Origin of the sequence: Pseudomonas sp. CFBP 13719 (genome assembly GCF_014842095.1) — a bacterium.
Classification (GTDB): domain Bacteria; phylum Pseudomonadota; class Gammaproteobacteria; order Pseudomonadales; family Pseudomonadaceae; genus Aquipseudomonas.
On the sequence record NZ_JACYVB010000002.1, the window covers coordinates 168,921 to 222,237 of the forward strand.

The 53,317-nt window shown below is 52.7% G+C and carries 58 protein-coding genes and 20 tRNA genes (2 of these 78 only partly in view); 46 read left to right on the forward strand and 32 right to left on the reverse strand.

The features are described from left to right. Together IFT57_RS05940 and IFT57_RS05945 are read left to right on the forward strand one after the other, a co-directional pair. Positions 1 to 245, forward strand: partial view of an HlyD family efflux transporter periplasmic adaptor subunit gene (locus IFT57_RS05940; RefSeq protein WP_192150967.1) — the 3' end only. Its footprint begins 739 nt before the window's first position; 245 of the gene's 984 nt are visible here — the last part of the coding sequence; its start codon lies beyond the left edge, outside the window; its stop codon occupies positions 243 to 245. Continuing rightward, complete coding sequence (locus IFT57_RS05945) at positions 242 to 1,798, forward strand: DHA2 family efflux MFS transporter permease subunit (RefSeq protein WP_192092775.1); 1,557 nt, start codon at positions 242 to 244, stop codon at positions 1,796 to 1,798. The genes IFT57_RS05940 and IFT57_RS05945 overlap by 4 nt, the downstream gene beginning before the upstream one ends. Before the next feature lie 82 nt (positions 1,799 to 1,880). Here IFT57_RS05945 and IFT57_RS05950 read toward each other — a convergent pair whose 3' ends face one another. From IFT57_RS05950 to IFT57_RS05960, 3 genes are all read right to left on the reverse strand, one after another. Next, positions 1,881 to 3,140, reverse strand: coding sequence for a translesion error-prone DNA polymerase V subunit UmuC (locus tag IFT57_RS05950; RefSeq protein WP_192092773.1), 1,260 nt, complete (start codon positions 3,138 to 3,140; stop codon positions 1,881 to 1,883). Next, positions 3,137 to 3,571 carry a peptidase S24/S26 domain-containing protein gene (locus IFT57_RS05955; protein WP_192092771.1) on the reverse strand — a complete coding sequence of 145 codons (435 nt, stop codon included), beginning with the start codon at positions 3,569 to 3,571 and terminating at the stop codon, positions 3,137 to 3,139. Before IFT57_RS05955 ends, IFT57_RS05950 begins: the two co-directional genes overlap by 4 nt. A gap of 162 nt (positions 3,572 to 3,733) precedes the next feature. Beyond that, positions 3,734 to 4,126, reverse strand: coding sequence for a hypothetical protein (locus IFT57_RS05960; protein WP_122531338.1), 393 nt, complete (start codon positions 4,124 to 4,126; stop codon positions 3,734 to 3,736). Positions 4,127 to 4,301: 175 nt separating this feature from the next. Here IFT57_RS05960 and IFT57_RS05965 point away from each other — a divergent pair, with 175 nt between their 5' ends. Further along, positions 4,302 to 4,643, forward strand: a complete 342-nt coding sequence (locus IFT57_RS05965) for a hypothetical protein (protein WP_244656716.1) — start codon at positions 4,302 to 4,304, stop codon at positions 4,641 to 4,643. A 28-nt stretch (positions 4,644 to 4,671) separates the two neighbouring features. Here the strand turns inward: IFT57_RS05965 and IFT57_RS05970 are convergent, their stop codons facing one another. The 4 genes from IFT57_RS05970 to IFT57_RS05985 form a co-directional block, all read right to left on the reverse strand. Further along, positions 4,672 to 5,286: a hypothetical protein gene (locus IFT57_RS05970; protein ID WP_122531337.1), complete on the reverse strand. Its 615-nt coding sequence runs from the start codon at positions 5,284 to 5,286 to the stop codon at positions 4,672 to 4,674. A gap of 81 nt (positions 5,287 to 5,367) precedes the next feature. Beyond that, complete coding sequence (locus tag IFT57_RS05975) at positions 5,368 to 6,030, reverse strand: hypothetical protein (RefSeq protein WP_192092769.1); 663 nt, start codon at positions 6,028 to 6,030, stop codon at positions 5,368 to 5,370. Positions 6,031 to 6,129: 99 nt separating this feature from the next. Next, complete coding sequence (locus IFT57_RS05980; RefSeq protein ID WP_192092767.1) at positions 6,130 to 6,387, reverse strand: Arc family DNA-binding protein; 258 nt, start codon at positions 6,385 to 6,387, stop codon at positions 6,130 to 6,132. 169 nt (positions 6,388 to 6,556) lie between these two features. Continuing rightward, positions 6,557 to 6,955, reverse strand: coding sequence for a hypothetical protein (locus IFT57_RS05985; RefSeq protein WP_241032718.1), 399 nt, complete (start codon positions 6,953 to 6,955; stop codon positions 6,557 to 6,559). 111 nt (positions 6,956 to 7,066) lie between these two features. Between IFT57_RS05985 and IFT57_RS05990 the strand changes: the two genes are divergently transcribed. Beyond that, complete coding sequence (locus tag IFT57_RS05990; protein ID WP_122531334.1) at positions 7,067 to 7,618, forward strand: hypothetical protein; 552 nt, start codon at positions 7,067 to 7,069, stop codon at positions 7,616 to 7,618. Next, positions 7,618 to 7,782, forward strand: coding sequence for a hypothetical protein (locus IFT57_RS05995; RefSeq protein WP_192151319.1), 165 nt, complete (start codon positions 7,618 to 7,620; stop codon positions 7,780 to 7,782). Before IFT57_RS05990 ends, IFT57_RS05995 begins: the two co-directional genes overlap by 1 nt. Here IFT57_RS05995 and IFT57_RS06000 read toward each other — a convergent pair whose 3' ends face one another. Then, entirely contained in the window at positions 7,783 to 8,664 is an 882-nt protein-coding gene (locus IFT57_RS06000) for a hypothetical protein (protein ID WP_122531333.1), read from the reverse strand. Positions 8,665 to 8,688: 24 nt separating this feature from the next. Further along, positions 8,689 to 10,644, reverse strand: a complete 1,956-nt coding sequence (locus IFT57_RS06005) for a TonB-dependent receptor plug domain-containing protein (protein ID WP_122531332.1) — start codon at positions 10,642 to 10,644, stop codon at positions 8,689 to 8,691. Between the two features lie 466 nt (positions 10,645 to 11,110). Between IFT57_RS06005 and IFT57_RS06010 the strand changes: the two genes are divergently transcribed. Next, complete coding sequence (locus tag IFT57_RS06010) at positions 11,111 to 11,812, forward strand: TIGR00266 family protein (protein WP_122531716.1); 702 nt, start codon at positions 11,111 to 11,113, stop codon at positions 11,810 to 11,812. Between the two features lie 8 nt (positions 11,813 to 11,820). After that, positions 11,821 to 12,399: an HAD family hydrolase gene (locus tag IFT57_RS06015; protein WP_122531331.1), complete on the forward strand. Its 579-nt coding sequence runs from the start codon at positions 11,821 to 11,823 to the stop codon at positions 12,397 to 12,399. Here the strand turns inward: IFT57_RS06015 and IFT57_RS06020 are convergent. Further along, positions 12,392 to 13,048 (reverse strand): VWA domain-containing protein, encoded by a 657-nt coding sequence (locus IFT57_RS06020; protein WP_192092765.1) that lies wholly within the window; start codon positions 13,046 to 13,048, stop codon positions 12,392 to 12,394. The genes IFT57_RS06015 and IFT57_RS06020 overlap by 8 nt on opposite strands. Positions 13,049 to 13,267: 219 nt before the next feature. Between IFT57_RS06020 and IFT57_RS06025 the strand changes: the two genes are divergently transcribed. The 3 genes from IFT57_RS06025 to IFT57_RS06035 all read left to right on the forward strand — a co-directional run bounded on the left by IFT57_RS06025 (position 13,268) and on the right by IFT57_RS06035 (position 15,476). Beyond that, entirely contained in the window at positions 13,268 to 14,002 is a 735-nt protein-coding gene (locus IFT57_RS06025; RefSeq protein WP_192092763.1) for a YdcF family protein, read from the forward strand. Positions 14,003 to 14,135: 133 nt separating this feature from the next. After that, positions 14,136 to 14,786, forward strand: coding sequence for an adenylate kinase (gene adk / locus IFT57_RS06030; RefSeq protein WP_122531328.1), 651 nt, complete (start codon positions 14,136 to 14,138; stop codon positions 14,784 to 14,786). Positions 14,787 to 15,077: 291 nt separating this feature from the next. Then, a complete protein-coding gene (locus tag IFT57_RS06035) occupies positions 15,078 to 15,476 on the forward strand; it encodes a hypothetical protein (protein ID WP_122531327.1) in 399 nt (132 codons plus the stop codon). Positions 15,477 to 15,493: 17 nt separating this feature from the next. Here IFT57_RS06035 and IFT57_RS06040 read toward each other — a convergent pair whose 3' ends face one another. From IFT57_RS06040 to IFT57_RS06055, 4 genes are all read right to left on the reverse strand, one after another. Then, positions 15,494 to 16,363 carry a hypothetical protein gene (locus IFT57_RS06040; RefSeq protein ID WP_122531326.1) on the reverse strand — a complete coding sequence of 290 codons (870 nt, stop codon included), beginning with the start codon at positions 16,361 to 16,363 and terminating at the stop codon, positions 15,494 to 15,496. 17 nt (positions 16,364 to 16,380) lie between these two features. Further along, entirely contained in the window at positions 16,381 to 18,339 is a 1,959-nt protein-coding gene (locus IFT57_RS06045) for a TonB-dependent receptor plug domain-containing protein (RefSeq protein WP_122531325.1), read from the reverse strand. Between the two features lie 208 nt (positions 18,340 to 18,547). Further along, positions 18,548 to 18,886: a DUF2388 domain-containing protein gene (locus IFT57_RS06050; protein ID WP_192092761.1), complete on the reverse strand. Its 339-nt coding sequence runs from the start codon at positions 18,884 to 18,886 to the stop codon at positions 18,548 to 18,550. After that, positions 18,883 to 19,320: a chemotaxis protein CheW gene (locus IFT57_RS06055; RefSeq protein WP_122531324.1), complete on the reverse strand. Its 438-nt coding sequence runs from the start codon at positions 19,318 to 19,320 to the stop codon at positions 18,883 to 18,885. Before IFT57_RS06055 ends, IFT57_RS06050 begins: the two co-directional genes overlap by 4 nt. A 129-nt stretch (positions 19,321 to 19,449) precedes the next feature. Here IFT57_RS06055 and IFT57_RS06060 point away from each other — a divergent pair, with 129 nt between their 5' ends. Further along, positions 19,450 to 20,013, forward strand: coding sequence for a hypothetical protein (locus IFT57_RS06060; RefSeq protein WP_241032717.1), 564 nt, complete (start codon positions 19,450 to 19,452; stop codon positions 20,011 to 20,013). Here IFT57_RS06060 and IFT57_RS06065 read toward each other — a convergent pair. Then, positions 19,998 to 20,969, reverse strand: a complete 972-nt coding sequence (locus tag IFT57_RS06065; RefSeq protein WP_192092760.1) for a hypothetical protein — start codon at positions 20,967 to 20,969, stop codon at positions 19,998 to 20,000. The two genes, IFT57_RS06060 and IFT57_RS06065, sit on opposite strands and share 16 nt — an antisense overlap. 171 nt (positions 20,970 to 21,140) lie before the next feature. Between IFT57_RS06065 and IFT57_RS06070 the strand changes: the two genes are divergently transcribed. From IFT57_RS06070 to IFT57_RS06080, 3 genes are all read left to right on the forward strand, one after another. After that, positions 21,141 to 21,500 carry a hypothetical protein gene (locus IFT57_RS06070; RefSeq protein ID WP_122531322.1) on the forward strand — a complete coding sequence of 120 codons (360 nt, stop codon included), beginning with the start codon at positions 21,141 to 21,143 and terminating at the stop codon, positions 21,498 to 21,500. A 98-nt stretch (positions 21,501 to 21,598) separates the two neighbouring features. Continuing rightward, positions 21,599 to 21,940 carry a hypothetical protein gene (locus IFT57_RS06075; RefSeq protein WP_122531321.1) on the forward strand — a complete coding sequence of 114 codons (342 nt, stop codon included), beginning with the start codon at positions 21,599 to 21,601 and terminating at the stop codon, positions 21,938 to 21,940. Between the two features lie 87 nt (positions 21,941 to 22,027). Beyond that, positions 22,028 to 22,369: a hypothetical protein gene (locus IFT57_RS06080; RefSeq protein ID WP_192092759.1), complete on the forward strand. Its 342-nt coding sequence runs from the start codon at positions 22,028 to 22,030 to the stop codon at positions 22,367 to 22,369. Between the two features lie 43 nt (positions 22,370 to 22,412). Here the strand turns inward: IFT57_RS06080 and IFT57_RS06085 are convergent, their stop codons facing one another. Beyond that, positions 22,413 to 23,240 carry a hypothetical protein gene (locus tag IFT57_RS06085; RefSeq protein WP_192150969.1) on the reverse strand — a complete coding sequence of 276 codons (828 nt, stop codon included), beginning with the start codon at positions 23,238 to 23,240 and terminating at the stop codon, positions 22,413 to 22,415. Positions 23,241 to 23,294: 54 nt separating this feature from the next. Between IFT57_RS06085 and IFT57_RS06090 the strand changes: the two genes are divergently transcribed. Beyond that, complete coding sequence (locus IFT57_RS06090; protein WP_192150971.1) at positions 23,295 to 24,746, forward strand: hypothetical protein; 1,452 nt, start codon at positions 23,295 to 23,297, stop codon at positions 24,744 to 24,746. An 11-nt stretch (positions 24,747 to 24,757) separates the two neighbouring features. Next, positions 24,758 to 26,227: a hypothetical protein gene (locus IFT57_RS06095; RefSeq protein WP_192150973.1), complete on the forward strand. Its 1,470-nt coding sequence runs from the start codon at positions 24,758 to 24,760 to the stop codon at positions 26,225 to 26,227. A 63-nt stretch (positions 26,228 to 26,290) separates the two neighbouring features. Here the strand turns inward: IFT57_RS06095 and IFT57_RS06100 are convergent, their stop codons facing one another. Further along, positions 26,291 to 27,898, reverse strand: coding sequence for an RNA repair transcriptional activator RtcR family protein (locus tag IFT57_RS06100; RefSeq protein ID WP_192092751.1), 1,608 nt, complete (start codon positions 27,896 to 27,898; stop codon positions 26,291 to 26,293). A gap of 289 nt (positions 27,899 to 28,187) precedes the next feature. Here IFT57_RS06100 and IFT57_RS06105 point away from each other — a divergent pair, with 289 nt between their 5' ends. Next, a complete protein-coding gene (locus IFT57_RS06105) occupies positions 28,188 to 29,702 on the forward strand; it encodes a vWA domain-containing protein (protein WP_122531315.1) in 1,515 nt (504 codons plus the stop codon). Positions 29,703 to 30,319: 617 nt separating this feature from the next. Here IFT57_RS06105 and IFT57_RS06110 read toward each other — a convergent pair. From IFT57_RS06110 to IFT57_RS06125, 4 genes are all read right to left on the reverse strand, one after another. After that, positions 30,320 to 30,766, reverse strand: coding sequence for a hypothetical protein (locus IFT57_RS06110; RefSeq protein ID WP_192092749.1), 447 nt, complete (start codon positions 30,764 to 30,766; stop codon positions 30,320 to 30,322). A gap of 105 nt (positions 30,767 to 30,871) precedes the next feature. After that, the gene (locus tag IFT57_RS06115; RefSeq protein WP_192092747.1) at positions 30,872 to 31,606 is read right to left on the reverse strand and encodes a zeta toxin family protein; all 735 of its coding nucleotides are present in this window, start codon (positions 31,604 to 31,606) and stop codon (positions 30,872 to 30,874) included. Next, complete coding sequence (locus tag IFT57_RS06120; protein WP_192092745.1) at positions 31,581 to 31,766, reverse strand: hypothetical protein; 186 nt, start codon at positions 31,764 to 31,766, stop codon at positions 31,581 to 31,583. The genes IFT57_RS06115 and IFT57_RS06120 overlap by 26 nt, the downstream gene beginning before the upstream one ends. A 107-nt stretch (positions 31,767 to 31,873) precedes the next feature. Then, positions 31,874 to 32,302 (reverse strand): hypothetical protein, encoded by a 429-nt coding sequence (locus IFT57_RS06125; RefSeq protein WP_192092743.1) that lies wholly within the window; start codon positions 32,300 to 32,302, stop codon positions 31,874 to 31,876. 160 nt (positions 32,303 to 32,462) lie between these two features. Between IFT57_RS06125 and IFT57_RS06130 the strand changes: the two genes are divergently transcribed. Continuing rightward, a complete protein-coding gene (locus tag IFT57_RS06130) occupies positions 32,463 to 33,599 on the forward strand; it encodes a hypothetical protein (RefSeq protein ID WP_192092741.1) in 1,137 nt (378 codons plus the stop codon). Positions 33,600 to 33,612: 13 nt separating this feature from the next. Here the strand turns inward: IFT57_RS06130 and IFT57_RS06135 are convergent, their stop codons facing one another. Further along, positions 33,613 to 34,005, reverse strand: a complete 393-nt coding sequence (locus IFT57_RS06135; RefSeq protein WP_122531308.1) for a hypothetical protein — start codon at positions 34,003 to 34,005, stop codon at positions 33,613 to 33,615. A gap of 589 nt (positions 34,006 to 34,594) precedes the next feature. Here IFT57_RS06135 and IFT57_RS06140 point away from each other — a divergent pair. Both IFT57_RS06140 and IFT57_RS06145 read left to right on the forward strand, forming a co-directional pair. After that, complete coding sequence (locus IFT57_RS06140) at positions 34,595 to 36,643, forward strand: AAA family ATPase (protein WP_192092739.1); 2,049 nt, start codon at positions 34,595 to 34,597, stop codon at positions 36,641 to 36,643. A gap of 38 nt (positions 36,644 to 36,681) precedes the next feature. Continuing rightward, positions 36,682 to 36,975 carry a hypothetical protein gene (locus IFT57_RS06145; protein ID WP_192092735.1) on the forward strand — a complete coding sequence of 98 codons (294 nt, stop codon included), beginning with the start codon at positions 36,682 to 36,684 and terminating at the stop codon, positions 36,973 to 36,975. Positions 36,976 to 37,055: 80 nt separating this feature from the next. Here the strand turns inward: IFT57_RS06145 and IFT57_RS06150 are convergent, their stop codons facing one another. From IFT57_RS06150 to IFT57_RS06165, 4 genes are all read right to left on the reverse strand, one after another. Further along, complete coding sequence (locus IFT57_RS06150) at positions 37,056 to 37,856, reverse strand: hypothetical protein (RefSeq protein WP_192092733.1); 801 nt, start codon at positions 37,854 to 37,856, stop codon at positions 37,056 to 37,058. Between the two features lie 134 nt (positions 37,857 to 37,990). Further along, the gene (gene ruvB / locus IFT57_RS06155; protein ID WP_446731185.1) at positions 37,991 to 39,013 is read right to left on the reverse strand and encodes a Holliday junction branch migration DNA helicase RuvB; all 1,023 of its coding nucleotides are present in this window, start codon (positions 39,011 to 39,013) and stop codon (positions 37,991 to 37,993) included. Positions 39,014 to 39,167: 154 nt separating this feature from the next. Further along, positions 39,168 to 40,187 (reverse strand): hypothetical protein, encoded by a 1,020-nt coding sequence (locus IFT57_RS06160; protein WP_192092729.1) that lies wholly within the window; start codon positions 40,185 to 40,187, stop codon positions 39,168 to 39,170. 43 nt (positions 40,188 to 40,230) lie between these two features. Next, a complete protein-coding gene (locus IFT57_RS06165) occupies positions 40,231 to 41,823 on the reverse strand; it encodes a hypothetical protein (protein ID WP_192092727.1) in 1,593 nt (530 codons plus the stop codon). A gap of 119 nt (positions 41,824 to 41,942) precedes the next feature. On the opposite strand from IFT57_RS06165, the gene IFT57_RS06170 reads away from it, so the two are divergent. The 3 genes from IFT57_RS06170 to IFT57_RS06180 all read left to right on the forward strand — a co-directional run bounded on the left by IFT57_RS06170 (position 41,943) and on the right by IFT57_RS06180 (position 43,853). Continuing rightward, positions 41,943 to 42,422 (forward strand): disulfide bond formation protein B, encoded by a 480-nt coding sequence (locus IFT57_RS06170; RefSeq protein WP_192092725.1) that lies wholly within the window; start codon positions 41,943 to 41,945, stop codon positions 42,420 to 42,422. Positions 42,423 to 42,469: 47 nt separating this feature from the next. Next, complete coding sequence (locus IFT57_RS06175; protein WP_122531301.1) at positions 42,470 to 42,826, forward strand: hypothetical protein; 357 nt, start codon at positions 42,470 to 42,472, stop codon at positions 42,824 to 42,826. 118 nt (positions 42,827 to 42,944) lie between these two features. After that, positions 42,945 to 43,853: a WYL domain-containing protein gene (locus IFT57_RS06180; protein WP_192092724.1), complete on the forward strand. Its 909-nt coding sequence runs from the start codon at positions 42,945 to 42,947 to the stop codon at positions 43,851 to 43,853. Here IFT57_RS06180 and IFT57_RS06185 read toward each other — a convergent pair. Continuing rightward, positions 43,818 to 44,696: a hypothetical protein gene (locus IFT57_RS06185; protein WP_192092722.1), complete on the reverse strand. Its 879-nt coding sequence runs from the start codon at positions 44,694 to 44,696 to the stop codon at positions 43,818 to 43,820. The genes IFT57_RS06180 and IFT57_RS06185 overlap by 36 nt on opposite strands. Positions 44,697 to 44,938: 242 nt before the next feature. Between IFT57_RS06185 and IFT57_RS06190 the strand changes: the two genes are divergently transcribed. Continuing rightward, entirely contained in the window at positions 44,939 to 45,109 is a 171-nt protein-coding gene (locus tag IFT57_RS06190; protein ID WP_192092720.1) for a hypothetical protein, read from the forward strand. Between the two features lies 1 nt (position 45,110). Here the strand turns inward: IFT57_RS06190 and IFT57_RS06195 are convergent, their stop codons facing one another. Both IFT57_RS06195 and IFT57_RS06200 read right to left on the reverse strand, forming a co-directional pair. Beyond that, the gene (locus IFT57_RS06195; RefSeq protein ID WP_192092718.1) at positions 45,111 to 45,608 is read right to left on the reverse strand and encodes an opioid growth factor receptor-related protein; all 498 of its coding nucleotides are present in this window, start codon (positions 45,606 to 45,608) and stop codon (positions 45,111 to 45,113) included. Between the two features lie 42 nt (positions 45,609 to 45,650). Beyond that, positions 45,651 to 46,232, reverse strand: coding sequence for a hypothetical protein (locus IFT57_RS06200; protein ID WP_192150975.1), 582 nt, complete (start codon positions 46,230 to 46,232; stop codon positions 45,651 to 45,653). A gap of 627 nt (positions 46,233 to 46,859) precedes the next feature. Here IFT57_RS06200 and IFT57_RS06205 point away from each other — a divergent pair. The 22 genes from IFT57_RS06205 (at position 46,860) to IFT57_RS06310 (ending at position 50,781) form a co-directional block, all read left to right on the forward strand. Further along, positions 46,860 to 46,943: transfer RNA gene (locus IFT57_RS06205), tRNA-Tyr, on the forward strand. Between the two features lie 331 nt (positions 46,944 to 47,274). Then, positions 47,275 to 47,353: transfer RNA gene (locus tag IFT57_RS06210), tRNA-Ile, on the forward strand. Between the two features lie 5 nt (positions 47,354 to 47,358). Then, positions 47,359 to 47,434: transfer RNA gene (locus IFT57_RS06215), tRNA-Ala, on the forward strand. 29 nt (positions 47,435 to 47,463) lie between these two features. Then, positions 47,464 to 47,548 (forward strand) — tRNA-Tyr (locus IFT57_RS06220). 116 nt (positions 47,549 to 47,664) lie between these two features. Beyond that, positions 47,665 to 47,740 (forward strand) — tRNA-Asn (locus IFT57_RS06225). 124 nt (positions 47,741 to 47,864) lie between these two features. Further along, positions 47,865 to 47,940: transfer RNA gene (locus IFT57_RS06230), tRNA-Lys, on the forward strand. A 7-nt stretch (positions 47,941 to 47,947) separates the two neighbouring features. Continuing rightward, positions 47,948 to 48,023 (forward strand) — tRNA-Asn (locus IFT57_RS06235). A gap of 21 nt (positions 48,024 to 48,044) precedes the next feature. Further along, positions 48,045 to 48,129, forward strand: a tRNA-Tyr gene (locus tag IFT57_RS06240). Positions 48,130 to 48,248: 119 nt separating this feature from the next. Continuing rightward, positions 48,249 to 48,324 (forward strand) — tRNA-Lys (locus IFT57_RS06245). A 7-nt stretch (positions 48,325 to 48,331) separates the two neighbouring features. After that, a tRNA-Asn gene (locus IFT57_RS06250) sits at positions 48,332 to 48,407 on the forward strand. 21 nt (positions 48,408 to 48,428) lie between these two features. Further along, positions 48,429 to 48,513 (forward strand) — tRNA-Tyr (locus IFT57_RS06255). A 170-nt stretch (positions 48,514 to 48,683) separates the two neighbouring features. Next, positions 48,684 to 48,759, forward strand: a tRNA-Ile gene (locus tag IFT57_RS06260). Between the two features lie 36 nt (positions 48,760 to 48,795). After that, a tRNA-Ala gene (locus tag IFT57_RS06265) sits at positions 48,796 to 48,871 on the forward strand. A 5-nt stretch (positions 48,872 to 48,876) separates the two neighbouring features. Further along, a tRNA-Phe gene (locus IFT57_RS06270) sits at positions 48,877 to 48,952 on the forward strand. Between the two features lie 43 nt (positions 48,953 to 48,995). Continuing rightward, a tRNA-Thr gene (locus IFT57_RS06275) sits at positions 48,996 to 49,071 on the forward strand. Between the two features lie 7 nt (positions 49,072 to 49,078). Further along, positions 49,079 to 49,155, forward strand: a tRNA-His gene (locus IFT57_RS06280). Between the two features lie 109 nt (positions 49,156 to 49,264). Beyond that, positions 49,265 to 49,339: transfer RNA gene (locus IFT57_RS06285), tRNA-Cys, on the forward strand. 8 nt (positions 49,340 to 49,347) lie between these two features. Beyond that, positions 49,348 to 49,423: transfer RNA gene (locus IFT57_RS06290), tRNA-Lys, on the forward strand. Positions 49,424 to 49,429: 6 nt separating this feature from the next. Next, positions 49,430 to 49,505: transfer RNA gene (locus IFT57_RS06295), tRNA-Val, on the forward strand. A 58-nt stretch (positions 49,506 to 49,563) separates the two neighbouring features. After that, a tRNA-Gly gene (locus IFT57_RS06300) sits at positions 49,564 to 49,638 on the forward strand. A 100-nt stretch (positions 49,639 to 49,738) separates the two neighbouring features. Then, the gene (locus IFT57_RS06305) at positions 49,739 to 50,152 is read left to right on the forward strand and encodes a GatB/YqeY domain-containing protein (protein ID WP_192092710.1); all 414 of its coding nucleotides are present in this window, start codon (positions 49,739 to 49,741) and stop codon (positions 50,150 to 50,152) included. Between the two features lie 47 nt (positions 50,153 to 50,199). Continuing rightward, positions 50,200 to 50,781 (forward strand): hypothetical protein, encoded by a 582-nt coding sequence (locus IFT57_RS06310; protein ID WP_192150977.1) that lies wholly within the window; start codon positions 50,200 to 50,202, stop codon positions 50,779 to 50,781. Positions 50,782 to 50,836: 55 nt separating this feature from the next. Here IFT57_RS06310 and IFT57_RS06315 read toward each other — a convergent pair whose 3' ends face one another. From IFT57_RS06315 to IFT57_RS06325, 3 genes are all read right to left on the reverse strand, one after another. Then, a complete protein-coding gene (locus IFT57_RS06315) occupies positions 50,837 to 52,243 on the reverse strand; it encodes a hypothetical protein (RefSeq protein ID WP_192150979.1) in 1,407 nt (468 codons plus the stop codon). Between the two features lie 230 nt (positions 52,244 to 52,473). Then, entirely contained in the window at positions 52,474 to 52,926 is a 453-nt protein-coding gene (locus IFT57_RS06320) for a hypothetical protein (protein WP_192151293.1), read from the reverse strand. Positions 52,927 to 53,029: 103 nt separating this feature from the next. Next, a protein-coding gene (locus IFT57_RS06325) for a hypothetical protein (protein WP_192092704.1) crosses the window boundary here: on the reverse strand, positions 53,030 to 53,317 show its 3' portion. It continues 183 nt past the right edge of the window; 288 of the gene's 471 nt are visible here — the last part of the coding sequence; its start codon lies beyond the right edge, outside the window — the gene reads right to left on this strand; the stop codon is at positions 53,030 to 53,032.

Consider the following 53,317-nt stretch of genomic DNA (forward strand, 5'->3'; position numbering starts at 1 on the left):
TCCCCGACCAACCTCTGCAGGGTGTAGTGGACAGTTTCTCGCCCGGTACCGGATCTGATTTCGCGCTGCTTCCTTCGCAGAATGCCACCGGCAACTTCACCAAGATCGTCCAGCGGGTGCCGGTCAAGATCCGCTTGCAGGTCAATGATGCAGTACAGGCCCGCTTGACCAGTGGCATGTCCATTGATGTCGAAGTGGATACTCGCGATCAGCCCGAGGTCAGCCAGGCGGTAGCAGCACAATGAACAAGACTGGCAAAGCCTCAGTGACTGATTGGGTGGCGGTCGTTGCCGGCTCCCTGGGCGCTTTGATGGCGACCCTCGACATTTCCATCACCAACTCGGCACTTCCCCAGATCCAGGGGGAGATCGGCGCTTCCGGTACGGAAGGCACGTGGATCTCGACCGCTTACCTGCTCGCAGAGATCGTCATGATTCCTCTTGCCGCGTGGCTGTCACGGGTCATGGGGCTGCGTACCTTCCTGCTGAGCATGGCAGTCATGTTCACGATCTTCTCAGTGGCCTGCGGCCTCTCAGAAAGCTTGTCAGGCATGATCCTGGGCAGACTGGGTCAAGGTTTTGCCGGGGGCGCTATGATTCCGACTGCGCAGACCATTATCCGGATGCGCTTGCCCAAGGCGCAGATGCCGATCGGCATGGCGGTGTTTGGTTTGATCATCATCCTGGGGCCGCTGCTGGGGCCTGTTTTGGGAGGGTGGCTGGCTGAGAACGTCAACTGGACGTGGTGCTTCTACATCAACCTACCTGTGGCGGCATTATTGATCACACTGCTCTTGATGGGATTGCCCAAGGACAAGGGTGACCTTAGCCTCTTTGCCAAGGCTGACTGGCTGGGTATCGTAGGCATTTCCATGGCACTGAGCTGCCTGACCGTAGTGCTTGAGGAAGGTCAGCGTGATCGCTGGTTCGAATCAACGATGATCGTTGCTCTGACGGTCTTGATGGCCATCGGATTTATCATGGTTGCAGTTTCCCAGTTCACAGCCGACAAACCGATCATCAAGCTCTCGCTGCTGCGCAACACCAGCTACTCAAGCATCATCTTCACGGTTTTCTTCGTGGGGATGGGGCTGTATTGCGTTTCCTACTTACTGCCGCAGTTTCTGAGCTCGGTGGCAGGCTACAACGCGGAACAAGCCGGCTTTGTCCTGCTCGTCAGCGGCGTGCCGGCGTTCTTGATGATGCCCTTTCTGCCAAAGCTGATTGGGAAGATCGACATACGGCTTCTGGTTGCCCTGGGCCTTCTGTGTTTTGGCATCAGTTGCTTGATGGACAGCGGGCTCACGACAGACAGTGTTGGCTCGGATTTCACCTGGTCTCAACTGATCCGGGGTATCGGTCAGGTGTTGTGCATGATGCCGCTCAACCAAGCGTCGATGGCGTCGGTGGCGCCTGAGGAGGCAGCTGATGCAGCCGGGTTCTACAACATGGCCCGCAACCTGGGCGGCTCTGTAGGCCTTGCACTCATTGGTGTCTTTATCGACCGGCGTAACACGCTTCATACTGATCAGATCGCTCAGACGGTGAGCGAAAACTCAGTGATCGGTAACGAGCAGATTGCTCAGTCAGCAGCCTCGTTTTTAAGCAAAGGCTCGGATGCTGCGTATGCGCAGCTACAGGCGCTTGCCCAACTCACTGGCCAGATCAAGACCCAGGCTACCGTAATGACCTTCAATGAAACGTTCTGGATGCTGGGTGGAGCTTTGCTGATCTGTGTCCCTTTGACCATGCTGCTCAAGAAGCCTGCGCCCGGCACTGATGCTGGTGAGGCCCATTGACCCCTCTGACGCGAGGACAATGCCTCGGCTCTTCATTGGCCAGTTTTGAGGCGAGACCGCTTCGCGGAAGATGACGACTCCCCTACCGGCACACCGGCAACTCACTCCAGCTAGTGGTGTAGCTGGGTGATAGGAGATCACGCCGCACCTTCCATTCAGGATCAACTTTGACCCTGGCCGAATGAATGGCGTTTCTTCCGTAGCGAAGATTGATGGTGTCCATCAGCTCACCTAAGCGGTCGGTAGCCTCATCCTGCTGCTCGGCGAACAAATCTTGGGTGAAGGTGCCTCTCTGATGCAGGTCTGTCAGGAGGATCGCGCATTTTGAATAGGCAAACCCTGGTCGAAACACACTCTCCAGGCCCTGAAGCGCCGCCCTGATAAGCAGGCGCGTGTCATCGGTAGGGTTGACCATCTGCACGGAGATTGAGTTGTAGTAGCGCTGGTGTTGAGGCTCATGCTGACTGGTCTGCACGCTCACTGTCAGGGTTTGGCAGAGCGAGCGTTGACTGCGTAGCCGTTCGGCGGCGGTTGAAGCGTAACTTGCAGCGGCCTCTTGAAGCTTTACCAGGTCGCGAACCCGCACACCGAACATGCAGGACTTCATGATTTCCTTCTTCAGATCAGGCGACTCGTGCATGTTCAAGCACACCTCGCCCATCAGCTCCCTGGCTGTGCGCTCTACATTCACATTGAACGACTTGCGCAACGTTTTGTGATCAAAGGTCGCCAGATCCCACGCTGTCACAATGTTCATGGCGCCAAGTCGAGCTTCAAGCTTACGGCCTACACCCCAGATCTTGGCCACGGGAGCGATCTTGAGCAGTTTGTGCTGACGTACCGGATCGGTGAGGTCAACCACCCCTCCTGTCTGCTTCCACTCTTTGGAGGCCCACTGCGCGAGCTTGGCCAAGGTCTTGGTGGTAGAGATTCCCATGCCGACCGGGACACCCACTTCACGGAGCACGGTTTCCTTCAGAGCCAGGCCATAATCGTGCAATGATTCAGCGTCTGGCATCAATGCCCAGCACTCATCGATGCTGTACTGCTCCAGGTCTTCGACATGAGGGAAGATTGACTGAATCATGCGCCGGGACACATCCGCGTACAGTGTGTAGTTGCTGGAGAACATTTGTACTCCGTGCTGGCGGGCGTAGTCCTTGATCTGGAAAAACGGGGCGCCCATAGGGATGCCTAGCTCTTTGGCCTTCGCATTCCTGGCAATCACGCAACCGTCCCCGTTGCTCAGCACACACACTGGCTTATCCCGAATGTCTGGTCTGAACAGGGCTTCAACCGACGCATAAAACGAGTTGCCGTCGATCAGGGCAATGCGTTTCACGCGAACACCCGTAGATCCCTGACGACACGCTCAACGATACCCCACAATGAAATCGACTCTGTGCTTTCGATGGCCTCGCGCTGGCCAGCAACAGGCTCAATCCAGAAAGTGAAATTCGGCGCCCTGCCCGCGATCTGACAAATGCGGTGATCCTCATCAACGATGATCACGGCAATGGCACCATCGCAAGGCTTAGCGCCACGGTTTACCACTAGCAGATCATCGGGATAGATCGATAAGCCGCTCAGGGCCTCACTGTCGAGCTTCCAGAGGTAGATGTGGGGCGCACCCATCCCCACCATCTCATCAATCGACAGCCCGTGAGCCTCATAGCCTGTAGCTGGCGAGGCAAAGCCGGTGATCTTGACCGCAACGGGTAGCTTGGCCAGCGATTCCAGACGTTTGTTTGAGAAGGGGGCGGGTTTCGACATGATGGCAGTACTGGTGAATGGCTGTATATCTATCCAGTTCTACCCATCACTCGTCAAGTGCAAAGAAGAGAGTCGTCCCTTCCTTCGGGCTGCTTTTGTGCTTTTCAAAGGGCGATAGCCAGTGTTTGCTGGAGCATACGGCAGGGTCGACAGAGCTAACTTTCAGACGAGTGAAAGGGAGAGTTGAAGATGGGCTCTTGCCTCGTCGATGTACTCCTGGGCGGCGTCATCATCGCTGTCACATCCCCGCCCCGCCCCCAGTGCTTGAGCATTGGATTCCCGGAGAGCCTGTTCGCCCGCATTCCCGTCACTCATGGCATCGATCGCTTGCCACACATCAAGGCTTTCCTCGCTGAGGAAGCGGTAAGGGTCGACCACCAGTCCGCAGGAGAAGCTTCTGTCGGTATTCTGAATCAGGGCTTTGCAGTTTTGATCATCACCCAGGGCTTCACCAAGCTCACAGACTTTGGCGATGCAGCACACCCCGCAACCGTTGCAGGGGTCGCCATAGACGGGTTTGTCTAGGCTCACGGAATCGATCAAGTGCCAGTTCATAACGCCTGCCCCTCAGTATGGGTACCGCTGGCGGGCAGACGGTCGCTGTTGTGACAATACCGCTGAATGAGGATCGACATGCCGGCTCCTGACAATGACTTGAACGCAGTGTTCACTTTGGCCCGAGATGCAATCTTCGCCCAAAACGGTTTGGGTCTCAAGGCATGGCTTACCCATGGGCAGCCTTGTTTTGCGCCTGTGTGCTCTCAACGCTTACACTTTGGAGAAGTGGAAATTGGAGGTCTATACAATGACAGACACTTTTGTGGAAATTGATCCTTGTTGCGACGTTTGCCTCGAAGCTGTGAAAGAAGGCACTGGAGCTGGCCAGCTACTGGGCGATTGGCCCGCCGCTGCTGATGGCGCCGTGGAGCGCTACGAGGTAAACCTATGTCGAAGCTGCTTTCTCAAAGTGCTTTCAGGGCTTAGCCGAGACCGCATGCTCACCGGACTCTTCAGCGAAGAGCCAGATGATTTTAGACGTGAGGATTTTGGCCGTCTTGCAGCCGCTGAGTGATTAGTTCATCTGCGGGTAGGACGCAGCCTTAGCAGAGCTCAAACAGATCTTCAGGAGGCTCGGGCTTTTTCTCGACGGGCTCCGGCAATTTGATGCCCATCTCGACGAGCATTCCGCGCAGAACACGAACGTCATCTTCGAACTTGCGCTCAACATCATCCTTGGTCTGGATCAGCTTGAATTCGGTCAGGGTGCGTTGCATGTAACCCTTTGGAAAGGTCATCTCACCCGGAATGCCCAGCACTTCAGCGGCCACACCACCTGCCCAGTCCACCCCTGTCTGACCTCCAGAGATGACCTTCTTGAACGGATGGTGGTCATGAACGAACTTCATTACTTGGAACGCCCAGAGATTCAGGCTTTCCTGAGTCCAGTCAAAATCCTTGAGGGTGTAGATACCGTTGCCGGCGACGTTTAGCACCTGAGCGTTGTGTTTCTTGCAGGCGCGAAAAAGCTCAATCGCCGCGTCGCGAGGCGCTTTCTTTAGGGCGATGCCCACATAGCGATCGCCAGCCATCGAATGGGTGAGAACCTCACCGCCTGAATCGAATTTTTCAGCAAAGGCCACCGTCAAGTCAGCGGACTGGGCATTGTGCTGGGTGCGAGGCGGATAGGTGGGTTTTTTGTGTTCTGTAAATTTCATCGGTCGAAATCTCGAATATCGCTTTAATTACCACTATACGAGAGGCAGAAGGCCCGCGCCAAGGCGAGCCGTCGCCAAATATCATCGTGATTTGCAGACGCCATAGTCCATCGAATACCCAGTGTCTTTCTTGTGCCGGACGTCTTTGGTGTACGTATGACCCTGGAACTCATAGCTGTCAAAAGAGCGATGGTTGACGCCGTCGTCCTCATAGACTCTGGCCTTGCCAAAGCGAATCAAGACCACAGCCCCTTCTGGAAAATCAAAAGGGCTTGGTGTTGCCTCGCCCCATCCATTTTTTTTGCAATCAAAGCCCCCTGCTTTGCTCACCTTGGTCTTGCCCTCGCTCGGGGGCAGGTCACCAGCTTCTATCTGTGACTCCAGCCACTTGGGGGAAGGAGGATCGAAGGTGTCGGAAGCACCGCCTGGTGAGTGGGTGCGACACAGGTCGTAACTGATGGTGCTGGCGTTGCTGCTCACCACAAATTTCTTGGTGTAAAGGAAGTCGCCAGCCTGAAGGCTGTTGTAGATCAGCTCGGAATGATCTTCATCAAACAAGACGCCCAACGCAGTGCTGTGGACGCTTCTGAGTGTGCGCGGGGTTCGATATTCCGGGTTTCCGGGCGCCCACTCCTGCCATGAACCCAAACCACATTCCTCCGTTTCAGTAGAGGGCGGTGAGGCTGTTGCGATGCACGGGCAGACCAAGGCGAGAACAAGCGCTAGGGCGGTAGTTTTTTTCATGACTGTCTCGGTTTAGGCGTATATTGGTAGTCTTCTCAGTCTATCCTTTCGCCATCTGGAGCGCCATGCTGAAGGCCTGGCTCAAGCGGCTATGCCGAGCTAGCTCAAAGTCTCTTCGTGATCATCAGTATCAAGCAGGTCGATAAGCGCTTGCTGCTGCTCAGCCGGCAGGGCTTTGACGATCTCAATGAGCTTTTGCTCCGAATGCGCCTGATCCTCTGATTTGAAGCGCACATCTCCAGGTGCCCTTCCAAGGGCGCGGCCCAATGTGTGCAGAATTTCAGAATTGATGCTTCGGTGGTTAAGCCGAGCGTTTTCAGCCACCTTCCCCCTGAGACTTGGGGTCATGCGCAACATAAACCTTTCGGTGAGCTGTTTTCTTGAAGTTGATTTTGGCATGACAACAACGCAAATCTGATCATGAGTTACCTGAGATCAGGAAATATGCTTTTTGTTCAATAATTGAATCAAGATTGAATCAATTGATTCATCCTGAGTAGACAATCAGGGTCAAGGTGCTCAACCGTTAGGGGCTGGGCGAGTCGTCGAGGGCGATAATGGCTTCTTTCTGTCGATTCAGAATGGCAAGTACCGGATTTGCCTTTATCTCGATGATCGCCTGAAGGCTCTCGCCACGAATCCTGGCACAGAAGGCTCGATGATGACCATCCTCCAGCCAGAGCCTTCCGTCACCCCTTACGGACACCTGAATGGGCTCTGACAGGTCAACTGATTTGACCCACTTCATTCCCCATAATTCGAATTTGTGCTCGGCATTCTCCATGTCGGTCAGGTAGATGTGGAGTGATTTTGGATCGACAGAAATCTGTTGATCGCTGGTGTAGCCGAAAGCGATTTCATCGAGCTCGTCAATGTCCATCTCTATCAGCTCTTGCTCTGAGTAGATCTTCTTGCGCCGGGCCATCGAGGCGTCCTAGTAGGTTGTATTTATTTATATATTGACATAGTATCTGTGTCCATTGGGAGTGCCCGACCATAGGGCGCCAACGCACCTCCACTGCTGGTATTGGGTTCGATGATTACTGACCTGTCTGACTTGCTCGATCAACTTGAGTCTCCTGGTGGCGCGCTGGAGCTCACGCTGGATGCTGCGTTGCGCGAGCCACTTCGAGTGGCGCTGCTTGCGGGTTTGAAGCACTCCTTGCAAAGCGCGGCTTCGACAGCAAATCCCAGAGCCCTTTTTGGCTTGGAAGAGCTGACGTTCAAACCTGATGATGGCTCGGCTTACCGCAAGCGCCTTGAGATGTTTGACTACGTCGATCACCAACCAGTACCGCTTGATCGACAGATACTTGAGCAATGCTCGGGGTGGCTGAGCTACAGCTCGTATCGCGATCTTTCTCGCCAGGCTCTGTTAGCCAAGAGCATTGATGCCTTGCTGGCTGAGCAAGAAGGCCAATCGCTCGTGCACGCGCCGCTCTCGGTCATCCACGAAGCCGCAGACTGGTTGCAGTGCATCGTGCGCAACGACACTTATGAGCTGGGCTTGAAGATCCGTCGAGACGTGAAGAATGCCTGTGGAGTTGCCATTCCGGCACCCGCTCAAAGACATGATGAGGAGAGTTGATGATGCACAAACGAAACAAAGGCCGCAGTGCAGGGCTGATCAGCTCAATCCTGATCGTTGTTGCTACGCCCTTGCTGGCTGCAGCCTTGCTGGCTGCAGGCTTGTTGCTGTGGGGATTTGGTCTAGACAGCCGTGACTATGACAAGCAGTTACGCAAGCAGTGACTACCACTCGTTGTTATTGCCGATGTAGATACCATAGCGAGCCGCCAAAAGATCATTGGTCACGATTTTTCGAGTTTTGTAGAAGCTCATTCCGCTCCTTGAGCTTGGGGTCAGGATTTGCTTGCCAACATCAGCCCCCATGCTGAAGAAATCAGAGTGCACTGCGCTGATAGATCCTCTATTCATGTAGATGTAGTTGTAGCCACCAATCATGATCTTGCCCTGGCGCATTCCTAAGACCAGATAGGTCTTGAAATCTGCCAATGACCAGATTTCTGTATTGCCGGTGATCAGCACCGCATCGACCGATTGATAGAGATCACGCATGATTTGAGCGACCACTTGCCCTGGGTTAACCTTCACAAGCTGAATATTCACCCGCCACTTTTCTTTCGCAATGCTTTCAATCTCATCCTTGTTGACGTCATCGTCACTGTAGAGAATTCCAAGGCTTCTTATACTCGGCATATTCATCGAGGCATGACGCACCTGAGATGCGAGGGGCTGATCGAGAAAGTACCCCCAGCTACCTTGAGTTGGCCGACTGATTTTGAAGTTGTAACGATATGACGATGCAAGGATAACAATGTTTTTGGATGGGCACGCTATGGTCAGGTTTACCGCCATGTCCGCGCCAAAAGCAACGATCGTTGCATCGTCATCGCACATGCTCAAGGCTAAATGAGCGCTTTGTTTAACATCCAGTCTCTCATTGCTGCGAAGGCCCAGAACCAGGCTCTGCAGCTCAGGGGAGTCTTTTGAAGCGACAACAATTACTCGTGTAACTTCGCCCTGGGCTTGTGCTAGCGCGGGCGGGAACAACAATGCGATCAGCCATAAAACAGACGCGATCGGCGCGATATGCTGAAAATTCAGTGACATAACCAATCCCTAGGCCATATAGACTCAAAACTTCACCGATGTTTCGAACCAGAAGGTTCGAGGGGATGAGGCTTCTGGGCGGAAGTTCTGTTGATCGCCAAGCAAGTTTGACCCTGCAACCTTGCTACATACCTTCGTGCTTCCTAGCGCGCCAAAACACTTTTCAACATACAGATCTAAACTGCTCTGAGAGTCCAACTCCCAGCCATTGCTCCAGGCAAATGATGACACGTAACTGTACATACCACCGACCGCCCAATTGTGCTCAAATGAATAGTGCCCTAATGCCGCTACGATTGTCGAGGGTGAAGATTCTCCAATGTTGCTTGTGTACGTACCCTTCTGGATATAGCTGTCGACATCCGTGTACGAGCCGCTCAGAGTCAGCAACAATTTTGAGGATGGGTGCCAATCGATGCTGGCCTCCAGGCCCTTTGCAACACCCGTGTTGCTGAAGCTCTTGGCGCTGGAAACCGTGGCGCCGTTTTGGCTGAGCACTCCAGGATTAGGGGTTTCAGCGTAGCCCACCATGCTGTCGTACTTATTCATGTAGAGGCGCAGCTCAGTGCTGATTGATTTGTCCAAGCTTTCATACATCCAGGCAATCTCTGTAGACCGCATGCGTTCTGGATCAAGATTCTCAGTATTGTAGACATCATAGGCAGGCTTCATGCCTTGGTCGTACAGGTACGCCCTGCGGGCCGACTTCTGCTCATAAACCAAGGGAAAGCGACTGCCGGTGGAGTATCCGATACGAAAAGTGTTCTGATTGCCAACGGTTTGCACCAGGGAGGCATTGTAGGCCAGCGGCATCTGCTTGTAGCTGTTGGTTTGCTCTATCATGCCCCCGGTATGCAGCGTGGTCGTGTCAGTCAGGTGCCAGGCTTGATTGGCAAAGTAAGCACCATGGGTGACCGTGAAATTATCAGCCTTGAACATGGACTCGCTCTTGATGACATCCGAGGAATACTTCATGCCAAATGTCAAATCAGCCAGTGTTGTGTTTTTGACCAGTTTGCTGGCAAAGCTGGTTGAATTGTAGCTGTACCCCACATCCCATAGGAGTCGACCAACCTGGGCATTGACTGGGGCTGTGAGGTAGTGTGTGTCTCGATCATAGTAAGTATTGGACAGATTGGTGGACACATAGGTTGTGTCATTGAACATGTGCGTCCAGGAGGAGCTCAAAAACCAGCTCGTGTCCTGGCCGTCATGATCGTCACTGTTCAAATTCGAAGAGACCCACGTGTCGATATCGGAGTCCGCAGCGCCCAATGTGACCATTACATCGTCAGACAAGGTGGGTGAAAAATCGGCTCGGGCAAAAAACTGCTTCTTGTTAGTGCTGTCGTCCCGATGTTTGAGCCCTGTGTCGCGTGAGCTGGTATAAGACGCCGTGTAGTCCATGGAGCCAATGTTGCCGCCATGCTGAACGTATAGGTCGTCGATACCCATGCCGCCTTTGCGGGAACTCAGGGTGGTTCCCTTGCGCTCCGCAGCATAGGCTGTGAAAATTTTGATGGTCAGGAGCATGGCGTTTGAGCCGAACTCGCTATGGCTAGGCCCTCGATAAACCTCGATGCGCTCGACGTCCTCCAGCGGCACCATATTGAAGCTGGTCACGGTGCCTACTGAGGGCGTGAACAACGGGCGATCATCGACCTGAACGAGTACCCGGCGTGCGAACTCCTCTGCCCCGCCTTGAGAGCCAATGGAGAAGGAATGGCCAAAGCGATAGCCTGTGGTCACCCCCGGCACGATCCGAAGAACCTCACCGATTGACCGGGCACCGCTCGCCTCGATCATTTGCTTGTCGATAACGGTCAACGCGGTGGCGCTGGTACGAGGGTTGTTAGGTAGCGTGGCATTTGCCAGGGTAAGTCCAGCCTCATAATTTTCATGGGCAAAGCTTTTCAGTGGCAGCAGCGCCAGGAGCGTCAAGCCGACGGATTTCAAGAGGGATGGACTGCTTTGGAACATCGTTAAATCCGTTTTCAGAACCTGGTCGTCCCTGGATTTCAGGGCGGTGCAATAAGACTACAAACCGGGGGTTAAGTCAATATAAGCGATAGATATTTATCATCGTCTAGCTCATCAATTTTCCAAAAAATGTGAATGCTCAATTGATCCGATAAGCAGCCTTTACTTATCTGATTCAAGGTGCTAGCCAAAACGCCATCATCGTTGTGTGCATTGGCCTTTTTTGCGTTGCAGCGATTAACTCCATTTGAGGGTGCCCGAGCATCTATAGGGATCAAACCAGCCCATGAAGATTTTCCTGAATGGTTATCATCTGCATTATTGAGGGCCTTTCGCTTGTGCGTTGTTCCACTCAACTGGCTGCAGGATGATTACGCCAGGCAGTAAAAAAACACTGGCCGAGATTGAGGAAATCCCTCCTTCACTATACATTTAGTCTTATATTGACTTTTTTGGAGTGCTGGAATTGGCAAAGTTTGAAATGATGTGCGGGCGCGACCCAATGCTTTCTGTCACTCTGAAGATGGGTGAAAGAATCTATTCCGAATCGAATGCCATGGTCATGAACGATGGCGGCGTTTCGGTAGAGGGTGTCGTTCGTGGCGGGATCTTCTCATCGCTGATTCGTAGCATGACAAGCGATGAGTCGTTCTTCATGCAGGAGATCAAAGGCACGCGTGCGAGCGGTGAGGGACAAATCATCCTGGCTCCGCCAATGCCGGGTGATATCCACCTTCTGGATGTGGGCAAAGCTCAGTATGTGGTCAACCAGAGCTGTTTTTTGGCTTGTGATGAGGGGGTAACCATCAAGAACAAGCTCAACTCAATAACCAGTGGGCTGCTGGGCGATACGGGCGGCTTTGTGATTATGGAGACCGAGGGCTCAGGCAAGCTTGCAGTTTCTGGCTTCGGACAGATCCAGGTCGTCGAAGTAAGGGAAGGCGATGAGATCGTCATCGACAATGGCCACCTCATTGCCTGGGATAGCTCACTGCACCATAAGGTTGGAACCGCCTCAAGCCGTAAAGGCATTCTGGGTCGACTAGCAAGCACCGCTATGTCCGGAGAGTTCGTGGTACTGAAGTTTTCAGGTCGGGGTACTATTCTGATAGGATCACGCAATCAACTGGCATTCGATGCCTACGTACGCAGCCTTCAGCAGCCCTAGAGAGTTACATGAAAGCCATTTTGCTGGATGGGTATGGAACCCTGGTACAGATCACCGACAAGCGAAACCCCTTCCGACACTTAGGCGAGCAAGACAGGGCTCAGCGGCGTCACTTCTATGAACGCGCCCTGACTACAGACCTGGCCGCTAAAGAGCTTCTTGAACCACTGGGCTTGCCCTGTGCTGAGGTGTCGAACATCCTGGATGCTCTTAACGCTGAGGTATCGAGCATCAAGCCTTTTGATGAAGCAAAAGCTTTTTTGTCGCGATTGGAAGATCTCGGAATTCCATGGCTTATCGTGTCCAACCTGGCTCAACCGTACTGCCAGCCTTTGATTGATGCCTTGGGGATTTCAGCGCTTAGGTGCCGCTTCTCCTGTGTGACTGGGCTGCTAAAGCCTGACCCGAAGGCCCTGCTTCAGCCCTGCACAGACCTGGACTTTTCTCCCGCTGACGTTCTCATGATCGGAGACTCGCTTCGTGATGATGTCGGCGGTGCCCAGGCTGCCGGCTTATCTTACTATCACCTTGATCGACAAAAGCACACCCTGTGGGATGTGCCTGGTATTGGTCGTCAGATCAATTGACGTAGTCGCGTACCCAGCAAGCGTACTCTTCCAGCAGGCTTGAGAAGAACTCTTCGTCGCTCAGGCCATCCAGCGCTTGAGCCGAGAAGAAGCCTGTATTGTCAATAGGTCTATTCTTAAGGGTATCGAGCTTTTCCAGGAAGGCGAAACGCTCACCGCCTACGCCGCAGAACTGAAAGTAGTAGTTCTGGGTGCATACCTGGGTAATCACCTTTTCTGTTTGCTTCTTGTCAGTGGCGTCGCCGTCAGTGATGAAAATCACCAGCACCGGCTCTTTGGAGCCAAAATAGTCGTCATGAATGCGGGCGATGGCCGGGGCGTAATTGGTCGACTGGTTGATGCGGTATTTGCCGATGATTTCGCGCTCGACGTAACCAGAAACGCTTTGCGCATCAAGCGCCGGTAGTTTCGCTACATCGCTGCCAAACAGATACAGCTCAAAGCTCTGATCCTTGTCCAGCGCCATCGCAAGACCCGTCAGGCGCTCAAGCAGACTCTGGATTCGACCATCCTTGTATTGGGCGTGCATGGATTTGGATGCGTCGAGAACCACCACAACCTGTGCGCTGTTGAGGTCAAGGCCTGCAACCTGGATGTGGGTTTTGGCTGTCAGCTTGGACAGCGAGATCTTTTTGGAGATGTCGATCATGTCAGTTTCTTCTTGTTATGGTTTGGTCAAGGTTTCCCAGCGTGGGCGCTGCACCTATGGCTTTATCATAGGGCCTGAGGAGCCTTAAAACCAATATTGTTTACCAATTTCGAGGAGCCGCAACTGTGGATATGGATCAAAACCCGGAAGCCACTTTGCTGGAGGCAGGATGAGGGGTGTGGCATCATCGCACTCTGTCTTATCGATCGAGAATTTCACATGACGGTTCTGATTTTGCTCCTTGTCGCATTCGTATCCTTGATATGGGCTCTCAAGCCTTGGCGGCGAGGGGTTAGTCTTGTATTGGCTGCTTCCATCTATGTAGCAAGCACCGGGATGTTAAACGGGCCTATGGAGTCATGGGCTCAAAATGAGCAGCCTTCCGCCGCAGGAGAAAAGTCAGGGAGCCAGCTAATCGTATTGCTCGGCTTGGGATTTGAGGTGAAGGATGGCCACCCGGTGGTGCCCACCTATGCCCTCCCCCGTATCCTCAAAGCTGTCGAGGTTTACCGTAAGTGCCAGGCCCTTGAGGGAGCTGATTGCGCCGTTTTGATTTCGGGGGGTGCTACAGGTGAAGGTGCTCAAACCGAAGCGCAGGTCTATAAAGCACGGCTATTGACTTCGGCTCCTGACATGATTGGGCATATCCAACTGGAGGAGAAAAGCCATAACACCTGGGAGAATGCGCAATTCTCAAGCGCATGGGCGAAAGAGCATGGTTATAGCTCTGCTGTCCTGGTGACATCCTTATTGCACATGCCGAGAAGCCAGGCATATTTCGCTCATTTCTCACTACCCACCCAAGCTGAGGCTTCAGAACAGTCCCTTGGCATGAAGTCACTATTGCCAAGCGCCTGGAACCTCGCCATGGTTGATGTCTTCATGCATGAACAGATTGGTTTCTGGCGTTATGAGTTGTATGAAGCAATGGGCTGGAACGCTCCATCTGCTTAAGGTGATGTGATTGTAACTGGGGGATTGTTCTGATCTGTTCAGGGCAATCTTCAAAGTGTTCTTATGCGGAAATTGCTTCACCCCTTGAGCAACGCCGGTTATGATAACAATTCATTGGAATTAAGGGCCGTGTATGAAAATCCTGATTATTGGTGCACCTGGAGCCGGTAAGGGCACCCAGGGCAGTTTATTGTGTGAGCGACTACAAATCCCAAAGCTCTCCACAGGCGATATGCTGCGAGCCGAAGTTGCCAATAGAACGCCCATTGGCCTGCAGGTTGAAGCACTGATGCCTACAGGACAGCTGATTGGCGATGATGTTGTGATCGGTTTGTTGCTGCGCCGCGTGGCTGAGTCAGATTGTGCAGATGGCTTCATGCTTGACGGTTTCCCGCGCACAGTGGCCCAGGCAGAAGCATTGGCTGATGCCGGGGTCATTATCGATCGTGTTCTGGTGCTTAACGTAGATGATGAAGCCATAGTTGAGCGCATGTCTGGGCGCCGTTTCCACTCCCCGTCGGGGCGCACCTATCATATCCTGCACAACCCGCCGATGATCGAAGGCCTGGATGACCCAACAGGCGAGCCTTTGACGCAGCGTCTGGATGATGCGGAAGAAACTGTGCGTAAGCGGCTGGGTGTGTATCGTGAGGAGACACTGCCGGTTCTGGACTTCTACCGCCAGATGCATCAAGCGGTACGGCCCCGTTTCGATGAGGTTGACGCAATGGGCCCAGTAGAGACCGTGCGCAGCGTTATTGACGGCCTGGTGATTGTGGCCTAGTCTGGGATTAGGTCAGGAATGCATAGCAAGCTATGCTTGTGATCATCGGGATCACATGTCAAAGTAAGACATACCTGACCCAACCGCTCCAAAATCAAGGTAGGAACCGGGATAAGGCAGGGCGAGGAGGTTTTTTTTGCAAATTCGGCTAAAGTTTCTGTCAATGTTGGCGATAACCGGCTCAAGACCCTCTTGTCATCATTTCGATCCTGTATGCTTGACACCATCAACGCTGCACCCAGACACTCATTATAAGTACCAATAAATCTGAACGCGAAGGATCCAGGTCATATGGATAAGAATGCATTACGTGAACTGCTTGCACAGCGAGTTCAAGAGAAAGTAGAAACCGGTTATGAAGTTCGTCTCTACGCAGCAGACGTAGGTGAGCCGGAAAGAATTAAGAAAGCACTGACAGCCTCCCCCACCCTGGTTAAACCAGGACGCGAAGAAGACCCTTACAAGGCCTACCTAGAATCTGTCAAGAACGGTACTTACGAGCCGATCAAAGAAGACGAGTTCCAAGAAGGCTACCGCGCACCAGATCGCAAACGGCAAGCCAAAGGCGCACTGACTGTGCAATCTCGCAGCACTGGCCGATCAACTACTCTCGGAACCCCTGCAAGAAAGCCTGGTGAGGCAGATCGCTCGAAGAACATCAGACTGGACGATCTTTCGTTGTTTGGCTGAGGGTATGAGGCTTCGCGCTATTCTTTCTTATCGCCAATGTAGATGCCATAGCGGGCTGTAAGCATCTGATTGGTGACGATATTGGTTTTGTCGAAATAGCGAATTTGCTCATGATGATCTTCAGTGAGCTCTTTGCCCATCTGTTCGCCCAAGGCAATGTAGTCATTGTGGACAGAGCTGATTACACCTCGATTAATGAAGAACTGACTGTGCCCGCCAATCATCAGCTTTCCTTGACGCATGCCTAGCAACAAGTAAGTCTTAAAGTCCTGTAGTGACCATATTTCCTGGTTCGAAGTCACCAGTACTGCATCGACTTGTTCGTACAGCGACCTAAGTACTTGGGCAATGACCTGACCACTCTCAATCTTGACCAATTTTACTTGAATCCGAGTATTGGCTTTGAGCAGCCCCTGTATCTGATTTATATCTCCGTCGTTGTCCTTGTAGAGCACCCCTAGAGTTTTGATCGAGGGCATGTTCCTGTCGGCATGCATCAGTTGCTTGAGCAAAGGTTGTTCGTTGAAGTAGCCCCAGCTGCCCTTAGTCAGCTTTGACTTGAATTTGGCGTAGTAGAAATTCGACCCAATGAAGACCAGGTCTGTATTGGGGCAGGCAGCCACAAGCATTTCAGTGATGTCGCCACCGAATGAAATGATTTTTCCAGGCTGAGCACACACATCCGGACTGACGCTGTTGGTAAGGGTGATGTTGTCCTGACCAGCCTTCTTCAAGCCTTCGATAAGGTTGCGCAGCTCTTGGGAATCCTGGTTGTAGAAAAGCCTGACAGGCGTGGAAGCATGGTCGCCTGCGACAACCTCCCCCACACAAGCCAGAAGAGCCCATAGAAGGGCTCTCAGCTGCTTTATCAGACCGTTACGCACCATACGCCCTCTATGGCATTTTAAAAGCTTACGGAGGCTTCAGCCCAGAACGTGCGGGGTGTTTCTGCCTCAGGACGGAAATTTGATTCATCGCCCAAAAGGTTGCTTCCCGCCAGCTTGGTGCAAACCTTGGTTCCGACCAGTCCGCCGAAGCATTTCTCGACGTACATATCCAGGTTTTTCTGAGTCTCCAACGTCCATGCGTTGGCCCAGTTGAAAGATTGAACGCGGGTGAGCATACCACCAACCCGCCACTGGTTGCCGAATGAGTACTGGCCAAGCAGACTGAAGACGTTGGATGGGCCGTTGTCTCCAATGTTGTTGGTGTAAGTATCCTTGGCAACGTGGGAGTCGATGTCATTGTACGAGCCGCTCGCGACAATCATCACGCCAGGTGCTGGGCGCCAGTCAACGTTGACCTCCACGCCTTTCACGTCCGAGGTGTCACGAATATTCTTGGCGCTCACTACAGTATTGCCTGTTTGGCTCAAAACGCCAGGATTTGGGGCCGTGACGTAGGCGATGGCGTTGTCGTACTTGTTCAGAAATAATCTGACTTCGGTGTTCAGCGTCTTGTCCAAAGTCCCGAACATCCAGGCGGCTTCGTATTGACGCATCTCCTCTGGGTTCAGGCGATTGACGTTGTAGATGTCGTACACAGGGCGTCTGCCCATGTCCAAAAGCGTTGCTTTACGTGCCGATTCCTGCTCATAGACAAGCGGGAATCGGGTACCCTCGGAATAGCCAACTCGAAACGAGTTCTGGAAACCGACTTCTTGAACGATCGAGGCATTACGGGCAAACGTGTTTCCTTCGAAGAAGGTCGAGGATTCACTCATGAAACCGGTATGCAGCGTGGTGCTGTCGGTAAGGTGCCATTTCTGATTAGAGTAGATGGAGCGATCTTCGATGTTGTACTGATCCTTTTTGAACAGGGAGTCGCCCGCCAGGTCATCGAATGAGTATTTTCCACCCACAGTCACTTCAACAAAAGAGAAGTTTTTGACAATCTTGGTATCGATCGCTGTGGTCTTCAGCGTGTAGCCGGGAGTGTAATTGAGTCTGCCAACACCCCTGATCGGCGCAGCCGTATAGCTCGAATTTCGGTCAAGATTGCTGTAGGACAGATTGGTTGTTGAATACATGCTGTCGCTGAACATATGTGTCCAGGAAGAGTTCAAAAACCAGGTGCTGTCATCAGCGCGATGGTCATCGCTGGTCAAGTTTGACGAGAGCCAGTAGTCGATGTCCGACTTAGCCGCGCCCATGGTGACACTGAACTGGTTTTCGGTCGAAGACTGATAGTCAGCACGTGCAAACACCTGCTTCTTATGAGTGTCATCTTGACGGCCAATAAGGCCATTGTCGTTAGTGCCGTTGTACGAGGCTGTCCAGGAAACTTCACCAGCCTTGCCGCCATGTTGAAAATAGGTGTCCTGGATCCCATTGCTGCCCTGGCGATAGCTCAACTTCGTCCCTTGCCGCTCAGCGGCATAGGCGGTGTAGATCTTTACTGTCAGCAACATGGAGTTGGAGCCGAACTCGCTGTGTGCGGGGCCCCGATAAACTTCAATGCGCTCGATGTCTTCCAGAGGCACCATGTTGAAACCAAACAATGCCCCACTCGTAGGTGTGAACACAGACCTGTCGTCGACGAATAAGCTGATGCGTCTGGCGAACTCTTCAGCGCCCCCCTGGGTGCCAATAGACAAAGAGTGACCGTAACGATAACCAGTGGTAACCCCCGGTACGATTCGCAGGATTTCACCAAGCGAACGCGCCCCGCTGGCATCGATCATTTGACGATCGATAACAGTCACTGCCGTACCGTGTTTCTTTGGATTCGCCGGCAGGCTTGTATCTGCCAACGTCAGCGATGGCGCCAGGTCGAAATCTTCAGAGTGAGCAACGGTTGCCCAGGTGGAGATGCACAGGGCAAGAGCAGATTTCAAAATCATGGAGGTACGTTTGGAAGTCACAGCGGCGTTCCCGTGGGTCACTACTAGAGGGGAGGCCTATGAGACGACAATTAAGTATGAAAGTCAACACAATGGAGTACCCGCCCGACAATTGTAGGCTTAAAGCGACGCCTGACATGGACGAACTTCCCCAATTATGCGAAAAGCAGCATCAAGTCAACGCTGCAATCCGTTTTTTGGCGGCTTATTGCTACATTTGGTCGCACCCTCACTGCTGCGCCAATAGGCCGACAGCGAACGTCATCTTGTTTATTTCGACTGATTGAGGTTGCTCAAGATATCGGCGATAGGCCATTTCAAGTGCAGGACGATCTTCGGCGCCATCCGAGGCAACATACAAGGCCGCGTCATCTCTTGAAGCAATCTTCATGGGATTGCCAGAGATCGACTCTGTGGTGCCTAACGATGAGATAAACGTCATCCCTATTGGTGCGGATAAAGACACCAAACCTGACTGAGCAGCTGCGATGCCGGCAGGGTCTGCAGAGCTCGTCTGGGAAACCCCGGCCAAAGCGAATGCTGCGAATGCTAACGCTAATGCTTTCATGCTGCTGCCTGCAGTTGATGGTGGGCGCGGCTGATGCCTGCAAATAGGTTGGCTTCGCGCAACTTCTGAATCAGGCCATGCTCATCCTGGATGATCATCTCCACATAATTACCCTTCCCTGCCTCGTGGGCTTGGATTTGCGGGTCAAATTTGTGAACATGACTAACGTCAAACACCGCCAGGGCAATGGGATGCTCAAGGTCTAACACAATCGCCATCACTGGCGTCTGTTCTCGGGTCTTTCCGAACAGAACACCATAAGTGTCTACGACCGGAATGACCTTCTCGCGCACGCGGGTAACGCCATGCACCCATGAGCTTGCCCCAGGCATCTGGTTGAGGTGACCCAGGGTGATGATTTCTTTGGTGTTGGCGACGTTTACGGCAAAGCGCTCGCGTGTCCCCAGGGTAAATATCAGCAGATCCTGTTTCATCAGAATGCCCTTGAATGGATGCCTACAATATACCACAAAAACGACTATTGACAAGGTGCTGGAGTCTGCAGGCTGTGCTATTTATGGTTGTATTGGAAGATGGCTAAGTCCCGGAAAGAGATTATTAAGATGACTACCCCTACCGTTGCGGACGTGGTTTTGCAAACAAAAATGCGGCTGCCAGAGGTCGCTAGCCCAATGCATAGTGCTGGCGATCAGCTGCTGTCCCAACCATTCTCGCCACCTGGCATGATAAACCAGACACCGACCCGATCGTTCATCCCCGCAGATCTGGATTTGAGCGACCTGCGGGCGCCGCAGCCTGATGGTGCGAGCGCTCTGCTCAGTTCGAAAATGGTGTTGCCACAACCGGTTCCCGTGCTGACCGTTGCAGATCAAATCCTCAGAAGCACCATGCACCTTCCCATTCTGCGCCCTGAGGAGCCGAAGCCTGCGTATATCCCTGCTGATGTCGATCTGTCTGTCGATGTACCGTCAAAAGAGCCAACGGTGGCAGACCAGCTTCTCAGGTCGACTTTTACTTTACCCGTGCTGGTCAAGCCTCAGTCTGTTGCCGACCGTGTGTTGTCGACCAGAATGACGCTACCTGGCAGTTCTTTCTCCCAGGCTGTGGCCCGCACTGCTGATGACTCCGGCAAGGATAAAGTCAGATCCGTTCAGCCCGAACTGTAATCACTGGCCTCCGAGCCGGCAGCGTCATCAGGCGCTGCTTGGCTTTGATTGCCTACACGGTAAGACCACTGCCCAACATCAAGCCAGCCTCTCGTAGGAAGTGTCAGCATGGGCAACAACAGCTTCTGTCCCGCGCTGGGATAGGCCTCTGTCATTTTTGAAACGTCTTCGAGCATATAGCGCCAGAGCTCGCAATAGTTTGCCTCAGCCTTGGCCACTGCAATGATTCTCACCGTATCCTTGTCCAGGCCACCAAGCCATTCACCAGCAAACTTGGAGAAGACTGTCTGAACATCGGTATCGTTGATGATCAAGGGCGGCATGCCTTCGAGCATAGCCTTGATGGCTTTGAGTTCATCACTCATGGCCTGGCGTGCTACATCTTCGTCCACATCGGTGAGCCAAGGGGCATCGACACTGAGCAGGATTGAAAAATCCTGGGGGTAGTATCGACACAGTGAAGGGTCTTTTTTGCTGTAGTACTTGGAGACCTGAGCAACAAGGCGTGCGCGATTGATTAAGGCTTCGTTGCTCATGACCCCAGGTGTCTGACGCAGCATCGACTGAAGGCTGCCCATCGCTGATCGAGCTGCCCGCTCAGGATTGCTCTCTTCCCCGTTCAGGGTATCCCGATACATGGCCATCTTGAGCAACGCGCCATACACCACGTTGTCGGCCAACAATTGCTTGCTGGTTTTTTCAACTTCATTGGCCAATTCGGTTTCAACCGGCTGCATGGCATCATGGATGGTGCCCTGGGTTTCTTCGATCAATTTGAAAAGCGCCGCTGCATAGGGCGCTTTGGGGTCGGGCTTGGCGTCCTTGGCGCTGTCCTTGGAAGCATCTGTGGCCGTGGCTTGATTAGGTTGATCAGCTACAGGGGACTTTTTTTCCTCGGCATAACTCAATGAGCTGACGAGAAACAAGGGGATCAGGCTGGCAATCAGGCGTTTCATGGCCATGTCTCTTGGATTCGGAACGAAGGTGAATGATCCGCGCTTGGGAGCAGGCTGTCAATATATTGAGAAATGCCCATCTTGGGCTCAGTTGAAGGCGCACCGGCCTTATTTGACAGGGATCGATTAATTGGTATATTGGCATATGTATAAATCCTTTGAGCGAACACAATGAAAAAATTAGTTGAGCGCTACCCTGCCCTCTTCGGCGCCGTTCTGATGCTGGGCATTGCCTGCTCCCTCTATCTTGTTGTCCTCGTCGTGGGCATGGGGGTGGTGTGGTTTTTACAGCATTTTCAGGATTCGCCTGTTCAGCCTGCGGCCAATGAAGCCGACAAGATCATGAATTTGCTGTTTGCAACTCCCCTCGTTGGCATTCTGAGCTTGGTTGGACTCTTTGTTGGGGTGATCGCCGCGTCTTACGTGGGTCGCGCCGCCTTGTTTTGCCTCAACGACCTGGCAACTGGGTCGTACGCCGCTGCACAAAGGATGGGCCGTTGGCTTGCCAAGCGGATGAAGGCTGCCGATTAAGCAGCAGGGGGGAGTCGCCCCATTCCGGCTTGCCGGCCTTGCCCTGGCTCTTCAAACACTCCGCGCCCAAAAAACGCAGCAACCTCAGGACAATTTTCATGCATGCAACAATTAAGCGTCACCCTCATTTCGCTGGAGCCATTCTGCTTATCGCAGGCTTGTTCAGTGTCTTCATGGTTCTGCTGGGCACCGGCCAGAGTTATGCCTGGTACTGCCAGTGGTTAGGTGATATTCCGACTCAAGAGTTGAGCATGGCATCGTTACTGCTTATTGGCCTCAAGGTTTGGGGCGGGCTTTTCTGCTGGGCGTTGGCCCTTGTCGCAGCCCTTTTGTTGCTGATTGAGTTTTGGTCGGGACTTCGCTCGACGACAGGCTTTTTGGGGCGATGGCTGGAAAAGCGCACCCGCAATAAAACCAGGACACTCTCTCAGAAAGACTGACCTGGCTTGACATCCCTTTTGGGCTGAGCTTCTGAGTGTTTCAACGCCCTTCTGGCTATTTCACAGCAACACAATGCGAGGATTTTGATGAAAAGCATGATAAAGCGTGTGCCGTACCTATTTGGATTGATCCTTTTTCTGGGGATCGTCAGCGGGGTTTATCTGGCTGCATTTGGAATTGGTCACCTGGTGGTGATCCTGACATCCTGGCCAGCCCCTCCCAGCGCTGAAACCTGGCCACTGCTCCACAAGTTCTTCCACATCCCAATGCTAGGCATTTCTCTGGTGGCGGTCACAATTCTGATCCTGGCGGTTGTTGGCATGCTGTGCAGGCTTTTATTTAACCTGCTGAGGGCGATCCACGTTGCAATCATGAACCTTGGCGGCTGGTTGGTGCATAAAACCCAAGTCGTCCAAAAGGAAGGCTGATCGGCAAATGCTGGTCGCCCCTATTCCAGCTTCGCTGGGCTGTTCAATACACGTAGTCAGGTGCCCTGTGCGCGTGCGATGAGCGTATGACCTGGAAGCTGAAGGTATGAGGTGAAAGATCAAATGTCTTGATCAGCCTAATCTGATCCCCAAGCCCACAGGCTCTGTCTATCAGCGTCTGGGTCGTCAGATAATTGCGGGCCAGTTGGCTTGCCAGCACAGAGCCTGCTATCTGGACAGTGCCCTGGTCACGTCCATTGAAAAAAAGACTGATCCAGGGCTCGTTGTCTACATCATCCACGCCCAAGCCGGTGGTGTGTAATCCAAATTGGCAGACCAATACCTGCATGGCGGTCAGCCACTTGCCCGCATGCTCGTGTCGGGGCTCATGCAATTTACGCATCAAGCCCCAAAGTGCCCGGATAGAAGCGCAGTGGTCGGGTGTCATCGCGTTGATCAGCAGATCCACATTGCCAGCGATGCCCAGACCTACTTGAGCCATGAGAGCATGGAGATCGATCGCACTGAACAACCCCTTACGATCGGCAAGCCGGACTTGATTGCGTCCGCCCAGCATGTCGAGATATTCCCCCGCAGCCACACTCTCGCCGCTCTCTGCAATGGCCAGGAAAAGTGCTCGGTGTTGATCTGGCGTTACGGGCGCCATATCAATTGTTAGCAAAAGCGTATTGCGCTTCATGTAGCAGGCAGGGTCTGACCATTGACTCTCACGGAAAATATCCACGAGAAATTCGTGCATACCCAGAAGATTGGAACCACGAAAAACCTCGCCTACCCGCTGGGCATCGAAGTTTCTGAAAATGTCAACAATGTCACTGTCGCACAAGCGTCTGGCAGTTTGATTATTCATGGTTTCCGCCTCTACAATGATTATGGTGCAAGAGGCAGAACAGAGGAAGCAATAATGTCCAACGACCAGGAACAGATTCTGTTCGAAATCGACCTTAACAACCAGATTGACAGACATCTGCGGCGCTTCGGCGCCCGGAATCTGCATGAGCTTATCGAGAATATTGAAGCATTGAGTAATGCTGATATTGATATCAATGATGATGCCGAAACCCAGCATTACGCCTTGTATTTGGATGAGCAAATGCTTTTTGAGATGACATTGCCAAGCCTGATCTTGAGCCATGCGGTCATCAAAAAAATGAACGTTTTCGACATCAGCACCATCATCGCTGATCTCAACATCAGTATGGATGATTATGTGGACGCATTTGAGGGGATCGATATTTTCGACCACATCACCCCTTCTGGTCAGCGCGTTGACCCTCTGACTTTGTCGGCTGGAGCCCTCCAGGGAGTGGCGCTCGACCCTCGCGCCCTGCAGCGCTTCAAGAGCACCGCGCACCACTCGTACATGCGATTCAATACCCTTGTGGCCTCGGGTGCAGCGGGTGATTTTTGCGCAGAAGTATTCCGCTCTGATCTTCGCTCCAAACGGATCAAGATAGACTTCAACGACTTGGCATTGGGTTCACTGACCTACCTTGAAAGCCTCGATCATCTGCCCAATCGCTCGATTGACCAGTTTCTACAATCCTCGGGCCTGTTGGAGTATGAAGTCCTTCGAAAAACACACCCGTGCGAGAGCGCCTGGGAACAGTTGATCTGCACCGCTGGGAGCGATTTCAGGGGAAATGAGTTCGCGAACCAGGTTCTCAAACACCTGCTTTCGGACGAGTTCTTGTCCGAGTTTGAAGATCAGGTGGCTTGCTTGATCAACAACATTGTTGATCTGTCTTTTTACGAGTTCGGTGAAAATCCTGCTCTGTACCGCCACCTGCTTGAAGTGGCAAACACATCCAGGCTCAAAGAGATGTTTTCACAGCCGCATGTGATGCTCAATATGGTGGGCGAATCGATTCTATGCAACCGTGCGGGGTATTTGCATGTCGACCTGTTCAAGCCATTGCTCGACGAGCTCGACGCTTATGGCCCAGATCTGCTCAGCGCAACCCTTGAAAAAGCCCTGGAAGTGCCGAGTCATCACGTAGGAGTCTCCATGTTCAGACTGCCTCGCCTGGTGCAGATTTACGCCCAAGGTGTCCCGCAGATCGTCGATCCGGCTAGGGTCGCCAAGTTCTTCGACAAGGTGTTGGTTCACCACCAGCAATGGCTCGCGTCCAACGCCAATGAATCGCACTACAAGGAGGACAAGCCAGAAATCATCGATGGCTTGTCCTACCTGTTTGGCCTGCCGGGCGTGCAGGCGGCTATGGCCCCATACCTGAAAGACTTGTCGGCACAACAATCGAGCTTGTTCATCCAGTTGGGCCTTGACCTAAAGAACATCAAAAACCCAACCGATAAAATGATGTCGGATGTGTTCAGCAGAGACCTTGGATTGTGAAAAGAACCGAGATGGACAAAGAAATCTGCGCGCTGATCAACAAGCACTTCTCCCTTTTTGGCTCGACTCAGATGCCGTTGCTTCTTTCCAGCCTGGCACCCTACAAAGCTGAGGCAGATGAGCATGGCAGAACCCACACCTTCTCGTTGAACATGAACAACAACGAGTACTTCACGGGTTTGTGCGTAGATGACCTGGTGTTCCTGGTGGCCGTTTTGCACGAGTTAAACGATGCGAGTATGGCGGAGGTTTACGATGCTATCGACCTGGATCCTACCGAGCTGTTTGAGGTCTTCAGCGCAACAGGCATGGTGAGCATTAGAGGCGCCAGGGGTCATCAGCTCAGTCACTCCTTCTTTGAGAAAAGCTTGTTCAAAGCCGCGACTTATGCCCCTCCTGCTATCACACCCATCGCCTTGAAGATTGGTTTTCAAGACACGACCTCTCTGGCGGGCATGATGGCCTCAGGTATCGCGGAGCACGCAATCAGCGACTACCTTAGCAAAGCACAAGCTGAAGGCCTTGCTGATGAGAACCTTGATGAGCGGTTGCCGATGATTGGCTGGCTTGCAGAGCATTGCAATGACATCGACAGCTTGCCCAATCAGAATGCCGCACACTACATCCGAGCAATAGGCGCGTTTCAGCCCGCACTGTTGAACAAGGTGAGTGCCAATGCCGGCTGGTGGGAAGAGATTGTGCTCCTGGCGACGGCTCGGTCAGAAGATGGCCGCAAAGCGCATCCTGTTTCTCAGAGAGTGATGGAGACCGTTGCGAGCCCCTCTTACGTTCAGTTGCATCGCGCCGAGCTGCAGTGGATGCTAAACAGTCTTGTCATTGCAGAGGATGAAGACGAGCAAGGGCAAAAACCCTCAGTCGATAAGGTGCATATTTTCTTGTCGAAGCGATTTGCCGGCACCGACCTGTATGCGGCGACACAAACTCCCCATTTCTTGCTGAGCCTTGCCCGCAGCCCCTTGGGGCGAAGTATTGTTGGAAGTCCCCGCGCACCTATTGGGTTTGATGACCTGCAGCAAGCCTGTCCACGCATTGGTGGAGCACTCCTGCCCTACCGGCATGACCTCGCTAATGCAGTGCTCAAATCGCTCCTGGCGGCTCCTGATGAGCAATTTGGATTAGGCTTGCTCACCACTCCATTATGCCTTGCACAATTGACCCCCGAATCAGGTGACAAACGTGTTAAGCCAGACATTTTGAGAAGCTATCTGTCAAAAACCTTGCCGATGGCTGCCGAGCATATGCGCATCGCCCCGGACTTCTTAAGCGCAAGCGTTCTCGACACCTACAGGTACCTGGTAGATGAGGCTCTTAAGATCAAGCAGTTCGACTGGGGGTTCGAAAAGCAGTTGTCTGAGGATCAGCGCCATTTTCTGGTGAGATCGGGACTGCCGATCAATAAACTTGAGAACAGTAATGAGGCGATGCGCGAGACTGCCATAGGATTTGATCTTGGCTTGTGATTAGGGGGGCACAGTGCTTGGAGGTCAGTGCAGCCAGCCTGCGGCTGAATACCCGACCCTCTCTTAGGCAAGCTCATCAACTGCCCGCTTGGCGCTCCCAAGCTCCAGCCCGTAACCCAGTAGATAGGCTCTGGATTTCTGCGCAGCATTAGTCCCGGCCTTATCCCCATACAAAAGCCTTGAGAGCGCAGCGTAGCTTGGGCATTCAAGGCTATGGCGCAGCACGAAGTTGAGCTGGTTGTGCTCGAACAGGTTCAAGCTGTGATCAGGCAAAACCAACGCCACCAGGTCATCAGGTGCTGTTGCAGCCGTAGACTTCATGGCGATTTGCGCTGAAGTGTGGCCATTCCATTTGCGCTGCAGTGTCCGGATCTCTTCCTGGACGACCTCCTCATCGATGACACCCTGTTTGGACAAGGTGATCATGCGCTCAACAGAAGCGGACAAATCTCGAAAGTTGGCTGACCACGCAGCCTGAGGCGAAACTGCAAACTGCAGGTACATCTTGCGGGCAGCAGCCAGAAAACGACGCTCGGCAGGCAAAGGATTGGACGCCTTGCGCAGCTCGTAATCCAGGTTCGGATCGATATCTTCGGGGCGCTCTCTAAGCGAAGGCATCTTGAAGACCCACGTGTCGATTCGGGCCAGCAGATCCTCGCGGAACAACCCTTGGCTTACGAGTTCATCGAGATCACGGTTGGTGCCTGCGATCAGCTGAAAATCGCTTCTGATGACTTCTTCAGATCCCAGGGGTGTGAATACCTTGTCCTCCAGAGCATGAAGAAGCATGGCTTGCTCGTTCAGACCCAATTCACCAATCTCATCCAGGAACAGCAGACCTTTGTCAGCAGACTTGAGCAGCCCTTCTCTGTTGGCGATAGCTCCGGTGAATGCGCCTTTTTTGTGGCCAAAAAGCGTGGACATGACCGTGTCGCCCCGAAGGGTTGAACAGTTCACCTCTACAAAGCGACCTGTCAGCAAGCCCGTCTCACTCTTGGTATTGTGCAGTAGTCGCGCCATGGCAGTCTTGCCAGCACCCGTTGGCCCGGTGAGCAACATAGGACTACGTGAGCGCAATGCCACCGTCTGGATTTTTTCGATCAGGTGGTTGTACTGAGCATTTTTAGTCGGGATGTTGTGCTTGAGGCGATCAACATCATCCGCCGAACCTACGGGGTAACGGCTCATCACCTGATCGTAAGGGGACTTGTCCAGGTCGATGACTAGAATCTTGGACGCCTGATCGCCATTTTTTGCATCCACGCACTGAACGAGCTTCACGGGCCAACGCTTGCTTTCAGCCATCATGAACATGCTGATCTGATGGATGTGTGTGCCCGTTGAAATGTTCAGGTAGTAGCGGTTGTCCGGATTGAAGGCCAGTCGATCGCCAAGCTGCAGGGTCATCCGGAATGTTGAGCTGAGCTCAAAGGGATCTGACTCCACTTCCATCAGCTCAACTTCAAAATCTGTACGCAGAGAAATGGCGTCTTTTTTCACCAGCTTGGCCAGGGCCTCATACTGCTTCTCGTGAAGCAGAATCAGACGGTCAATTTTCGGCTCGCACGCTAACGCAATGCCCACGTTGGGCCTCCATCGCGTGTTGCGCTTTTCCTTGAAGCCTGCATCCAGTGCAGTGCCAAGGAAAGAGATCATGACCGACTGAGACATATTGCTCACCATATATGATATTTCTGGAGATATATTGTCATTGATTATTCGATGAATTGCAAGTGCATCAATAACTCGATTGAAGATGAAAAAGCCATGTAATTCAATGACTTGGCATTTTATTTATTTTCATGAGAAAAGTTGGCTCGCCTCCTGCAATAGGCCCTGTGTCTAGCAGGAGTTATGGGGCGTGGCGTCAAAAGCCCTCCTCTCTCCATTTCTACTCTTTGCTGACACGAAGCATAAGACCTTTGTCTGAAAAATCAGAATGAATACGGAGCATAGCACCATGGCTAACAAGAACATTTTTTCCTCGAACACTGCTGTTAAAAACCATGCGGGCGGGCGAGCTTTTGAGAAGTCGGATGAGCAGGCACTGGCCCAGTTCGTGATGACGGGCACATTCAACAACACCTTCTACGTAAAAGGTGAGGATCAGCTTGCGCAGGTGCTTGAGCGTGCTCAGAAGGTCGGTGATGAGTTCTTGGCCAAGCTTGCCATCTACTCCCGTGAGCATGGTTTCATGAAGGACATGCCGGCATTGCTGTGTGCTTTGCTTGTTGCCCGTGGTAGCGAGCACGCGGACACCGTCTTTGCTCGGGTGATCGACAATGCCAAGATGCTGCGCAACTTCGTTCAGATGCTGCGCGGTGGCGTGGTAGGTCGTAAATCCCTGGGCTCCAAGGCCAAGCGCCTGGTTAAAGGCTTTATAGCCAATCTGTCGGACTACGCACTGTGGGAGGCTTCGGTCGGCAACGATCCATCTCTTGTAGATGTGCTGAAGCTTGCCCATCCAAAAGCAAAGGATGAGCGTCGCAACGCGCTGTACGCCTACGTGATGGGTAAGCCATGCGATGCTGCACTGCTGCCTGATTTCATCAAGGCCTACGAGGGTTTTGCCAAAGGTGAGACGCGTGAGGCACCACTGAAAGCGCCTTTCCAGAAGTTGACCGCCTTACCCCTGTCGACCGAGGACTGGACTCGTATTGCGACCAACGCCCGGTGGCAAATGACGAGAATGAATTTGAATACTTTTTCGCGTCATGGGGTGTTTCGCGATCCGAAAATAGTGTCGATGGTGGCTGAGCGCCTGGCAGACCGTGAAAACGTACTGTCTGCCCGCGCCTTCCCCTATCAGCTGATGGCTGCGATGCTCAATGCAGGTTCCGATGTGCCGGCGAAAGTCAAAGCGGCGCTGGAAGATGCGATGGAGATCGCGCTGGAGAATGTGCCTGAGATCGGTGGGCGCACTGTCGTGGCCATCGACGTGTCTGGCTCGATGGGTTCGCCTTCGACTGGTTACCGTGAAGGCGCCACCAGCTCGGTGACCTGCATCAATGTGGCGGCTTTGGTGGGTGCGGCCCTGCGGCGTAAAAACCGTAAGGCGACCATCCTGACGTTCGATTTCAACTGCCGAGAGGTCAAGGTGGCGGCGAATGCCAAGATCATGACGATTTGTCAGAAAATTGGGACTTCTGGGGGGGGTACCGATTGCGGTAGCGTGCTGCGGTACATCAATGAGCATGGTATTGCGCTGGACAACCTGATCGTCGTGTCAGACAACGAATCCTGGCGCGATGGTTATCGTTCAAGCCTTTCGGAGCTGTGGGCAGGCTACAAAACCCGCTTCCCGAAAGCGCGCATGATCAACCTGGACATCACGCCGAACGAGTTCTCGGCTACGGCTGAGCGTAAGGACACCCTGCGTGTTGGCGGCTTCTCGGACGAGGTTTTCCGGGTGATGGCGCAGTTTCTGGAAGGATCTGGAACACAGGTTGATGCAGTGAAAGCTGTGCAATTATAGCAGTTGGAGAAACAGGGAAGTTTCACTAATTTCTCTAAAAATAGGTTGAACATCTTGGAAAATATGCTAATATAACCTTAAGTTGAATGCCGCGCTGGACTACATTGGAAACGTCTAGTGCAACTTTTGTCAGCTTACGCCAGATGCCTGTCGGGACTACATTGGAGAAGTCTCGCAACCCTCTTGCTGGCACCCCTAAATTTTCGTGAGATGCCCAGGCGGCTCACTCGGCTTCACAATTTGCGTCGAATGTTGAGATGGGTCTACATCATTTTGGGATAACTGACTCTCTCCTTTTTTGTCGACACAATCGGTCAGATGCCGGCCAGGACTACATCGCATATTGAATGTCTTGGCCAATCTTTGCTGACCACCCTTTTCAAATTTGGTTTGAATGCTGGTGAGGACTACATCCTTTTAAGATTCGATGTCTTTACCGAATATTGTCAAACCATTGGCCAGATGCTGAACAGGACTACATCCGGAAAAATGCTCTGTCTTGCTCAATCCTTTGCTGGCCACCCTACAAAGAAAAAGCCGCCCCTTTCGAGAGGCGGCTTTTTTGCTATAGATTGTATGCTCAAGGCGCGGATATTCATCCGCACGTTTGCTTGAACTTACAGGCCTAGGCCACTGCTCTCGTAGCTGCGCTGTTTCTTGAGGCGCTCGAACATATGGGCGTAGAGCTGCTTGATGTGTTCAGCGACCTGGCTAGGGCTCTGGTCTTCGGATCGACCAATAAAACCCGAAAGGTCTTGGCCAAAGGCGTCATGCACCTGACCATCGGCAGTGATAAGCAATGGAGCTACGCTGCCCATCTCATCATGAATCTCATCGTCAGACTTATATTCGTCTTCGTAGTCCTCATCGCCTGGATCAAGATCCTCACGCTCTAACATGGCCTGCTTAACATCGCTGTCAATGTCAGCTTGTGCCAGTTGCTGGGTGTCGAAAAGACGCACGCCCGAATAGGCGTGGCAATTGTCGAGGGTGAACTGGGTCAGGGAAAAATCCCGAGGCGCCAGCTCAATGGCATACAGCTTGAGAGGTTTTTGGATGGTCATGCAAATGTCTCTTTGGGTGATCAATAAATTGTACCCTGGTGGATCAGCCTCAAACCAACAATTTATGGATATGTCGACCTAAGGCATTGCGCCTGGCCGGATATCTCAAGGTTCGCGATCCGTGCCCTTATCATTGGATTTATAAGTCTCTATGCGCTTCACAGCATCGCTAAAGCTGCCAGTGGTTAATGGTGCTCCCAATAGCTTCTGCAGATCCACAGGGCTGTTGCTCAGGCTTGGAGAGATCTGATGGATGACATCAGCTATCCAACCTGGAAGCTTGGCACCATCGCGTACTTCGAGCACGCCCTCGGTGATTGTGGCACACAGCTTGGGCTCTGGGTCGGAGTTATCCCATATCACCACACGATTGGCTATTTTGGTTGCGGCAGCCAGGTTTTCTCGACTGTCTTCATACCTACGCCTGATGACGTGCTCTTCGATATTGTGACCGCCCTTAGCGACCCGCTCAGCTACTCGTTGGACATTGAGGTCTGCTGATTCTAGACCCACATAGCGCAACTCGATGTTGAAGCCCGCCTCCTTGGCTTCTTGCATCCGTTTAACGATGCTTTTCCCTGTCAGGGTCGACTCCATGCTGAAAGGCTGGCGGACGTCGATTGCAAACTTGAAAAACTCGATGGCTTTGCGGCCAGCTCTTTGGTCAATAAACCGTGGATCGTCTTGGCTTAGAGTCTTGGCAATGCTGTCAGGGTCGATATGCAGCTCAATCGTCGCATCTTGGTACTGACCACGCAACGTGCTCTTCCCTGAGCCGTTGGTGCCCCCGTAGAAGACTGCCAGTGGCGACTCTTCAGAGGGAGGGAGAGGAATCGACATGTGCGTGCCTCCTCTTGCCCTGGCGCTTGAGGCGAGCAGCGACTTCAAAGATCGAGTCGGCAGGGTCTGCTTTCTTGCTGATGTATCCAGCGTTGGCAAGATCCTTTATGGAATCTTCCACTGCTTTCTCTTTCGGGTTTCGCTCGATGAAAGTCTTCATGATGATGGCCCTGTATGGTTGATAACTGATTTTAACATAGAACGCACTGCCCGTTTCAACCAGCAAAATAGGGCGACCCTGGGCTAACTGAGCCGCCTACTTGGTGCTTACGCCTGCGGTTGTCTGGTCGGGCCCCAGCCAAATCTAACCTGGGTCACGATCAGGTGGGCGACCATGATGGGTAGCGCCGCGACTACGAAAGGCTGGCCATAGACAGCAGACAGCAAGCTTGGCGTTGAAGTGATCCAGAAGCCTGCATACAGAAAGGTGCCGATGACCACGGTGTAGTTCATGTCCACCGGATTGATGGGTTGCTTCTTGTCACGCTTGTGCATGACCCAGCACAAAAGAACTACGGCGCCCGTAAACATCGCGATCGGTACCGGGGGGCTTGCCAGGAGGTCACCCAGGAAGGATAGGCTTGAAAACAGGGCCAAGGCGCAGATCAAGCCTAGGGCAACGTTCAGCCCACCCATGGCCATTGGTTTGGTAAAAAAGCGAATGAACGCCCAGTTTTCAGGTGATTTAGTGCTCATGATAGGGATCTCCTTGTTTTTATTACTCTAACTGTACGAATGAGCTTCGTCAGAAGAAAGCCTCTTCGTAATAATTCCTGCTTTTTCGGCCAGAGTCGCCGTGGATGCAGGCTTGCCGGTGAGCCGTGGCACCTGAGACACTGATCCAAAGGAGAATTCTATGAACGCCATCCAAGCCAAGGCTGCCCAACAGCGTGGCATCAAAATCTGCGCTGACATCAACGACATGTTCTATAGCCGGGGCTATTCCCCTCACGAATACGATGAGGCCAGCGACCAGCTCGTGGCGGTACTGGATGACTTGTATCACCATCACGAATTCGGGCACCTGAGCAGATTGATGATGAAGGTGACGAACATTCTCACCCCGCCCAATAACTGCAACCGCCGCCCAGGGATCACCTCAGATGACCTAATCAAACACCTGGTGCGCTTTCCGGTCATGCCGGAGGTTGGCGCCTGGTATATCTTCGGCGATGCAGAGCTCAATACTCTGGTAGTGAACTCCACGCTGAAATCAGCAGCCTTTGCGGGCACTGAGGATTCTGAGTGGCAAACGATGCTCAATAACCTCGCCAAGGACGGCGATTTGGAAAACTGGAAACTTCTCTCCGAAGGCCTCTTCTACGGATCTGAATGGGCGGGACAACGCTGTGAAGCAATCACGAGTGTGAGCAGCTTCGACACCGGGGTCATTGTGGATCATAAAGGTATTCTGGGAGAACACATCCAGAGCCTTCTGGACAACATGGTCGAGCCGATCAGGTTCGGTGATGGCGGTCGTTACGAGCCCACAGTTGATGCGTCAGCTCGACTCTACGACACCCTCATGGCGCTGGGGCATTTGCCATTGGCCCATCAGTTCATCGAGCGGGAGTATGCCGAGTGTCATTCGCCAACGCGCATTCATGACTACAAGGCCAAGTATGATTGGACGCCGGCTGATAGCACAATCAAATGGCTGTCCAGAACCCGATACAACGCCGGCAAGGACAATTTGTGCACTAGCGTCACGCTGTACCTGCTGACAATGCCCGAGCTGCCAGAAGATGTGCAGTTCAATGAATTCCCCTTGCCCAAGCTTGCCGAAATGCTGGCGCTGGACGGGAAAGAGTTTGAGTTTGGCACCCTAAATTTCCACCCCAGGCATGTTGGGCTTCTGGTGGATAGGTGCATCAAGGGCATGCGTGCTCAACAACCTTTCCAGGTGCTGGTAGATGCTGGCGTCAGCCCACAGCATGCTCAGATGTCGAGCTATGTCAGGGACAGCAGGATGGCCACTGACCTGGGGCTTTGAAGCCCGGCGATGCTCAGGGCGTGTTGATAATGCGCTCTGATAACTCCCACTCCCCTTTGCGGATGTCTTGCTCAATGCCAAACAGCTCGGCGCGAGGCAGGTTCAGCTTGTCCATTTTTCTCATGGTGGTTGTGAGGCAGTCGTGGGCGATGACTTCAAATTTTTGCGACCAAGTGCCTCGAAGGCCACGGCATTCGGTATAAACGCCCAGAACCTGCTGGTGCAGCGGGGAAATGCTCGCGATTTTGGCGTACAGATCCTGATAGGGCCTTGCCGGAGCTTTCATTGCTAAATTCGCATTGATGATCAACAACGTGATCCCCACTGCCCCTGCAGCAAGCAAAGCGATAGGTATAAATTTTCTGTAGGTAGCGCTGTAGGGCTTCACTTCGTCAGTACTGTTCAAATCCAAATCATCCGGTAAAGGTCAAAGCTATCGGGTAATTGCAATATCCATCAATTGCGTTCGTGTGAAGTGTATCACCCCTTTACGTTTTGGCAATTATAGATATAATCGTGCAATCAAACCAATGGGGTAGACTTTCCGTGCTCAATATTCGATCCAGCGCCTTAGCCTTAGCCGCCCTGGCTTTTAGCCTCGCCGCTCTGCCTAGCCAGGCATCAGTTGCAACAAAGGCCAACCCTTTTGTCAGTGTCTCTGGAGCGAGCATCACCTCTACGGCCATCTTGATGGCCAAGAGCAAAAGCAGCTCACGCTCCAGCTCGTCCCGGCGCTCGTCTACCTACCGCTCCTCGGTCAACACTCCAAGCCGACGATCTTCGAGCAGCAATAGCTGCTCAGTGAGCGAACAGTCCGCCATTCGCGTTGCGATTGAGCCACAACTGAGCCGTTTGCTCGCCGAGCACCCTGAGTGCCGTTCAAAATTTCCGGATCTGTGACCCCGTGGTTGTGCGATAACGCAATGACGATTTACATCAATATTGGTATATTGTCCTGAACCAACGCTGTTCTGGGCTTTAAAGAGGATTTTTCCATGTCGGGTCTGTGGGCCAAAATCAAATCGTTCGGGCGTTTCGTGCGCCAGAACATAGGCATCATTGCCATCTCGCTGGCCTTGGCTTACATGCTTGTCACGGTGTTCACCGTCAAGGACAAGGCAAAGGAACAGCTGCTCAAAAGCGACAAAGCTGCGAGCTACGAAGTCAAACCTGGCGATGGCCTCTTCGCGATCAAGGGCGATGCGCTGAACAACATCACCCATTTCATCGTCGCGGGAGACGCGGCTTTTGAAGGCAAAACGGTAGTCGTCAAGCTCAAGGATTCGCGTGATGTCAGCATCTACCGCGACGTGGGCTACGAAGGATTCAAGGCGTACCAGGAAGCAACCCTGAAGCCTTTCCTTGACGCGCACCCTGAAGTCGACTTCCGTTTCATGTCAGGCCTGACCGGTGTCGGTGAGCGCATCGGCGTGGTCAATGACCCTACCGAGCTGATTGCAAGCAACCGCCTGGGAGACGTGACCAAGTCTCTGCTTAGTACATTAGGTACGGTGCTTTTGTTCGTCGGCATCTTCGCCCTGCTGATGTTCATGCAGAACGGAGCCCTGACCAACACCATCGACAAGATCGATCCCAAGGATTTGACCGACTCCCTGGATGACCTGGTGGGGCTTGATGACGTCAAGCAGGAACTGCTCCAGCTTGAAGACATGATCGAGAACCGCAAGCTCTACCGTCAGTACGCCGTGGACAAGCCTTTCAACGTCATGCTCACCGGCCCTGCTGGTGTGGGCAAAACCAAGATCGCCCGCTGCCTGGCCAAGCGCCTGAACGTGCCCATGTACTATGCCTCTGCAGCCAGCCTGCAAAGTGGCTATGTGGGCGGTGGCCCTCGCACCCTGAAGAAGCTGGCAAAGATGGCCTCCAAGCACAAGCGCGCCATCATCTTCCTGGATGAGGCGGAGTCGATCCTGCAAAGTCGGAGCTCGCCGCAAGGCCTTCAGAATTATGAGAAGGACACGATCAACACCTTGCTGTCGCTGCTTGATGGCGTGAAGTCCAAAGACCGTGAAGTGATCTGGCTGGTGGCCTCCAACATGGACGAGCATAAGATATCCATGGACGAGGCGATGTTAAGAAGATTCCCCCTGAAGGTTGGGTTCAGACTTCCGAATCTGGAAGAAAGAAAGGAGATTCTGCTACGTTTGGTGGGTAAATTGGAGGCTGACAAGCTGGCCAAAGACATTGACCTGACTCACGTGGCTGGTGTGACAGCCGGCATGAGTCCCGCCATTCTGGAGACGCTTGTAAGCCGTGCCAGCCTGATGGCTGTTCAAGCCAAGGACAAGGTCACTCAGGAGCGCTTGCTCAATGCTTTCGAGCGTGTTGCGGTAGGCCTCACTGACCGGGCAACCACCGACAAGATGGATGAGAAGCGTCGTGTCATCGCAATCCATGAAGCCGGTCACTTCCTGATGCAGGTACACAGTGCGCTTACCAAGAAAAAAGGTGCTGTGAGCATCCTGCGCGACACCCTGCCGGTGATCAAGATCTCCACGGAATCGGTCTCGAAGCTGGGGGCCCTGGGTTTCGTCTTGAGCAAGACTGAGGATGCGCCTCTGATGACCCGTGATGAGTACGAGGCCCAGGTTCTGCACCTGTACGGCGGCATGGCCAACGAAGAGCTCTACAACGGCTTGGGCGGCGTTACAGCGGGTGCGCATAACGATATTCAGAAGGTGACGGAAATCATCACCCTGATGATCCGGGATGTCGGCTTTTATCAGTCCGCCAAGCTTAACTACGGCATTCTTGCCAAGTCTGGGCTGGAAACTGATTCACTGCGGCCAAGCATCGAGAATCTGTCGAGCCGTCTTTATCACGAGACCGTCAGTGTGCTGAGCAGCTTCCGTGCTCTTACTGACACCATGGTGGAGGCTTTGATGAACGACTACGTGTTGACGATCGATCAGGCCATTCCCCTGGTTGAGGATTTTTTCACACAGCGTCCAGAGCTGCTGGCAGGGTACACCCAGCAGGAAGTCATCACCGCCGTTGAGCCAGAGCTGCTCAAATCTGCCTAATGTAAAAGGGCCCGTCTGATGCGGGCCTGGAGGTCAATGTGAACAACACAATCCGCTATATCCTTTGCATGGATAAGTTCAAGAAGCCCGCAGCCTCCGACATCAACTCTGCGATCATTGCGGGCGTTATATTTCAAGTGTTCGTGCTTGGTTTCTATCTGTTCGATCTCATCGGCGATAGGATGTTCTGCCAACTGGTTGGCATAATCGTATGGGTGATGTTGCTCAATGCCTGCAACCTCGGCATCTGGGTACTGGGCTGGCGCCATTTTGTGCTGCTATTCTGCTTTTCGTTCCTATGGGAAGCTGTGTACACCTCGATCCTGGGCTGACTACACCCTGCTCTACTTGTATCAAAGCCACCTACGGTTGGCTTTTTTCTTGGCTGTCCCTTCCTGCTCTGGATGCCTGATCAATTATGCAGACGGATACCGCCGACTAGATCTGGCGCCTTACGCCACTTTGCGTAGAATTCCTGAATCGCTTGGCCATTTTGAATGGGTGAAAGGAAGACCCAGCGTCCTGTACGTTCTGGTATTTGCTGGGTGGCTAGCGTTGACAGTCGAGGATATTGATCTTTTGAGTGCTTACCTGAAAAAGCAATGGCGAAGGTGGCAAGTGGTTTGCCGTCATTGTCAGTGAAGTCCACGAGGGAATAGCGCGAGAGCCAGTTTGCTGCCAGCCCAGCACTGGGAAATCCGCTGGCTGCTAGTATGCCCACAGTCCCCGCATTGTTGCCTGCAAGGTATGCAAACAGCTCACCCTGGCTGTCGATGGGGGTAGAGGATTGGCCAGGCGCAATTCCCACATACCTCACACCGTTCTTTACCGAATTGATCGGGGAGATTTTCTTGAAGAAATCCGCCCAGATCCTGCGGCTTGAGGGTGCAGGATCATCTATCTGAACAAGCTGGTAGGCATCTCCAGACTTGAGCATCTGCCCACTTTGGACATCCAGTTTCATCGGTGTGATGGTTTTAGTCCGGGTCTGTCCGCAAACGCCGTATTGATCGATGATGTGCTCAGCCGGAAAGCCACTGCTATCAGGGCCCCATTTGCAGCCATACCCAGAAGGCTCCCATTCGCTGATGGCATCGGCGTACAGACCCGATGGGTTGCTGGCGGGGATGGAGGCATTGTGGGCGGAGCAGGCGCACAGCAGGACGAGTGCAAGCACCGGGCACCACTTGGTGCCGGCAGGGAGATATTCCATTTTCTTGTTGGTCTTTTTCTGGAGGTTATAACAAGAGCATACCGCAGTCTTTGCCACCAAAAGGGAACAGTTTAACGATTGCAATTATCAAGAAAAGCGATGGGCATCCAGTCTGCTTTCCTTGGCCCAAATGGTCAGCCCACCAGGTTCAGTTGAGGGGGGAATGCCTTGTAGGCTTTAGGCATGGCCACCCTACCCTTGCTCGTGCGTGAGACATAGCCCTCTTGAATCAGGTACGGCTCAATTGAGTCCTCAAGGGTGCCAATGTCCTCGCCCAAAGCTGCTGCAAGGCTGTTGAGGCCCACAGGGCGTCCGGAGAAGGTATTGATCAGAGCATTCAGGTAGTCGCGGTCTGACTGGTTGAGCCCGTTTTCATTGAGACCCATGAAGGTGAGTGCCTCTGCAATGGTGCGATCGTCGACGCCATCGGTTTCGCCTCGCGCCTGGAAATAGTCTCGAATCCTGCGAAGGTTTTTCAAGGCAATGCGAGGCGTACCTCGGCTACGACTGGCAATGATCATTGCCTGACTGTCTTGCAACGGCAGCCCCAGCAGCTGCGCAGCTGAATAGACGACTCCTGCCAGCTCAGGCAACCCATAGAGGTTCAAACGCAGATGGATCCCGAACCTGTCGCGTAGAGGGGCTGACAAGCTCCCTTGGCGAGTGGTGGCGCCGATCAGCGTGAATGGCTCAAGGGTGAGCCTGATGCTTCTTCGATCATCGGTAAGGATGTCCACATGTTGATCCTCCATTGCCGAATACAGCAGCTCTTCGACATGTGTGGGCATGCGGTGGATTTCATCGATGAAGATTACGCTCGGCGCTGTGGGCTGGATCAACAAAGCCACAACATCGGCAGGCTTTTGCAGCAGCGGGCCCGAGCTGGTCAGAAACTGCTGGCCCATTTCCTCTGCGATAATGCCGGCAAGCGTCGTCTTGCCAAGGCCGGGAGGGCCATACAACAGGCAGTGGTCGATCAATTCGCCGCGCAAGCGGGCGGCTGAAATGAAGATTTCCAGCTGATCGATCAGGTGAGGCTGGCCCTGAAATTGGGCCAGGCGCCGAGGACGCATTGCCTTGTCGGAGGCTGTCGGGATGTCGGGGGTACTGAGGGAATTATCCATCAAGGCGAACTCTTTTCTTTCAATATACAGCATAACCGACAGGCTGTATTACCCTGAATCCTCCTTCGGTTCGCACGATTTATGATGTGAAGATTTGATGAGTCGGGTCAGCCCCGCTGGATGCGCAGCGGTGCGATGAGCCTGGCGCTGATCTGTACACTCATTTCTGGGCGCCTGGCCAAGGCAATCAGGATCGACTTTTGCTTTTGGCATCTTCAAGGCGAAACTGAAGCTTGGTCAAATCACTCACACAGGTCTTGAGAGGACTGATGAGATCACGGACAACCTTTTCCGGATGATCGTCATAATCTCGCGTCTCGCTACAATGAGCGTTCAAATCTTCGACCAGCACCTTGGACATGAACTCCATCTTTGCAACCTCGCGGCGTCGAGACTGGGCCCAGTAAGTAGGCGCCAGGGGAATGTCCAGAAAACTTAGGGCATGCACAATTGCAGTTGCCAGGTGGGTGCCCTCGTAGAATTGTGAATAGCGATCAATGTCCAACTCACCCGACTCCAGTGCAAAACGTTCGCGATGCAAGGTTGACAAAAGCTTTCCAGCAAACCGGCATTCTGATGAGCGATTCAACGCGTACACGGCGTATGGCAGGGGCGTATCATAGTCTTCGTCGTAGCCGTGACAGCTCTTGAGGTGGAAAACTCTCTTGAGCCGATCATCCTCCATAAAATGGTCGATACGCTTTTCATGTTCAACATCATGGTTGGAGATTTTGGCATGGGTCATGTACGTATGAGCGTGCGCAATGGCAGCCGGCAGATGTTCTTTTGCGTTTAGGATGGGAACATTTGCCTGGATGGTTGAGGTGCTGGCCAACTTGTCCAGGGTGGCAGGCTTCACAGCAAACAGGGAATACTCCTGCATGTTGGAGCAGTTCCAGTGCGGTTTTTCGATGCTTTGATGTCCATAATCCCAAAGCTTCTCAACCAAGTCCCCGAGGGACGACACCTGTGGATCAGCCATCGATTTGATCAGGCTCTGAATCGCGAACTGATCTTCAGCCCCGTTCTCGAATCTTCCACCACCCCAAACCGCTTTGATGGGAAGGCTGGCAAGCTTGTACTGGTCGTGAAGCCGTGTCAGAAGTCCTACGTCATTGTTTTCGGAACGGCTATTGATCAGGAACATGAGCACAACGGGCTCTCCCTCCTGAATGACCTGCTTGGTGATGCTGTCGATGATGTCCATAGTTAAGGCTCCCGGCCTAGGCTAATGTTGTGTTGAAGGTGGTTTAGATGCCCAGATTGGCGGCAAAAACGGTATCTCGTTGGCGCCCTGTCAGTTTCACATCGCTGGGCGAGACACCAAGATGGTGAATCAAGAACAGCTTCCATTTTTCACTGCGCACAGACTCGACCAAGTTGATAGCATCCTCTTTGCGTTCGGGCTTTCTCAGGTCGAAGGTTGCCATTTGGGCGAGAAACGTTCCTGCTGTCGGATAATCACGACTCATGCGGCCAAAGGACAGGGTCTTGAGCATCTTGTCGCAGATCAACCGCGCATAGTCAGGGTGCTGAGCTTTGTAGAACCAGGCGATGTGACTTTCGGTTTGAAAATTGCTCTGATTGCGCTTGAAGCCACGAATGATCTCTGCACTGACCCGAGTGCTGAGTGCATCAAGCCAGAGGTTCCTGGCAGAATCGTCCAACAGTGACAGGAATGCTTCATCGGCCCATGTGGTATCTGACTGATGTTTTTCAGTGCAGGAGATCAACCAGCCCGCATTCTCATTCAAATACTCGAAGATCTGGGTCATTTCTGGATTGCGGCTCATGACCTTAGACAAGTGACCAAAACGCTCAATCAGCTCTTCAGACTGGCCTTCAGGGCAGCTCCCTTTGTAAATCGATGCAGCAAGGTTAACGCACCATCCAGCATGGAATTTGTCACCTTCAAGTGATCGCAGCGCCCTGGATAACCAGAAGCGCTCCATCGCCCGCAGCTGAGGTTCAGGCGCTGACCGGCGTCGCCAGAATGTATTGGCATCGATGGACTCCATCAATGACCGATTCAGACTGAAGCTACTCCAGCCGCCTTCAACTTGCTCAACAAAAGCGTCGAGCAGATCAGTGTCCTCTGGGGTTGAGGTTTTGTTGATGATCAGATCAAGGGTGCTTAGATCTTTACTGTACCCACTGTGGTTGCGCGCATAGTTGGCGCTGGATTTGTAAGCCTTGAGGCCCAGGTTGTCGAAACTCAAAATGCAGAGCCATGCCAGGGTTCTACCCGAGCGCAGGTTTACTTTTCTCTTCTCATGACCATGAGCAGCTTTTTCAAAGTGATGCCAATTTCGACTTTCCAAAATCGAGGGACAGCTCCTGCCAAAACACCTGGCCAGAGACATCGGCGACAGACCGGTCACTATCCCTGCCAAATCTGTGATCAGCCCCTCATCGCCAAGAATGCCACGAACAGCTGACTCAGGAATGGACTTGGGCTTCCACTCGATGTACCGCCACATCTCCTCAAGCAGCGAGTCGCCGAATTTGTCCTGGGCGAGGTTTCCTGGGTAGGGATGACCTGTATTGAAGGTAGGCGACTCACCTTCGAGCTTGAAGCTGTGAGCAAGCCCCATTCCTTCTTCAATCCACGCTTTCAGGGTAGGAACGGCGAGCAACTCACCTACAGTGGTCGGGCTTGATTGCATCAATTCAGAGCGCAGCTCGTTGATCAGCCCACTGTAAAGCTCTCGGGGAATTGAAACGGGAATTTTGTCTGCAAAGCTGTCATAGCGTGTCAGGATCTGACCCAGGGTCAGGTCTTCTGAAACGCCAGAAATGCTGGCTTCATAATGGCTTTTTATAGCGCTGATGGCACGGCTCATGGGCTCGATCACTAATAGTGTTTCAACCATTATGCAGGATCCCGGAAAATGATTGGTATCCCTCTACAGAGCTTGGCCAATATATTGTAAAATCAGGGAAACATTCAAGGTAATGCCTCATGAACTCCCTTAAACGAAGTGCCCTACTCCTGGCCTTATCGCCTCTCCTTATGCTGACCCTGGCGCTGGGCGTTCAGTTTGGTTGGGGGTGGGATCCGTGCACCATGTGCGTTGAGATCAGGTTCCTGCTGGCCGCATGTTCCCTGGCTGGATTTGTTGCCCTCGCTTTGCCCGGCAAGCTTTCACTTGCAGGCCTTGCGCCTATGACGCTATTCAGTCTTGGCGCCACTTACCTCAACGGCAAGCTGGTTCTCCTGGAGCAGGGGATTCTGGAGGCATTTTCCTGCTCTCCCTTCCCTTTTTACAGTCAGGCCTTGCCCCTGCAGGATTGGTGGCCCCAGGTGTTCATGAGCGGTGGCATTTGTGGTCAGAATGATCATCTGGTTCTGGGTGTGTCATTCACGGTATGGACGCTATTGGGCGTAACGACTCTGAGCATTGCTATCCTGGCCCACCTCTTTCGTACAATAAAGGCTTGAGGCAAAGCCCTCTCCAGTGATGGAATGAAAGAAAAGAGAGTGCCGAGATGACCATGATCACCCCCCGAAACCAACTGCCTGCCACCCTGATGCCAACAGACACCGACATGCTCGATGAGATCGATGCTGTCTACGAAATCCTGGATGCCGAGCTACCGAGCGAGCTGAACGTGCATCGGCAAGCCATCGCCATTCTGAAAAGCGAACCCAAGCCTGTTGAGGCACTGACCCGCCTTTTCCTCTCTCATGTTGATGATGTCTCCAAGCGCGACGGACTGATGCTGGGAGTGCCCAAAGAAAATCATCAGGCAATCGCGACACGGCTGGCAACTGATTGGGACAATTCCTACGGAGTCGACATTCGCAGGGCAAAACTGCAAGAGATGGAAAGTCCTTCCCCATAATTGGGCTGAAACATTTCTGCAAGACGATGGCTGGCGGTGCGCCAGGATGTCCTATCGAATCGGTTGACGTGTTGGTGTACCCTGTTGCCCCGAGACAGCCAGCCGGTATCCAAACAGCATGCATCCCGCCATCCAAGATTTGTCCCCTGCCCAACAGGCTCGCTTGATTCATCTTGAGATGAATCTGCGTTTCATGGGTGGGTTCAGCCGGCATGTATTGGCCGATGAGCAAGGCATGCACGGCAACGCGATCACTAGGGATATTAAGATCTATCGCACCATAGCGCCGGACAACCTGTTGTATGATGTGACCGCAAAGCACTATCGAATAACTGACCGCTTCTCTCCTATCATAGAGGTAGAGCCCTCCAGGGCATTGGCTTGGCTCACACACCGCCAAGGACGTGGAGACGGGATGCCCAGTGCAATCGGCGTGCCCTTCTCAGCCCCCCTGCTACTGTGTCAGCCCTCAACCGACACCATTGCGTCAATTTCTAGGGCCATTCACGGACAACACCCGATACTTATCGAATACGAGTCGCTGCGAGAAAGAAGTGAGCGGGTAATCGTGCCCTATGCCCTGGTTAACAATGGGTTGCGATGGCACGTTCGGGCTTACGATCGAAAAGCCAGGCAGTTCCGAGACTTTGTGCTGACTCGAATCCTCTGCCCTCAAGTGCTGACCAGAGAGAAAATGGAGCCCTATGAGCAATCACATCTCGATGCGGCATGGTCAAATTCTGTTGAGTTGAAGCTGGTACCTCATCCTGACCGACCGAGACCTGAGGTCACCAGGCTCGACTATGGCATGAGCGAAGGCCCTATGACGGTGACGCTGCGATGGGCAGAGGTCGGATATACGCTGAGGCAGTGGAATGTCGACTGTTCCGCTGACCATCATATGAAGGGTGTGGAGAACAGACTCTGGCTGGCCAATCATGAGGTGCTTGATGCCATCCCGAACGCTTTGCTGGCGCCGGGGTTCAAAGGTTCAACGGGAGATGCTGTTATCGCTACTGACCAATAGGGTCTTCTTCCAGCTTTCCGGGAAGTTTCGAGGGTCGTGTAACAGTCTCGGGCAAAGTTGCTTCACGCGATCAGCCGCCGCGAATGGATGTGACACCTCGTCAAGACTTAAAATATTGTCTCTGATCCAACCGCTCAGCATGCGCAGCAGGCCTTCATTGGCCTTGTAGACCATGCGGTCTGCGCACAGTAGGTACGAGACCACTGTTTTGGCCACCAAGCCCATGCGGGGCTTGGCAGTGATCTCGCTGGGCATGACATCCTGATCGAATGCCAATTTCAAATAAGCTGTCAGCGAGCTAAAAAGCCTTTGTCCTGGTTCTGTCCCAAGGGAGGGGCTGAGTCCTATGATTCTGTCCTCGATCATGCGTTGATTATCAGGGGACAGAAAGGGTCGGAGCCTTATAGCCCATTGCTCGCCCCGGAAGATTTGTGGCAGTTCCAAAAGCTTTTCCAGCGCCTGCTCTTCAGAGACGTAGAATTGGAGAATGGTAGAGTTGGCGCATTCAAGATCGCGACACAGATGGGCGCTGATCAACGATACGCCAATGGCAAATGTCTGACGAAAATCAGGATCAATCACTTCGAATGTGCCGGCGCACTGCTCGACTTGCTGCTGACTGACCTTATTCTTGAGCGATTCGTGAATGATGATCGGGATGAGTGGTTCATGCCCTGTCATCCCCTCAAGCACCATAATGCGCTGCAGCTTGTAGAGGGAGGCGGTCAGGGAGCTATGACGTTGCTGCTGGCCGAACTGCTGACACAAGCCCATAAGCTCGTCGCGCTTTTTGAGCGTCCAGCCACCTTGTGTCGCTAAAGCATTCAAATTTGCCTGTCTCACATCCAATCTCCGTCACGCCGCCCGGCTTGTCCCGCCGATTGTTCGATATAAGTCATTATTTCATGCTATATGCGCATTTTTCAAACCAATATAACCAATAACGCTCTGGTTTGAGCTTTTTTTGCGTTCAAGTGCCCCACAAATGGGCAATTTCTTGACAAGCGTCACCTTCTGAACGCGCTTCATGCAGACAGTATGTGTTATTATTACCTATATTGACAACAAAAAGAGAGCTTTTGGCTATGACCACTCCAACCCTCCTCACCCAGCAGATTGAAATCGCTACGGCTGCGCTTCAGCGCATCTACGAGGATACAGACGATATCGACGCCAGACATGCAGCTGAGCACGCATTGGTCAAGATCAAGCGCCTGGAAATCAATGAGGAGGCGGATGCCTCAGCATCTGCATAGCTTAAACGCTTCCGATCAGGGGCTCCAGGCGGAGCGCCTGTGACCAGTAAGCTAGAGCACCAATATCCATCAGAACCTCCTGCAGCAGCTCTTGGTACAGGAAATCAAACAGTGCATTGGCCACAGAAGGGAATCCTGTGAGCATAAGGAACGTCAGCACTCGCGTTATTCGTAGGTGATTGTGGTCGATAGGACAGCACCAGTACCTGGAGTTGAGATCAAAATTCTCGGCCCTGGCAAATGTGCTTCCAAGTCTCTCTATGCCCCAGTGACCCAGCATGAGGTCAAGGTTCTTCCCCACCTCCCTCTTCATTACCTTGCTGATGTGAATCACTTCGCAGTGGATAGCCGTTAGAAGAGGCGCCTCAGGGTTTACCTTGGAAGGCTCGGGGCAAGGGAAAAGCCATTGTATGAAATCATGATTTTCCTCAAGCTCGAATGAGCCGAAACCCTGAATCTGCGCAAGCAGGAATCCATGCGGTGCCAGCTGCTGCTGCATGAACAGCAGCCATCGGTCTTGAGTCATTTTCGCAATCTCTGTTTAACCGGCTTTGGACTGGGCATCGTCGCCTGATGGAGGGGGAATGGCTCGCAGAATTTGTCCAAGCAAAGACGGGTTGAATTTTTGAAGTCTGCCATAAGGAGAGAACTCCCCGACCATCACCCCATAGCCAGGCGCCTTGAGACAGAACTCCACGTCTGTTTTGAGACTCCAGAAATTAGGCTTCATCTCGCGCAGGTCGATCCAGTACCTAGCATCGTCCATCGAAAAATAGGCCAGAAGTGCACGGTACATTGCAAGGGTGAGTGGATCCTCTGGGTTTTCTAGGCTTACGGTCTGCAGCATCACTCCATAGAGCTTCCAGCGCTCAGCACGCAGCTTGTGGGCCCAGGAAATCTGTTTGTCGCTACCACGTAGCTGGGGCAGCTCCAGTTCAAAAATGGTATCCCCTGGTTCAGCAAACAACGTCTTGAGCCTATTCTCGCATTCAGTGCACAGCATCCTGGAAAGCTCTTTGCGTTCCTGCTCTTTTTCCCTGGCATAGCGATAGGAAATGCAGACCGTTTCGGTGTGTCGGCAAACCCGTGTGATCGCACAGGGAACAGAAGATGAAGAGAACATCGCGTCGACCTCTTTATACAGGTGAAGACCGGCATCAGACCTGGCTCAGGGAGAGCTTTGGTTTGCCGCCACAATTTCAGGATCAGGCTAGGCGCAGAAGGAACCCTTAACACAGTGCATAGCTATAAGGTGCATGCACCACGTGAGGTTTGCCACAAGCCATTTAGGCCGATGCGTTTAGCTACTCTGCTTGGCCGTAATTTTATCGCATTCCGATAGGCTTAGCAATTTCTAAGAAAACCGTCATTGGCGATTTTCTTGGGGATGACGCGAATGGCCTCCTTCAGTGAAATGCATTGGCCCCACTCAGGCTGCGAGGAGGAAAGCAAGAATTTGAAGAAAAGATGAAAATAATTCAGATTGGGGGTTGACGGGGTTCTGCGGATAGGGTGTAATTAAATCATCAACAGCAAACAAGCTTTTCAAACGAGAGTACAGACGAAATGACCGCACACACCTTCAATCACCAGATTAATAAGCAAGGCAAGAATTATTTTGCCGTGTGGTGTGTGTCTGTACGGTAGATGATCTGAAAAGAGAGTCTACCTAGCGAAAGCAAAGGTTAGGCTCGAAACAAAGGGATTCTCAGAACCCCGGAGCCTAACAAGGATCCGGGGTTTTTGTTTTGGAGTGGTGGTCGAGAGGCTGAAGGCGCCGGGCTGTAAACCCGGATCGAGAGACGCGTAGGTTCGAATCCTACCCACTCCACCAGATTTGAAGGGTCAAGCAGGCCTGGCAGTAAAAGAGGAAGCGGCGAAGACAGATACACGTTCAAGTTGGTGGCATTGGATGCCATAAGATTCCTTAGGGGTACCAACCGCAAGATTGATGAGCTGAACACTCACCATCAAATCCGGCTAATGAGCAGGATGATTGTGAAGATTATTGCCAAAAGAGACCTTGAAAGGGATGAGAGCCCGAGGGGTGGAGAAGAGATAAACATGAATATGATTCATGTTAATGGGGCTTGAGAGAAGGATTTCTTGAAGGGTAAGGTGAAGGTTCACCCTCCTCCACCCTGTAAGAAGGTAAAGATTCAAATGCAAGCATAGCTCAATTGGGAGAGCGCCCGACCGATAATCGGGAGGTTGGATAGGGTTCAATTCCCCCTGTTTGCACCAATATTGGGGTTGTAGCTCAGATGGAAGAGCATTCGCCTTGCAAGCGAAAGGTCACGGGTTCGAGTCCCGTCTGCTCCACCAGTTTTACCCCGCTTCGGTGGGTAGTTTTTGGAGGGTTAGGCAAGTGGTCAAAGCCAGCGCACTGTAAATGCGCCCCCGAGTGGTTCTCAGGTTCAAATCCTGAATCCTCCACCAGAAAGTTGCAGTAGAAGTTGATGAAAAAGTTACGGGTAGCGGTTGTGATGGCATGCATGCCGGTCTCCAAAACCGTGCGGATTGGGTTCGAATCCCTGGCTGCCCGCCAAGTAAGATCCGAAATAGCTCAATGGGTAGAGCAAACGGCTGTTAACCGTTAGGTTCCAGGTTCGAGCCCTGGTTTCGGAGCCAAACATGCCATAAAAGAGTGATGGCTTAGTGGGGGATGGGGGCTGGATACAATGATTCAGCTAGGGTGACGGCGAGGTACAGGGGCCAGTCACTAAACGGGGCGGGAAGCGCGTTCGAAGATTTTGGGGTATTAGCTCAGCGGTAGAGCAACCGGCTTTTAACCGGCTGGCCGATTGGTTCGAATCCATCATGCCCCACCATGTTTGTTCCGGAATAACTCAGTTGGTAGAGTACCTGACTGTTAATCAGGGGGTCGCAGGTTCGAGTCCTGCTTTCGGAGCCAAGTTTAGCTTTAAATGATTTTGGGCAGGTAGTGCAAGTGGTCAAAGCCAGCGGGTTGTAACCCCGCCCCGGAAGGTTCGTAAGTTCAAATCTTACCCTGCCCACCACTTTGAAAGTTGTATATGTAGTTGCCTTGTAGCTCAGATGGAAGAGCACCTGACTCTGAATCAGGGGGTCGCAGGTTCAAATCCTGCCGGGGCTGCCAAATTTGTTTAAAAAGTTTCACGGGGTATTAGCTCAGCGGTAGAGCAACCGGCTTTTAACCGGTTGGCCGATTGGTTCGAATCCATCATGCCCCACCAAGTTTGTTCCGTAATAACTCAGTCGGTAGAGTATCTGGCTGTTAACCAGAGAGTCGCAGGTTCGAACCCTGCTTACGGAGCCATATTAGCTGTAAATGTTTTTTGGGTAGGTAGTGCAAGTGGTCAAAGCCAGCGCGCTGTAAACGCGCCCCGGAAGGTTCGTAGGTTCAAATCCTACCCTACCCACCACCTTGTGATGTACATGTTTTGTTGCCTTGTAGCTCAGTTGGTAGAGCACCTGACTCTGACTCAGGGGGTCGCAGGTTCGAGTCCTGCCGGGGCTGCCACATTTAGCAGTTCGCCTTCTTGGCGTAAGTGTAGATGATGGTGGTGAAGTTTGCCACAGCCACGAAGAATTTGCCTGTGTAGCTCAGCGGTTAGAGCAATTGCTTGATAAGCGATAGGTCAGTAGTTCGAATCTACTCACCGGCACCAGTTTTGCTCCTAATGGATAAGGGGTCTAAGTGATAAGGGGTTGTAGCTCAGCGGGAAGAGCGCTTGCATGGCATGCAAGAGGTCGTCGGTTCGAACCCGACCTGCTCCACCAAATATGCATCAGTAACTCAGACGGTAGAGTGTCAGTTTGAAAAGCTGAAGGTCACTGGTTCGATTCCAGTCTGATGCACCATTTGAAATATAGCACCGTTTTTTTTGGGTGCAAAAGATTAATCGCCGTCATAGCTCAGTTGGTAGAGCGAGTTCTTGGTAAGGACTAGGCCGTAGGTTCGATCCCTGCTGTCGGCACCAGTTAGTGGTGATTGTAGCTCAGTTGGTTAGAGTGCCTGGCTGTGAACCAGGAGGCCGAGGGTTCAAGTCCCTTCAGTCACCCCATTATTGTTAGCCCCTTCACCTAGTGGCAGGGTACCTGGTTTTGACCCAGGGTGCGTGAGTTCGAATCTCGCAGGGGCCGCCAGACATGTGCGAGAGCACAATAAGTTACGCCGACATGGCCGAGTGGCCCAGGCACGTGATTGCAAACCACGTTACGAGAGTTCAATTCTCTCTGTCGGCTCCAAATGCAATGCAACGTTAGCTCAATTGGTAGAGCAAGGAGCTTTTAACTCCGAGGTTATAGATTCGATTTCTATACGTTGCACCAACTTACGGAAGCTTAGCTCACTCGGTAGAGCGGCCCCCTTACAAGGGGCAGGTAGTCAGTTCGATACTGACAGCTTCCACCAACATCATGACGTTTCGGATGACCGGGATGTCTCGAAGGGCCCTTGGCCCCCACCTTTTGCGTCCTTGGCATATGTGGTTGTGTGCCAGGTTGCCAGCCTGGTTAAGCCGGTTCGACTCCGGCAGGACGCTCCATTTAGCTATATATTGTGTTAACATCACCTTCCGGCTAGCCAGAGACTAGCTCTGAACCCTGGTGTATTCCACACCGTCGATCGTAAACAAGGAATCTATCATGTCACTGTTCCAAGAGGTACAAGCCCAGCGTCAGACGTTGCGCAAAGACCCTGCCCAGGTGGCAGGCTTCAATATTCTCACGCTTCTGGTGGGTGAGCTCGAAACCGCGTCCAAGCGAGACGGGTCTCAGATCACTGATGAAAAAGTGGTATCAGTGGCCAAGAAGCTCATCAAAAGCAATGAGGAAACCCTTCGCTTGACCTCCGGTGCCGGCGCCACAAAGCTTGATGCAGAAAACGTCGTGCTGCGCACCCTTCTCCCGCAGGAGTTGTCCGAGGATCAGCTGCTCAAGATTCTGGTTGATGCCAAACCCGGTAACATCGGCGAGGCGATGAAGCATCTGAACGGCCAGTTCGCCGGTCAGTTCGACAAGGGCCTTGCATCGCGTGTAGCCAAGCAATTTCTGTCGTAACAAGAGCGGGGGCCTGGCCCCCGCTTCTTCATAGAAACGAGGCAGCAATGAATAGCCAGGATGCGTTAGTAGTCCTCAAGATTCTAAGCATCAACCTGCAGAAAGAAAAGGTTGATCAGGATGCACCTGCTATCGAGATGCTGCTGGCCCAGCTGGAAATCGATTCTCTTGCCAATGCTCTTGGCCTGGTTCGACTTGAAGTGGTGGGTTCCCTTGAGCGGCTAAGGGTTGCAGGGTTGATCTTCTCGCACCAAGACACTTCTATCAGAGCAAACAAATATGCATTGATGGGGTTGGCGCGCTTTGGGTTTCGGCATTTATTCCCTGTATCTCCAGGGCTGGAAACCCGTGGGCTGCCCACTGCGCACGCTGCCGCACCGATGAACAAACGTCTCTTCAGTGCAGGATCTCGAATTCCAGTATGGCCAACCCAGCTAGGTGATCAGGTGGGCTACAGTATCTCGCCCCTTCATCCTGGTGCACCTCGGGCCGCGCTGGCAGACCCTACTCTTTACGGTATTCTGGTCATGATTGACTCTATGCGTGTCGGCAGAGCCAGAGAAACGAGTGTGGCTTCGGAGCTACTCTGCGAAGCCCTGAAGATGCCGCCAGGATGGCCTTCTCGATAGAAGCTCATCCTTCCCTGGTGTCAGGCCTATTGCCCTATGCTTAGGGGTAGCAGCATTAGAGCGCCGGGGCGACATCCGCAATTTTCTTGACCGTGGATTCGACGTACTTGCTGATGTTTGAGGTATTCGACTCCAGCCCTTTGCCAAGGTTGATCGCCCTTACATGAAAATCGGTTGCCGCGTTGCGCACAGTCTTGGCATCAACACCCGAATCACTCATCAAATTGCCCAGTATTGCTGAGGGTTCCAGTCCGAATGCAGCTTTGTGGCCATCTACCTGGGTCTGCAACTGGGTCAGCATCGCCTGCGCATTCATGACCTCATCGCTTCCAGCGGGTGCCATGTCCACCAGCTTGACCTGATGGTCGACGTTTGCCTGCATCATTTCCAAATACATGGATTTTTCTTGAGGGCCAGGGACTGCATCAGTCTTCTGCGCCAAAGCATGCAGGGCTTCAGAAAACTCAGCAGGCAGTTTCACCCCAAGCTGCTCTTTGAGCTGAAACTCCTTGACCATGGACTTGAAGCCATCGCTATGAATAGAGACTTCGCCATCCTTGGTGAAGTGACGCATGAAAATCTCGTTGACCTTGGCTGTCACCACTTCGTGTGATGAGCCTTGCAGGCTGGCATAAGAAAAGCCTTTGTCCTGCTCAGCCTTCAGCACAGTTGCAACAGCCATGGCCGAGGTGTGGGTCAAGCCGTCCAGATTGTTCAGTCGGATGGCCAGTTCAAATTCAGTGAACCCGCGAAGATCCCCCGTTGTAGCAGCTGTCTGAAGCGCTCCATGCAAATCTGCGTAGGTTTCCAGTAGTGAGAAGCTCAGAGGATCAACTACCTTGCCGGCATCAGAAGCCGCCATGAAATCTTTCGGGGACTGGTTCATCATCCACTTGAAATCCAACGTGCCCGATTCATTTTGCATTGCATGGTTGATCAGTGCGCCTGGCACTGAATAGGGCGTAAGTCCTGTAGCTCTCAGCATGGGGCCGATGTCTTTACGCGCCAGGATGTCCAGGCAGTGCCCATATTCATGTCCAGAGGTGGCCAAGCGGGTTAGACCCGCGTCTACGATGGCCCCTTTGCTCGTGTTATCGATCTGGATGATTCGGTTGCCGAGGTTGGCAGCCATTCCCGGATTATCTGAGACCGCACACACCACCTCTCCAGCGGTATTGTCCAGGAGGCTGGCGGCAGGGAATTGGCTGAGGCTTGGATCGATTTCTTTGACGGCTAGGTTTTCTGAGCTGATGAAAACCACCTCATCGCCTGATAGGGACTTTGATTTGAAGGAATGCAGGGGCCCCGCTTTTTCTATTTGCAGCACGGCGGCTGCAGGGTCTCGCAGATGCTGCTCGATCGCTTGAACCGGCATGACCAATGCCTGCGACAGCACCGCTGCTGTACAAGTAATGATGACAGCCCTCTTCAGCCAACTACCGGGGTCAAGGATCAAAGACATGAAATGGAGCCTCAATGGCATGGTTGTTTTATCAGTATATTGGCTAGGCTAATGGATTAGCAAACCGTAGAGCCCAATGCAACTGAAAGAACACGAAGCGCAGGCAGGTATCAGCAGACTGAAATCTCATTGTTGAGCTGGTTGAGCCAGCACTGACACCTCTTCTTGATTACTTTTTGGAATGCGTTCTGAAGTTACTAGACTTAGATTAGCGAATAACGATCTATGGGTTAAAGGCCTAAATCCACGGCGAAATGTTGTTCTCTCACTTGGTGAAAAAAATCTGATCTGGCCAACAGCAGGGGTGGTATGCCCTGTTGCTGCCACCTCTGTACGACCTCGCTCATGGGCTTGCCATGACGCATGATACCCCGGCACATCTGAGCGCAGAGTTCTGCCAAGGCGTCATTGTTCCCAGGCCCGGCAGAGCAGATCACGAGTTCTACCAATGCCTGATTGATGATCTGCCCTTCTATGCTATCCATGTCTGTGTCGACAAGGCTTCCAGGCAGAGTCACCTTCTGTTCAATTGCCCACGCAAACATTACACGGTACGCGTCAAAAAGCATGCGCTGCTGGGTGCGGTTGAACCCGCAGCGGGTTCTGAAATCGAGAATTAGGAAGATGGCCTCATTGAGATCAGAGCGATCCAATGCAATGCCTAGCTTTTGGGGCAGATCCATACTCACAGGGGCTTCCTTTGTTCTCAAAGATTAAAAGCAGCCTGCCCGGCAGAGCCGTGCAGAAAGGCGACCTCCCCCACAGCCAGGCATTGCTTACACAGGCTTACAACCCAGGACTCAAATATTGCTGTGGAGCGCTGAGCTCAAGATGCCGATCCATATTGCCGTGCCAGAAATCTCTAAGCTCTTTTGAGTATCGGCTCTGAAATTTCTCGTTGCCAGGTTCGTGCACCATTGTTTGTCGAATGGATGTCCATGAGTTGCGATCACTGGTATCCAGGTAGATCGCCTGACCCATAACCTTGGAGGCGTGTGCCGACAAAACCTGCCAATCGTTCATCAGCTGGCCGACGTCTTTGCCATTTTCACCAAGGTTGGCCACGATGTCATC

What these genes read in the sequence shown, in the direction of transcription:
- IFT57_RS06170 (WP_192092725.1), top strand. Translation starts at nt 41,943, where the DNA reads ATGAACTCCCTTAAACGAAGTGCCCTACTCCTGGCCTTATCGCCTCTC.
- IFT57_RS06110 (WP_192092749.1), bottom strand. Translation starts at nt 30,766, where the DNA reads ATGACCATCCAAAAACCTCTCAAGCTGTATGCCATTGAGCTGGCGCCT.
- IFT57_RS06320 (WP_192151293.1), bottom strand. Translation starts at nt 52,926, where the DNA reads ATGGATCTGCCCCAAAAGCTAGGCATTGCATTGGATCGCTCTGATCTC.
- IFT57_RS06075 (WP_122531321.1), top strand. Translation starts at nt 21,599, where the DNA reads ATGCATGCAACAATTAAGCGTCACCCTCATTTCGCTGGAGCCATTCTG.
- IFT57_RS06175 (WP_122531301.1), top strand. Translation starts at nt 42,470, where the DNA reads ATGACCATGATCACCCCCCGAAACCAACTGCCTGCCACCCTGATGCCA.
- IFT57_RS06060 (WP_241032717.1), top strand. Translation starts at nt 19,450, where the DNA reads ATGACTACCCCTACCGTTGCGGACGTGGTTTTGCAAACAAAAATGCGG.
- IFT57_RS06050 (WP_192092761.1), bottom strand. Translation starts at nt 18,886, where the DNA reads ATGAAAGCATTAGCGTTAGCATTCGCAGCATTCGCTTTGGCCGGGGTT.
- IFT57_RS06120 (WP_192092745.1), bottom strand. Translation starts at nt 31,766, where the DNA reads ATGAAGACTTTCATCGAGCGAAACCCGAAAGAGAAAGCAGTGGAAGAT.
- IFT57_RS06140 (WP_192092739.1), top strand. Translation starts at nt 34,595, where the DNA reads ATGTCGGGTCTGTGGGCCAAAATCAAATCGTTCGGGCGTTTCGTGCGC.
- IFT57_RS06310 (WP_192150977.1), top strand. Translation starts at nt 50,200, where the DNA reads ATGAATAGCCAGGATGCGTTAGTAGTCCTCAAGATTCTAAGCATCAAC.
- IFT57_RS06035 (WP_122531327.1), top strand. Translation starts at nt 15,078, where the DNA reads ATGGATAAGAATGCATTACGTGAACTGCTTGCACAGCGAGTTCAAGAG.
- IFT57_RS06160 (WP_192092729.1), bottom strand. Translation starts at nt 40,187, where the DNA reads ATGGACATCATCGACAGCATCACCAAGCAGGTCATTCAGGAGGGAGAG.
- IFT57_RS06305 (WP_192092710.1), top strand. Translation starts at nt 49,739, where the DNA reads ATGTCACTGTTCCAAGAGGTACAAGCCCAGCGTCAGACGTTGCGCAAA.
- IFT57_RS05965 (WP_244656716.1), top strand. Translation starts at nt 4,302, where the DNA reads ATGGGCAGCCTTGTTTTGCGCCTGTGTGCTCTCAACGCTTACACTTTG.
- IFT57_RS06020 (WP_192092765.1), bottom strand. Translation starts at nt 13,048, where the DNA reads ATGATCGACATCTCCAAAAAGATCTCGCTGTCCAAGCTGACAGCCAAA.
- ruvB (WP_446731185.1), bottom strand. Translation starts at nt 39,013, where the DNA reads ATGCTGTATATTGAAAGAAAAGAGTTCGCCTTGATGGATAATTCCCTC.
- IFT57_RS06015 (WP_122531331.1), top strand. Translation starts at nt 11,821, where the DNA reads ATGAAAGCCATTTTGCTGGATGGGTATGGAACCCTGGTACAGATCACC.
- IFT57_RS06315 (WP_192150979.1), bottom strand. Translation starts at nt 52,243, where the DNA reads ATGTCTTTGATCCTTGACCCCGGTAGTTGGCTGAAGAGGGCTGTCATC.
- adk (WP_122531328.1), top strand. Translation starts at nt 14,136, where the DNA reads ATGAAAATCCTGATTATTGGTGCACCTGGAGCCGGTAAGGGCACCCAG.
- IFT57_RS06190 (WP_192092720.1), top strand. Translation starts at nt 44,939, where the DNA reads ATGACCACTCCAACCCTCCTCACCCAGCAGATTGAAATCGCTACGGCT.
- IFT57_RS06090 (WP_192150971.1), top strand. Translation starts at nt 23,295, where the DNA reads ATGTCCAACGACCAGGAACAGATTCTGTTCGAAATCGACCTTAACAAC.
- IFT57_RS06125 (WP_192092743.1), bottom strand. Translation starts at nt 32,302, where the DNA reads ATGAGCACTAAATCACCTGAAAACTGGGCGTTCATTCGCTTTTTTACC.
- IFT57_RS06130 (WP_192092741.1), top strand. Translation starts at nt 32,463, where the DNA reads ATGAACGCCATCCAAGCCAAGGCTGCCCAACAGCGTGGCATCAAAATC.
- IFT57_RS06080 (WP_192092759.1), top strand. Translation starts at nt 22,028, where the DNA reads ATGAAAAGCATGATAAAGCGTGTGCCGTACCTATTTGGATTGATCCTT.
- IFT57_RS06025 (WP_192092763.1), top strand. Translation starts at nt 13,268, where the DNA reads ATGACGGTTCTGATTTTGCTCCTTGTCGCATTCGTATCCTTGATATGG.
- IFT57_RS06005 (WP_122531332.1), bottom strand. Translation starts at nt 10,644, where the DNA reads ATGTTCCAAAGCAGTCCATCCCTCTTGAAATCCGTCGGCTTGACGCTC.
- IFT57_RS06055 (WP_122531324.1), bottom strand. Translation starts at nt 19,320, where the DNA reads ATGAAACAGGATCTGCTGATATTTACCCTGGGGACACGCGAGCGCTTT.
- IFT57_RS05990 (WP_122531334.1), top strand. Translation starts at nt 7,067, where the DNA reads ATGATTACTGACCTGTCTGACTTGCTCGATCAACTTGAGTCTCCTGGT.
- IFT57_RS06100 (WP_192092751.1), bottom strand. Translation starts at nt 27,898, where the DNA reads ATGTCTCAGTCGGTCATGATCTCTTTCCTTGGCACTGCACTGGATGCA.
- IFT57_RS06070 (WP_122531322.1), top strand. Translation starts at nt 21,141, where the DNA reads ATGAAAAAATTAGTTGAGCGCTACCCTGCCCTCTTCGGCGCCGTTCTG.
- IFT57_RS06095 (WP_192150973.1), top strand. Translation starts at nt 24,758, where the DNA reads ATGGACAAAGAAATCTGCGCGCTGATCAACAAGCACTTCTCCCTTTTT.
- IFT57_RS06165 (WP_192092727.1), bottom strand. Translation starts at nt 41,823, where the DNA reads ATGAGCCGTGCCATCAGCGCTATAAAAAGCCATTATGAAGCCAGCATT.
- IFT57_RS06180 (WP_192092724.1), top strand. Translation starts at nt 42,945, where the DNA reads ATGCATCCCGCCATCCAAGATTTGTCCCCTGCCCAACAGGCTCGCTTG.
- IFT57_RS05995 (WP_192151319.1), top strand. Translation starts at nt 7,618, where the DNA reads ATGATGCACAAACGAAACAAAGGCCGCAGTGCAGGGCTGATCAGCTCA.
- IFT57_RS05985 (WP_241032718.1), bottom strand. Translation starts at nt 6,955, where the DNA reads ATGGCCCGGCGCAAGAAGATCTACTCAGAGCAAGAGCTGATAGAGATG.
- IFT57_RS06065 (WP_192092760.1), bottom strand. Translation starts at nt 20,969, where the DNA reads ATGAAACGCCTGATTGCCAGCCTGATCCCCTTGTTTCTCGTCAGCTCA.
- IFT57_RS06195 (WP_192092718.1), bottom strand. Translation starts at nt 45,608, where the DNA reads ATGCAGCAGCAGCTGGCACCGCATGGATTCCTGCTTGCGCAGATTCAG.
- IFT57_RS06200 (WP_192150975.1), bottom strand. Translation starts at nt 46,232, where the DNA reads ATGTTCTCTTCATCTTCTGTTCCCTGTGCGATCACACGGGTTTGCCGA.
- IFT57_RS06040 (WP_122531326.1), bottom strand. Translation starts at nt 16,363, where the DNA reads ATGGTGCGTAACGGTCTGATAAAGCAGCTGAGAGCCCTTCTATGGGCT.
- IFT57_RS06150 (WP_192092733.1), bottom strand. Translation starts at nt 37,856, where the DNA reads ATGGAATATCTCCCTGCCGGCACCAAGTGGTGCCCGGTGCTTGCACTC.
- IFT57_RS05975 (WP_192092769.1), bottom strand. Translation starts at nt 6,030, where the DNA reads ATGAAAAAAACTACCGCCCTAGCGCTTGTTCTCGCCTTGGTCTGCCCG.
- IFT57_RS06085 (WP_192150969.1), bottom strand. Translation starts at nt 23,240, where the DNA reads ATGAATAATCAAACTGCCAGACGCTTGTGCGACAGTGACATTGTTGAC.
- IFT57_RS06115 (WP_192092747.1), bottom strand. Translation starts at nt 31,606, where the DNA reads ATGTCGATTCCTCTCCCTCCCTCTGAAGAGTCGCCACTGGCAGTCTTC.
- IFT57_RS05970 (WP_122531337.1), bottom strand. Translation starts at nt 5,286, where the DNA reads ATGAAATTTACAGAACACAAAAAACCCACCTATCCGCCTCGCACCCAG.
- IFT57_RS06000 (WP_122531333.1), bottom strand. Translation starts at nt 8,664, where the DNA reads ATGTCACTGAATTTTCAGCATATCGCGCCGATCGCGTCTGTTTTATGG.
- IFT57_RS05955 (WP_192092771.1), bottom strand. Translation starts at nt 3,571, where the DNA reads ATGTCGAAACCCGCCCCCTTCTCAAACAAACGTCTGGAATCGCTGGCC.
- IFT57_RS05980 (WP_192092767.1), bottom strand. Translation starts at nt 6,387, where the DNA reads ATGTTGCGCATGACCCCAAGTCTCAGGGGGAAGGTGGCTGAAAACGCT.
- IFT57_RS05945 (WP_192092775.1), top strand. Translation starts at nt 242, where the DNA reads ATGAACAAGACTGGCAAAGCCTCAGTGACTGATTGGGTGGCGGTCGTT.
- IFT57_RS05960 (WP_122531338.1), bottom strand. Translation starts at nt 4,126, where the DNA reads ATGAACTGGCACTTGATCGATTCCGTGAGCCTAGACAAACCCGTCTAT.
- IFT57_RS06105 (WP_122531315.1), top strand. Translation starts at nt 28,188, where the DNA reads ATGGCTAACAAGAACATTTTTTCCTCGAACACTGCTGTTAAAAACCAT.